The 53,824-nt window shown below is 40.1% G+C and carries 71 protein-coding genes and 1 pseudogene (2 of these 72 cut by a window edge); 2 read left to right on the top strand and 70 right to left on the bottom strand.

Features of this window, described 5'->3' with window-relative positions; genetic code table 11:
* The 56 genes from I7X29_RS02635 to I7X29_RS02360 all read right to left on the bottom strand — a co-directional run.
* Nucleotides 1–640 carry the 5' portion of a hypothetical protein gene (locus I7X29_RS02635; protein WP_198472721.1) on the bottom strand. Its footprint begins 128 nt before the window's first position, so 640 of the gene's 768 nt are visible here — the first part of the coding sequence; its start codon is at nt 638–640; its stop codon lies off the left edge, out of view.
* Nucleotides 640–4,563, bottom strand: coding sequence for a phage tail tape measure protein (locus I7X29_RS02630; RefSeq protein ID WP_198472720.1), 3,924 nt, complete (start codon nt 4,561–4,563; stop codon nt 640–642). The genes I7X29_RS02635 and I7X29_RS02630 overlap by 1 nt, the downstream gene beginning before the upstream one ends.
* A 1-nt stretch (nt 4,564) precedes the next feature.
* On the bottom strand, nt 4,565–5,890 hold the full coding sequence (locus tag I7X29_RS02625; RefSeq protein ID WP_198472719.1) for a hypothetical protein: 1,326 nt from the start codon (nt 5,888–5,890) through the stop codon (nt 4,565–4,567).
* Nucleotides 5,890–6,261: a hypothetical protein gene (locus I7X29_RS02620; protein WP_198472718.1), complete on the bottom strand. Its 372-nt coding sequence runs from the start codon at nt 6,259–6,261 to the stop codon at nt 5,890–5,892. The genes I7X29_RS02625 and I7X29_RS02620 overlap by 1 nt, the downstream gene beginning before the upstream one ends.
* 7 nt (nt 6,262–6,268) lie before the next feature.
* The gene (locus tag I7X29_RS02615; protein ID WP_225883644.1) at nt 6,269–6,568 is read right to left on the bottom strand and encodes a hypothetical protein; all 300 of its coding nucleotides are present in this window, start codon (nt 6,566–6,568) and stop codon (nt 6,269–6,271) included.
* A 324-nt stretch (nt 6,569–6,892) separates the two neighbouring features.
* Nucleotides 6,893–7,132, bottom strand: a complete 240-nt coding sequence (locus tag I7X29_RS02610) for a DUF5053 domain-containing protein (RefSeq protein WP_198472717.1) — start codon at nt 7,130–7,132, stop codon at nt 6,893–6,895.
* Nucleotides 7,133–7,138: 6 nt separating this feature from the next.
* On the bottom strand, nt 7,139–7,279 hold the full coding sequence (locus tag I7X29_RS02605) for a hypothetical protein (protein ID WP_198472716.1): 141 nt from the start codon (nt 7,277–7,279) through the stop codon (nt 7,139–7,141).
* A 398-nt stretch (nt 7,280–7,677) separates the two neighbouring features.
* On the bottom strand, nt 7,678–7,848 hold the full coding sequence (locus I7X29_RS02600; RefSeq protein ID WP_198472715.1) for a hypothetical protein: 171 nt from the start codon (nt 7,846–7,848) through the stop codon (nt 7,678–7,680).
* A gap of 138 nt (nt 7,849–7,986) precedes the next feature.
* Complete coding sequence (locus tag I7X29_RS02595) at nt 7,987–9,507, bottom strand: hypothetical protein (RefSeq protein WP_225883643.1); 1,521 nt, start codon at nt 9,505–9,507, stop codon at nt 7,987–7,989.
* Nucleotides 9,491–10,066, bottom strand: coding sequence for a hypothetical protein (locus I7X29_RS02590; RefSeq protein WP_198472714.1), 576 nt, complete (start codon nt 10,064–10,066; stop codon nt 9,491–9,493). Before I7X29_RS02590 ends, I7X29_RS02595 begins: the two co-directional genes overlap by 17 nt.
* Before the next feature lie 15 nt (nt 10,067–10,081).
* Complete coding sequence (locus I7X29_RS02585; RefSeq protein WP_198472713.1) at nt 10,082–10,924, bottom strand: DUF6712 family protein; 843 nt, start codon at nt 10,922–10,924, stop codon at nt 10,082–10,084.
* A gap of 6 nt (nt 10,925–10,930) precedes the next feature.
* Complete coding sequence (locus I7X29_RS02580; RefSeq protein ID WP_198472712.1) at nt 10,931–13,216, bottom strand: hypothetical protein; 2,286 nt, start codon at nt 13,214–13,216, stop codon at nt 10,931–10,933.
* The gene (locus I7X29_RS02575; RefSeq protein ID WP_198472711.1) at nt 13,206–13,592 is read right to left on the bottom strand and encodes a hypothetical protein; all 387 of its coding nucleotides are present in this window, start codon (nt 13,590–13,592) and stop codon (nt 13,206–13,208) included. Before I7X29_RS02575 ends, I7X29_RS02580 begins: the two co-directional genes overlap by 11 nt.
* Nucleotides 13,589–15,298 (bottom strand): hypothetical protein, encoded by a 1,710-nt coding sequence (locus tag I7X29_RS02570; protein WP_198472710.1) that lies wholly within the window; start codon nt 15,296–15,298, stop codon nt 13,589–13,591. The genes I7X29_RS02575 and I7X29_RS02570 overlap by 4 nt, the downstream gene beginning before the upstream one ends.
* Nucleotides 15,295–15,687 carry a hypothetical protein gene (locus I7X29_RS02565; RefSeq protein WP_198472709.1) on the bottom strand — a complete coding sequence of 131 codons (393 nt, stop codon included), beginning with the start codon at nt 15,685–15,687 and terminating at the stop codon, nt 15,295–15,297. Before I7X29_RS02565 ends, I7X29_RS02570 begins: the two co-directional genes overlap by 4 nt.
* 29 nt (nt 15,688–15,716) lie before the next feature.
* Nucleotides 15,717–16,235, bottom strand: coding sequence for a glycoside hydrolase family 73 protein (locus tag I7X29_RS02560; RefSeq protein WP_198472708.1), 519 nt, complete (start codon nt 16,233–16,235; stop codon nt 15,717–15,719).
* Nucleotides 16,232–16,729: a phage holin family protein gene (locus I7X29_RS02555; protein ID WP_198472707.1), complete on the bottom strand. Its 498-nt coding sequence runs from the start codon at nt 16,727–16,729 to the stop codon at nt 16,232–16,234. The genes I7X29_RS02560 and I7X29_RS02555 overlap by 4 nt, the downstream gene beginning before the upstream one ends.
* Nucleotides 16,730–16,766: 37 nt before the next feature.
* Nucleotides 16,767–17,291, bottom strand: coding sequence for a hypothetical protein (locus tag I7X29_RS02550; protein WP_198472706.1), 525 nt, complete (start codon nt 17,289–17,291; stop codon nt 16,767–16,769).
* 3 nt (nt 17,292–17,294) lie between these two features.
* A complete protein-coding gene (locus tag I7X29_RS02545) occupies nt 17,295–18,329 on the bottom strand; it encodes a hypothetical protein (RefSeq protein WP_198472950.1) in 1,035 nt (344 codons plus the stop codon).
* Nucleotides 18,330–18,440: 111 nt separating this feature from the next.
* Nucleotides 18,441–18,788: a hypothetical protein gene (locus I7X29_RS02540; RefSeq protein WP_198472705.1), complete on the bottom strand. Its 348-nt coding sequence runs from the start codon at nt 18,786–18,788 to the stop codon at nt 18,441–18,443.
* A 135-nt stretch (nt 18,789–18,923) separates the two neighbouring features.
* A complete protein-coding gene (locus I7X29_RS02535; RefSeq protein ID WP_198472704.1) occupies nt 18,924–19,478 on the bottom strand; it encodes a DUF4468 domain-containing protein in 555 nt (184 codons plus the stop codon).
* Nucleotides 19,479–19,484: 6 nt separating this feature from the next.
* Entirely contained in the window at nt 19,485–19,733 is a 249-nt protein-coding gene (locus I7X29_RS02530) for a hypothetical protein (RefSeq protein WP_198472703.1), read from the bottom strand.
* A gap of 118 nt (nt 19,734–19,851) precedes the next feature.
* Nucleotides 19,852–20,103 carry a hypothetical protein gene (locus I7X29_RS02525; protein ID WP_198472702.1) on the bottom strand — a complete coding sequence of 84 codons (252 nt, stop codon included), beginning with the start codon at nt 20,101–20,103 and terminating at the stop codon, nt 19,852–19,854.
* A 22-nt stretch (nt 20,104–20,125) separates the two neighbouring features.
* Complete coding sequence (locus tag I7X29_RS02520) at nt 20,126–21,040, bottom strand: amidoligase family protein (protein WP_198472701.1); 915 nt, start codon at nt 21,038–21,040, stop codon at nt 20,126–20,128.
* Nucleotides 21,041–21,159: 119 nt separating this feature from the next.
* Nucleotides 21,160–22,497 carry a DNA modification methylase gene (locus I7X29_RS02515; RefSeq protein WP_198472700.1) on the bottom strand — a complete coding sequence of 446 codons (1,338 nt, stop codon included), beginning with the start codon at nt 22,495–22,497 and terminating at the stop codon, nt 21,160–21,162.
* Between the two features lie 2 nt (nt 22,498–22,499).
* Entirely contained in the window at nt 22,500–23,291 is a 792-nt protein-coding gene (locus I7X29_RS02510) for a DNA adenine methylase (RefSeq protein ID WP_198472699.1), read from the bottom strand.
* A gap of 171 nt (nt 23,292–23,462) precedes the next feature.
* Nucleotides 23,463–24,164 carry a hypothetical protein gene (locus I7X29_RS02505; RefSeq protein WP_198472698.1) on the bottom strand — a complete coding sequence of 234 codons (702 nt, stop codon included), beginning with the start codon at nt 24,162–24,164 and terminating at the stop codon, nt 23,463–23,465.
* Nucleotides 24,164–24,541: a hypothetical protein gene (locus I7X29_RS02500; protein ID WP_198472697.1), complete on the bottom strand. Its 378-nt coding sequence runs from the start codon at nt 24,539–24,541 to the stop codon at nt 24,164–24,166. Before I7X29_RS02500 ends, I7X29_RS02505 begins: the two co-directional genes overlap by 1 nt.
* Entirely contained in the window at nt 24,516–25,061 is a 546-nt protein-coding gene (locus tag I7X29_RS02495; RefSeq protein ID WP_198472696.1) for a hypothetical protein, read from the bottom strand. Before I7X29_RS02495 ends, I7X29_RS02500 begins: the two co-directional genes overlap by 26 nt.
* 4 nt (nt 25,062–25,065) lie before the next feature.
* Nucleotides 25,066–25,527, bottom strand: a complete 462-nt coding sequence (locus I7X29_RS02490) for a hypothetical protein (protein ID WP_198472695.1) — start codon at nt 25,525–25,527, stop codon at nt 25,066–25,068.
* 64 nt (nt 25,528–25,591) lie between these two features.
* A complete protein-coding gene (locus I7X29_RS02485) occupies nt 25,592–26,599 on the bottom strand; it encodes a hypothetical protein (RefSeq protein WP_198472694.1) in 1,008 nt (335 codons plus the stop codon).
* A gap of 11 nt (nt 26,600–26,610) precedes the next feature.
* Nucleotides 26,611–27,024: a hypothetical protein gene (locus I7X29_RS02480; RefSeq protein ID WP_198472693.1), complete on the bottom strand. Its 414-nt coding sequence runs from the start codon at nt 27,022–27,024 to the stop codon at nt 26,611–26,613.
* Between the two features lie 68 nt (nt 27,025–27,092).
* On the bottom strand, nt 27,093–27,881 hold the full coding sequence (locus tag I7X29_RS02475; protein WP_198472692.1) for a S49 family peptidase: 789 nt from the start codon (nt 27,879–27,881) through the stop codon (nt 27,093–27,095).
* A gap of 48 nt (nt 27,882–27,929) precedes the next feature.
* Nucleotides 27,930–28,427: a hypothetical protein gene (locus tag I7X29_RS02470; RefSeq protein WP_198472691.1), complete on the bottom strand. Its 498-nt coding sequence runs from the start codon at nt 28,425–28,427 to the stop codon at nt 27,930–27,932.
* A gap of 309 nt (nt 28,428–28,736) precedes the next feature.
* Nucleotides 28,737–28,940, bottom strand: coding sequence for a hypothetical protein (locus I7X29_RS02465; protein WP_198472690.1), 204 nt, complete (start codon nt 28,938–28,940; stop codon nt 28,737–28,739).
* A 1-nt stretch (nt 28,941) separates the two neighbouring features.
* Nucleotides 28,942–29,256 carry a hypothetical protein gene (locus I7X29_RS02460; protein ID WP_198472689.1) on the bottom strand — a complete coding sequence of 105 codons (315 nt, stop codon included), beginning with the start codon at nt 29,254–29,256 and terminating at the stop codon, nt 28,942–28,944.
* Nucleotides 29,257–29,394: 138 nt separating this feature from the next.
* On the bottom strand, nt 29,395–29,757 hold the full coding sequence (locus I7X29_RS02455) for a hypothetical protein (RefSeq protein WP_198472688.1): 363 nt from the start codon (nt 29,755–29,757) through the stop codon (nt 29,395–29,397).
* Nucleotides 29,758–29,795: 38 nt separating this feature from the next.
* Nucleotides 29,796–30,290, bottom strand: coding sequence for a hypothetical protein (locus I7X29_RS02450; protein ID WP_198472687.1), 495 nt, complete (start codon nt 30,288–30,290; stop codon nt 29,796–29,798).
* 219 nt (nt 30,291–30,509) lie between these two features.
* Complete coding sequence (locus I7X29_RS02445; protein ID WP_198472686.1) at nt 30,510–30,824, bottom strand: DUF4406 domain-containing protein; 315 nt, start codon at nt 30,822–30,824, stop codon at nt 30,510–30,512.
* 1 nt (nt 30,825) lies between these two features.
* Nucleotides 30,826–31,293, bottom strand: coding sequence for a hypothetical protein (locus tag I7X29_RS02440; RefSeq protein ID WP_198472685.1), 468 nt, complete (start codon nt 31,291–31,293; stop codon nt 30,826–30,828).
* On the bottom strand, nt 31,286–31,798 hold the full coding sequence (locus I7X29_RS02435; protein ID WP_198472684.1) for a MazG-like family protein: 513 nt from the start codon (nt 31,796–31,798) through the stop codon (nt 31,286–31,288). Before I7X29_RS02435 ends, I7X29_RS02440 begins: the two co-directional genes overlap by 8 nt.
* Complete coding sequence (locus I7X29_RS02430) at nt 31,734–31,964, bottom strand: hypothetical protein (protein ID WP_198472683.1); 231 nt, start codon at nt 31,962–31,964, stop codon at nt 31,734–31,736. The genes I7X29_RS02435 and I7X29_RS02430 overlap by 65 nt, the downstream gene beginning before the upstream one ends.
* A gap of 3 nt (nt 31,965–31,967) precedes the next feature.
* A complete protein-coding gene (locus I7X29_RS02425; protein WP_198472682.1) occupies nt 31,968–32,381 on the bottom strand; it encodes a YopX family protein in 414 nt (137 codons plus the stop codon).
* 21 nt (nt 32,382–32,402) lie between these two features.
* Nucleotides 32,403–32,627 (bottom strand): hypothetical protein, encoded by a 225-nt coding sequence (locus I7X29_RS02420; RefSeq protein ID WP_198472681.1) that lies wholly within the window; start codon nt 32,625–32,627, stop codon nt 32,403–32,405.
* Nucleotides 32,628–32,668: 41 nt separating this feature from the next.
* Entirely contained in the window at nt 32,669–32,935 is a 267-nt protein-coding gene (locus I7X29_RS02415) for a hypothetical protein (RefSeq protein WP_198472680.1), read from the bottom strand.
* Nucleotides 32,932–33,225 (bottom strand): ASCH domain-containing protein, encoded by a 294-nt coding sequence (locus I7X29_RS02410; RefSeq protein WP_198472679.1) that lies wholly within the window; start codon nt 33,223–33,225, stop codon nt 32,932–32,934. The genes I7X29_RS02415 and I7X29_RS02410 overlap by 4 nt, the downstream gene beginning before the upstream one ends.
* On the bottom strand, nt 33,222–33,692 hold the full coding sequence (locus tag I7X29_RS02405; protein ID WP_198472678.1) for a hypothetical protein: 471 nt from the start codon (nt 33,690–33,692) through the stop codon (nt 33,222–33,224). Before I7X29_RS02405 ends, I7X29_RS02410 begins: the two co-directional genes overlap by 4 nt.
* Nucleotides 33,676–34,260 carry a hypothetical protein gene (locus I7X29_RS02400; RefSeq protein WP_198472677.1) on the bottom strand — a complete coding sequence of 195 codons (585 nt, stop codon included), beginning with the start codon at nt 34,258–34,260 and terminating at the stop codon, nt 33,676–33,678. The genes I7X29_RS02405 and I7X29_RS02400 overlap by 17 nt, the downstream gene beginning before the upstream one ends.
* A 434-nt stretch (nt 34,261–34,694) precedes the next feature.
* Nucleotides 34,695–37,886: a DNA primase gene (gene dnaG / locus I7X29_RS02395; RefSeq protein WP_198472676.1), complete on the bottom strand. Its 3,192-nt coding sequence runs from the start codon at nt 37,884–37,886 to the stop codon at nt 34,695–34,697.
* Between the two features lie 2 nt (nt 37,887–37,888).
* On the bottom strand, nt 37,889–38,215 hold the full coding sequence (locus tag I7X29_RS02390) for a hypothetical protein (protein ID WP_198472675.1): 327 nt from the start codon (nt 38,213–38,215) through the stop codon (nt 37,889–37,891).
* A complete protein-coding gene (locus tag I7X29_RS02385; RefSeq protein WP_198472674.1) occupies nt 38,212–38,970 on the bottom strand; it encodes an HNH endonuclease signature motif containing protein in 759 nt (252 codons plus the stop codon). The genes I7X29_RS02390 and I7X29_RS02385 overlap by 4 nt, the downstream gene beginning before the upstream one ends.
* Nucleotides 38,971–38,977: 7 nt before the next feature.
* Nucleotides 38,978–39,583: a master DNA invertase Mpi family serine-type recombinase gene (locus tag I7X29_RS02380; protein WP_198472673.1), complete on the bottom strand. Its 606-nt coding sequence runs from the start codon at nt 39,581–39,583 to the stop codon at nt 38,978–38,980.
* A gap of 43 nt (nt 39,584–39,626) precedes the next feature.
* A complete protein-coding gene (locus tag I7X29_RS02375) occupies nt 39,627–40,280 on the bottom strand; it encodes a master DNA invertase Mpi family serine-type recombinase (protein WP_198472672.1) in 654 nt (217 codons plus the stop codon).
* 2 nt (nt 40,281–40,282) lie between these two features.
* The gene (locus tag I7X29_RS02370; RefSeq protein WP_198472671.1) at nt 40,283–40,600 is read right to left on the bottom strand and encodes a hypothetical protein; all 318 of its coding nucleotides are present in this window, start codon (nt 40,598–40,600) and stop codon (nt 40,283–40,285) included.
* Entirely contained in the window at nt 40,498–40,728 is a 231-nt protein-coding gene (locus tag I7X29_RS02365) for a hypothetical protein (protein ID WP_198472670.1), read from the bottom strand. The genes I7X29_RS02370 and I7X29_RS02365 overlap by 103 nt, the downstream gene beginning before the upstream one ends.
* A 145-nt stretch (nt 40,729–40,873) precedes the next feature.
* Nucleotides 40,874–41,092, bottom strand: coding sequence for a hypothetical protein (locus tag I7X29_RS02360; protein ID WP_198472669.1), 219 nt, complete (start codon nt 41,090–41,092; stop codon nt 40,874–40,876).
* Between the two features lie 122 nt (nt 41,093–41,214).
* Here I7X29_RS02360 and I7X29_RS02355 point away from each other — a divergent pair, with 122 nt between their 5' ends.
* Nucleotides 41,215–41,841: a helix-turn-helix domain-containing protein gene (locus I7X29_RS02355; RefSeq protein ID WP_198472668.1), complete on the top strand. Its 627-nt coding sequence runs from the start codon at nt 41,215–41,217 to the stop codon at nt 41,839–41,841.
* A gap of 307 nt (nt 41,842–42,148) precedes the next feature.
* Nucleotides 42,149–43,315 (top strand): tyrosine-type recombinase/integrase, encoded by a 1,167-nt coding sequence (locus I7X29_RS02350; RefSeq protein ID WP_198472667.1) that lies wholly within the window; start codon nt 42,149–42,151, stop codon nt 43,313–43,315.
* Nucleotides 43,316–43,668: 353 nt separating this feature from the next.
* Here the strand turns inward: I7X29_RS02350 and I7X29_RS02345 are convergent, their stop codons facing one another.
* The 14 genes and pseudogenes from I7X29_RS02345 to I7X29_RS02285 all read right to left on the bottom strand — a co-directional run.
* Complete coding sequence (locus tag I7X29_RS02345; RefSeq protein WP_198472666.1) at nt 43,669–43,884, bottom strand: hypothetical protein; 216 nt, start codon at nt 43,882–43,884, stop codon at nt 43,669–43,671.
* A 65-nt stretch (nt 43,885–43,949) separates the two neighbouring features.
* Entirely contained in the window at nt 43,950–44,072 is a 123-nt protein-coding gene (locus I7X29_RS15600; RefSeq protein WP_262482412.1) for a hypothetical protein, read from the bottom strand.
* Between the two features lie 23 nt (nt 44,073–44,095).
* Nucleotides 44,096–44,299 carry a glutamyl-tRNA amidotransferase gene (locus tag I7X29_RS02340; protein WP_198472665.1) on the bottom strand — a complete coding sequence of 68 codons (204 nt, stop codon included), beginning with the start codon at nt 44,297–44,299 and terminating at the stop codon, nt 44,096–44,098.
* 3 nt (nt 44,300–44,302) lie between these two features.
* Entirely contained in the window at nt 44,303–49,723 is a 5,421-nt protein-coding gene (locus tag I7X29_RS02335; RefSeq protein WP_198472664.1) for a zincin-like metallopeptidase domain-containing protein, read from the bottom strand.
* A gap of 6 nt (nt 49,724–49,729) precedes the next feature.
* On the bottom strand, nt 49,730–50,215 hold the full coding sequence (locus I7X29_RS02330) for a hypothetical protein (protein ID WP_198472663.1): 486 nt from the start codon (nt 50,213–50,215) through the stop codon (nt 49,730–49,732).
* Nucleotides 50,216–50,219: 4 nt separating this feature from the next.
* A complete protein-coding gene (locus I7X29_RS02325) occupies nt 50,220–50,435 on the bottom strand; it encodes a hypothetical protein (protein ID WP_198472662.1) in 216 nt (71 codons plus the stop codon).
* Nucleotides 50,425–50,565 (bottom strand): hypothetical protein, encoded by a 141-nt coding sequence (locus tag I7X29_RS02320; RefSeq protein WP_198472661.1) that lies wholly within the window; start codon nt 50,563–50,565, stop codon nt 50,425–50,427. The genes I7X29_RS02325 and I7X29_RS02320 overlap by 11 nt, the downstream gene beginning before the upstream one ends.
* 87 nt (nt 50,566–50,652) lie before the next feature.
* Nucleotides 50,653–51,051: pseudogene (locus I7X29_RS02315) on the bottom strand (YcbK family protein); the annotation flags it as partial.
* A gap of 70 nt (nt 51,052–51,121) precedes the next feature.
* Nucleotides 51,122–51,589 carry a hypothetical protein gene (locus tag I7X29_RS02310; RefSeq protein ID WP_198472659.1) on the bottom strand — a complete coding sequence of 156 codons (468 nt, stop codon included), beginning with the start codon at nt 51,587–51,589 and terminating at the stop codon, nt 51,122–51,124.
* A gap of 16 nt (nt 51,590–51,605) precedes the next feature.
* The gene (locus tag I7X29_RS02305) at nt 51,606–52,187 is read right to left on the bottom strand and encodes a hypothetical protein (protein ID WP_198472658.1); all 582 of its coding nucleotides are present in this window, start codon (nt 52,185–52,187) and stop codon (nt 51,606–51,608) included.
* A gap of 6 nt (nt 52,188–52,193) precedes the next feature.
* Nucleotides 52,194–52,685 (bottom strand): hypothetical protein, encoded by a 492-nt coding sequence (locus tag I7X29_RS02300; RefSeq protein WP_198472657.1) that lies wholly within the window; start codon nt 52,683–52,685, stop codon nt 52,194–52,196.
* Between the two features lie 12 nt (nt 52,686–52,697).
* The gene (locus I7X29_RS02295; RefSeq protein WP_198472656.1) at nt 52,698–53,000 is read right to left on the bottom strand and encodes a phage holin family protein; all 303 of its coding nucleotides are present in this window, start codon (nt 52,998–53,000) and stop codon (nt 52,698–52,700) included.
* Between the two features lie 11 nt (nt 53,001–53,011).
* Nucleotides 53,012–53,374 carry a hypothetical protein gene (locus I7X29_RS02290; RefSeq protein ID WP_198472655.1) on the bottom strand — a complete coding sequence of 121 codons (363 nt, stop codon included), beginning with the start codon at nt 53,372–53,374 and terminating at the stop codon, nt 53,012–53,014.
* Between the two features lie 2 nt (nt 53,375–53,376).
* Nucleotides 53,377–53,824: the 3' portion of a carboxypeptidase-like regulatory domain-containing protein gene (locus tag I7X29_RS02285; RefSeq protein WP_198472654.1), read on the bottom strand. Its footprint extends 113 nt past the window's final position; the window shows 448 of its 561 coding nt (coding positions 114–561); the start codon falls outside the window, past its right edge; the stop codon is at nt 53,377–53,379.

Genomic DNA, 53,824 nt, shown 5'->3' with positions numbered 1-53,824 from the left:
CGCTGATAATCTTTGAAAAGGGCGTATAGCTTTTTAATGACGAATTACGAAAGACGAATGACGAACCCTCGTCTTTTGTCTCTTTTTTTTCGTCTTTAGCCGTGAATACCTTTGGAAACCTTTTGATGATATATTCCCTACAACAGGTGTAAGCAAATGCTACCTCGTAGGCGGTAGTTATAGCTGCCTTATCGGTATGCTCGGCTACTTGGGGGAGGTTCAGCACATCAAAAGGCGTGTCAGAAAGATTGTAGAGCGAGGCTACCAACTGGCGCAACAGCAACTCGTCCTTGTATTGCGAAAGGCGCAGACGGTAATAGATACTATCGGCTACGGAAAACTGCTTGATAGTAAGATTTGCCAAACGAGGGGCAGGAGGTATAACCTCTCCCAAGGAGAGGGGTGGGAAATGGTATAGCTTTTCGGTAGAGAGAAAAGGCTCGGCGTATTGCCATAACGTAGTGAAAGTGACTTCTTGCAATAACTGCTGTTGGGTACGCTTGGGCAAATGCCAAAGTAGTAGCTGCACAATGCACAAAGGCGTTTCTTCAGTGTTATCCAATGTTAATAGAATCCTGCACAACGCCCCTCGTTGCTGCTCATTGAGTTCTTCATAAGTTTGTGGTATTGTTATATCCATTATCGTCTGTTTTTTTCTCTGATGTTCTCGTATTCTTTAATAGCGCGTTGCATTTCTTTACCGTTTTTAGCATCGGCAATTACGTAGGCGTCTAATCCGTTTTTCTCGAGGCGGTCGAGGGTGGCAGTGAGCTGAGTGAGGGTGTGCTTGAGTTCGCTCATAGAAGTTTCAGACTTTAACAAACTTTCGGACTTTGCCAAAGTTGAGGGTTCGTCCGACACTGCCGATACTGCCGATACATTACCACCAGTAGCATAAGTGTTTTGCGCCTTGCCTGTGCGTTTGGCTTCTATCCACTCGGTAACACGGGCGACTTGCGGGTCGGAGAGGAGCATTGCGGGTATTACGTACTCTTTGCCGTGCACTACCCCTGCTACCTCTTGCCCTGTTTCGTCAGTGAAACCCAACCCCTTGGTATAACCTCCCTTGGCATAGCTGGGAGGCTGTTGTGCTGCTACAATTCCTAATTGTACCGCACCTATTGCACCTACTATAGCCGCCAAAGCAGTCCCTGCCAAAGGTCCTGCATCTGAATAGGCACGCATTACCGCCATAGCTGTATTGGCTATGATATTGAGCATATTGGCTGCTTTTTGTGCTTTGAACTGCTTGAGGGCAAGTTCTTTCTTTTTGGCTTCTGCTTCCTCATCAAGGCGTTGTACTTCCTTTTGGTATTGTGCTTGTGAAATATAGCCTTGGTTGAGTTGGTCGAGCAAGGCTTGTTTTTTCTTCTGTTGGTTAGCCGTATATTTGGAAAGCTCGCGTGCATTGAGGTTTTCCTGCAACTGGCTAAAAGCACTAAATGCGTTGTTCATTGCCCCTATGCCCATTTCTACTGCTCGGAAGCGGGCGTGAACGTTATCGAGGTTGGCAAACACATTTTCCCATTCGGCAGCAGTAAAACCTAATACATCAACCCTTTCGAGTTCTGAGCCTGCTGCTTTATCTACCTCTTTGGTATTTAAGTTATCCAACTGCTCTTTTACTTTAGTCATCTGATCTTCTACCTTCTGAATGTCTTCTATAAGTTTATCTTTGGCTTCACCAGTAACGGTTTGCAGGTAATCCATTAGGAGTTTTTTTTGTGCCTCGAAGCTGGCAAGACTTTCTTTTAAAATCTCCTCATCGGCTTTTCGACGGAGGGCTTTTTTAGCTTCCTCTAAGGTTTTGATTTGCGATAGTTCTTTGTCAGATATCTGTCCGCGCAGAGCTTCTTTGGCGGTGTCTAAATCCTGAATAAGGAGTAGTTCCTCTGCCTTTTCGCGTTTCTTAACGGCAAGGCAGTCGTTCATCTCTTTTAGGGTGCGCTCTACCTCTTTGGCGGCGTGTTTTTCGCGTACTTGAGTGAGTTCGGCTTGTTCTTGTTTTTCGTATTCAACAGCTATTTGCTTGTTGAGTTCTTGCAATTTGCGTTTTTCTTGGATTGTTTTGAGCAGGTTTGGGTCATTATTGCCTTTCGCTTCTGTTTTTAGTTTTAGAATATCCTGCTCTAAGTCGGCGTTTTCTTGTTGTAGCTTGAACCGCTTGTCGTTATACTTTTGCTCGGTAAGAGCCAACTGTTTGTCGAGGCTTTCTTCTAAGCCCTGTGTAATTTCTTTTTGCAATTCCTGCTCGGCTGCCAAGCGCGCCTTATTGGCATTGCGATAGTCATCGGCGTAGTCTTTGGGCTGTTTTTTTGTTCCTTCACCAGCAGGAGATATAGGAGTAACATTATCATCAGTAACAACAACACCATTCTTTGCGTTTTCTTCTTGTTGTTTAAGGAGAAGGTCGGTAGCTGCTTTCAGTTCGTCGTTTGCTTTTTTGACATTTTGAGCTTTGTTTTTAGTAGCCGTTACTATATCATCACTCATTGCCGCGATAGGGTTACCAAAGTTTTTCATTTCGTTCAAAGCGCGTTCATACCAAGCAATATTTTCTTCTAATGATGAATATTCTTGTTTGGCGAGGGCTTCAGCTTTTTGGTCTACCAGTGCTTTTAAATATTTTTCACGTGCAGCCGCTTTGATACTTTCTATATATCGGTCGAGAGCTTGTTTGGCTTTGTCCGTGTTAGCCGTTTCAACTGTAAGCTGTTTGTTGTATTGTGGAACAAGTCGGTTCAGTTCGTCTACTGCTTTCTTACGTTCGTTATAGCTTTTATTAGTATCATTGGCAGTTTTGAGTAATTGTCGCAAATGATGTTCTTGTGCCGCTGTTTGCACATTAGCTTCTTTGATGGCATCGTTCTGTATTTTGAGTTGTAAATTTACTTCTTTCTGTTTGTTAGAAAATAATACAAGAGCCGTTACTACTGCTGTTATAGCCCCTAATAATAATCCCCAAGGGTTCATTTTGGTAACGAGATTGAAAGTGCGCATTGCGGCTGTTGCTCTAATAGTATTACCTGTAAGTGTTGCTTTGGCAGCCGAAAGCAGCAGCACTGTACCTTTCCACAAGGCGGTAGTAGCATTTGTTACTTTCATAGCGGCATTGTACAAGATGGTTTGCTGCCAAGCGGCTTTGGTAGTAATAGTAGAGAGATAGACGGCGGCGCGGTAGCTCGCTACGGCGGTAGTACAAACCACTATGGCTTTTGCTAAAAAGGCGATACGCTCGCGGAAGACTTTCACGCCATCGCCTGCTTTGGAAGTTACCCCTGTGAGCCAACCCAGTAGCTTGATAAGTCCGCCGAACCATTGTGCCATAGTGTCGGAGGTGAAAAACTCGGCAAATACTTTTTTGATTTTCTCCCATATAGCAGCGGTGTTTTCGTTTACTTTGTTGAACTCGTTCTGTATAGAAGTGCCGTCCTGCATTGCTTGTCCTGAGAGGTTCATCAACTCGCGAAAGCGGTCGGCTTTGTCGCCTGCTGTACCGAGGGCTTTCTGTATCTCGAGGGTGTTGAGCTTTAAACCTTTGAGTACGCCAGCTGTTTGTTCGGCTCCTAAGCCTTTGAGGCTTTCGCCAAAGCGCAAAAAGAACTCTTCGGGGTGGGTATTGAACAGTTCGGAGGCTTCTTTGGTAGTGAGTTTCATCTGTTTGGCAAAGGCAGCGATATTGTTACCCGCTACGCTCATAAAGCGCGAGTAACCGCTGGAAGCCACTTCGGCATCGATACCGCTTTCTTCAAAGGCAGCTCCGAGTCCTAATGTTTTTTCGATAGAGGGCTTTAGCACGGCAGGCAATGCCCCTATGCGGGTGGCAAAATCGGTGATGTTCTGTTCGCTACTACTACCGTTAGCCCCGAGCTCGTTGAGGGCAGAGCCAATGGCATTGAGGGCTTCGCCATAGTTTTGGTCGCGGGTTTCCTTGAAAAGGTTTTTGAGTTTGCCGACCTTGGTAGTTACCTCTTCCAATCCGCCTTGAAACGAGTCGCCCAAGGCAACGTATATCTTATCGATTTCTTCGGTAAACTCCTTGATTTGCTCTTTATCGGTAATGCCCAAGCGACCGCCTATTTGGGCGATATTGAGCAGTTCCTGCTTGGAGGTGCGGGTATTGAGCTCATCAAACTCGTTCCACAACTCGCGTACCTGCTCGGAGGCGAGCCCTGTGGTTTTCTCTACGCCCGTCATCAGGTCGGATACTTTGAGGAGTTCGTCCACTGATTCGCGGGCTTTGCCCACAAAAGAGGAAAAGAAGCTCGTGATAAGGTTGCCAGTGAATACCCCGCGCACGATGTCGCCAAATCGTGAAGTACTGGTAGCCGTTTGGGTAATCGCGCCATTCACTTGGTTGATTTCATCGCGTACACGGTTGAAGTGCGCTTGTGCCTCACGCAATTGTGCTGCGCGCTGTTGGAACTCTTCAGTACCAGGAGTGAGGTTGCGGAGTTCACGAGAGAGTGTGCGCACCTCGCGATTTAAGGCAGTAAAAGTATTCTCTACCTCCTTACCGTTGATACGTATCGTAAGTTGTGATGTAGTGTTGTTGCTTGCCATTTTAATTCACTATTGTTTGTTGTCCGTTGGGGTTTTTATCAAGGGTGGTGAGGTTGATGTTTGGGAAGTTGCCGTATAGGGTGCTGTCCCAGTTGTTCCAATCGCGGATACGCTCAAATACTTCGAGGGTGCGCAATCGCTTTACAGGCATACGGGTGGAGAGAATGGTGTACGCCTCGCGCTTGTCGCTACCACTACCACTGAGGTTTTTGCCCCCTGGTATACCTGCCCCCAGCAAACAAGGGTCTACCCCCATAGGGAAGAGTATCTCGGAGTTGCCCGCACTGGCATCGGGCAAGAAGTTGCCGTCCTTAATCTTGTCGTCAATAGGGATTACTTCTATACCCTTGATAAGATTGTTATTGCTATCGCGGAAGAATGGCGAGACGAACGAACGCCCTGCTGCTTTGTTGCCACTCATATGATCGTCGATTGCCTTAATGGTTTCTTGTCGGGCGGCTTCACGTTTTTCTTGTGGCATTTCCTGCCATTCCTCGCGCCCAAATTTGTGAAGGAAGAAATCATCGGCGATGTATATCACATATTTGAGGTTTAGCTGGTTTTCAAACATATATTTTTTGAACGAGGGCACGGAAAGCACTACATCTACCCAACCATTATAGAAGGAACTATGCCATTTTACCTTTGGATAATTCTTCTCGGTAGTGAGTGGGCGCATTACAGGCACGATAAACTTTTCGATTTTCTTTTCCTTGCAATAGGTTTTGAGGGTTTCGACATTGTGAATATCGGAGAAAAAGGGTACTTCTACGGTTAGCTCCTCGTTGAGGGTGTCGCCCCAAGTGGTATTGATATAGACTTTATCGACAAAGCCTTTTTTGTTAGGCACTCCTAAGCGACAATGGGGGGCTTGTTGGCGTTTTACGGATACAATTTTGTCGGAATTGGGTGCGAGCAGGTACTCGACAAAGGCAATGCCGTATGTTTCAAAATCTTCGATGATTTCTGCCATTGTTACATCCCAACGGCAGGTTTTGAAGAAGCTATCAATCTCAGGGAAAGCCGAGCGGAGGCGTTCGCGCGTGGTTACGCCCTCTTCGGTTTCTATATCTTGGTAAAGGCGGAAGCCCAAGCCATAGTGGGCGGAGATGAGCACCTCGAGTCCTCCAATAGCTGCGCCCGTTTTGTTGAGTTTCTTGGTGAACTCTTGTGGGTATAGGTTATTGTCGCCCCAAGCAGCGAACTTATCGGTGTCGCTTGAATCTTTTTGGGTTTTGGGAGTCGAGAGGCTTTGCTTATCAGAGCCGAAAATAACAGCCGTTTTGGCGGCTGAAAGCATATAAAAATCTTTGTCTAATTGTTTCATTATTTCCATTTTTCACTTTGGTAAGTGTAGCCAAAGTCATTAATAATAATTGATACCATTTGTAACACGTTCATTTGATTGCCTGCGCGTTTGGTTACTTCAATATACTCGCTATCGTTCCAATCGATATTGTAGCAGAAGCCGTCGCGTAGCAGATAGATAGAAGGATATATACACGTTTTCCACACATCTAATGAAAGAATGCGGTTAGCAGTTTCTTTACTGAAAAAGATACTCCCTTGATATTCTTCATTGGCTGTTCTTTTCATTATATTTTCAGGAGGTTTGTATCCTTCAGGGAAAAACTTTGTAAAATAGAATACAGGTTTTCCGTAGTTATCGGATAAATCTTTTTTGCTTACTATATTCATTTGCTAATTAATAGATTACTTCTTTTCCGTTGAAAGCGACGATAAAGAGGATACAAATTTTCTTTATAGTACCGTCGCTGAGTTTGATATTGCGGGTTTTGTTTTGCCAGTGGTTGGGGTTCTTTTCAAAATCTTGCTTGTTGCGGGGTTGCTGCATAAGGGTTGCGCCGGTGTAAGTACAGAGTTTGCCGCCAAAGCTGTTTTGCTTGTTGTAGGTGCGTACGGTTATGCTGAAGGGTATTGGCTTCTTGCGCTCATCGAGTTTTCTCATTTCAGCCAGTACGTCCTTTAAAAAAACTTTGTTCATAAGGGTTGGGGATTTATTGGGCAAAGGTAATAGGTAGGGATATATTGGGAAAGGACAGGCTTTTTTATCATTATAAAAGTGTTAAGTACTTGATATTGAATAGGTGAAGCGGGTGATGGCGCGGGTATGTGTTCATTGAAAGCCGATGAAGCCCATCGCCGCCTTAGTGATTTTTACAATTTGAATTTAGGAAAATGGGGGGATATATGGTGGAGGCAGGGTACAGGTGTCAGGTAGCAGGTTTCAGGGGAGAGGTAATAGAAAAAGGGCGCACTCGGTGATGAGTGCGCCTCTAAGGTTGTTAAACAATAACAGTAACAATGGTTACTGTGTAATGGTACTGGCTGCCTTACAGATGCGTTCGGCGATGTCGTATAAGGCTTGTTGTAACTTTTGCTTCTCGGCTTCGGTAAAGCCTCCTACGCCTCCGTTGCCATCGCGCCCGTGTAGTTTGTGGTATATCCAAGAAGATGATTTACCAAAATATTCTTTTGATACTCTTCCCCACGATACATCTGCTACTATATCGTCTAACAGGTGTAGCATTGTTTGTTCTTGTTCCATAGTGATTTACTTTAAGATGAGCCAAAGGGCAAGGGTAATAAATAGCAAGAATGCTAAGATGTCTTCGGCTGAGATGCGAAAGGTAATGTTGTACTCATCTCCCTCTTTCATTTGGAAAATGTTCTTGATGTGCTTTAATAATTTCATAGTTACAAAAATATTTTATACCTTTGCACTGTTTTTGAAAAGCAGGAGAGCTTTCGCTCCCCCACCTTTTCAAAGACTACTGCAAGAAGGTTGTTAAAACTTCTTTGAGGCTGGCTTTGATTCTTAGCAGGATTGACCAGCCTTTTTTTAGTCTTCTGAAACTTAGTTTAAATTCAAAAACCATCATTTCAAAATTTGATTAAACACTCAAGGCTAATGCCTTATCATTGACTTTCAATGACACTGCAAAGATACTACGAAAAATCGTAATAAGCAAATATTTCAACAACTTTTTTTGATTTTTTTTGTATGTTTATATAAAAAAAGCGCGCCCACTATTGTAGGCGCGCTTTCTAACTAAAAACATCCCAGATGAAGAAGTTTTAACTATAAACCAACTAACTATGATTATTATGTATAAAACGAATGGTACGGCAAAAGTAGGGTGTTTGTGGTTGCTGTGAAAGGACGGTTGGGAGGTAAGAGATAAGAGGTAAGAGGGGGCGTGAAGCGTTATGTGGTAAGGGTTTGCGTGGTGTAGGTTCGATGTTGCCAGTATGTTGGTTCAAATAGTGCTGTAGGTAGGCGGTAGGTGATAAGGGATAAGGTGTAAGGGTATAAAAAAAGATAAAAGACTGTTTGTTAGTCTTTTATCTTTTGTTTTTAGCGGGGGACAGGTTTAGAAGTTTTTTTTGTGCGGGTTGCACTTATACGGTGGTGATGATAAAGCTATCGTGGTAGGCGTTATCGAGTAGGTAGGCGTATTTCCACCATAGGAGGTAGTCGAAGCAGTCGGAGAGGTGGGTGGCGTGCTCTTGGGGTATGGTAGTGGAGCGTTCGCTACTCTTGTCCTTCTCAAAGGCATCTTCTTTCTGCTTGACGGCAGCGTTTTCCATAGAGACGATGAGGTTAGGGCAATTGTCTTCATTGACGCGGACAAAGGGTAGGGAGCGGTTGTTTTCCTCTAATATTTCGTTGATAAGGCGGAATTTGAGGATATGGCTTGGGTTATTGGTGTTGGGGGTGCGATTGAACACCTGCCAGCCTGCTGTGCGCAGCATATCCTCTACATCTTGTGCCAGGGTGGTTTTGCTGTTTGCCTCGCTCTTGAAGCCCGAACGGTCGTGGTATAGGTATATTTTATTGCAGGTAGCGCGGTGAGGCTCGTAGTAGTCGATGATTTTCTTTATCAAATCTGACAATTTAAGGGGGTTTTTGACAAAGAAGTCTTTCAGTATTGTTATAGTGTTGGCGACATTACTTTCTTGGGCGACAATACCGCAATTGATGCGCCCTCCAAAGTCGAGAGAGAGTTCGAGAGCTACACCGCTTACTAAATCGTTGTCGTAGGTGCAAGAGGGTGTGAAACTCTGCGAGAAGTCTTGCAGGGCGGTGGTGTTGTACTGGTACTTATAGTAATGTTTATCGGCTGATAGTTTGGCATAGAAGCCGTCGGCAACCTTCCCAGGGCGAATGTTCATTATTTCGGCGTTGAACAGTAGGTCGGACACGCGTTGTTCGTACATCTCTTGTATCCACCCTGGTTTGAGGTTTTCTTGGTTTATGTGGGCGTTAGCTTTGATAAAGAGGTGCTCGGTAGGCTTTTGTTTGGCGAGTTTCTCGCGGGCGGTGAACCATTCCCCCGTTTTAGTAAGAGCAACCGACGAGGTGAAGATAGTAGCATTTAGCAGGCTTGCTTTGTTAAACTCTATCTTCTTGGCGCGGTTGGTTGTCAGTACGTTGTTGAAAAGTCTATCGTGTTCTAACAGTGCCGCTTCGTCGCCAATAACGATGTAAGAGTTTAATCCGCGCCCGCTATTAGGGTCATCGAGAGATACAAGCACCAATATAAAGCCATTAGAGAAGTGCACCACGTTGCTCCACGAGTTGGGGGCTTGAAAAGGCATCTCGAAGCCGAGAGCCTTGCCGTTACGCCCTACTACATAATCTACATCTTCGTAAAAGCCGAACATCTCCAAACCCTCTTTGGTAGAGGGGAAAGTACGGCTTTTTATCTGCACAAAAGTAGCCCCTACCAGTACGCCCGTAGCACGTGGCATTTGCTTTACTGCTTCCTTCACAAACCAGCCGAGTATGGTACTCTTACCCGTACCACGCCCCGCCTCTATACAGATGTGTTTTACACCTGCATAGCGGTTGGCAGATACAGCTGTCATCTGCATAGCGTTGAGGAGGATTTGTTTAACTGGTTTAATCAGAGGTTTCATCGTCGGGGTCATCGGTTATATCTTCGTAGTCGGTATAGGTAGCGGGCAAGTCGTTGAAGTCTACTACCCCTGAAGCGAGGGCAGCGCGCAACATCTTGGCACTCTTACGGCTCATCTTGATATGGTACTCATTAGCGGTAATCTTTTCAAAGTTGATTTCTTTTTCTTCCTTATCGAAGTTGAAGAGGCGAGCATAAGAATCTAACGCCTTGCGCGCTTGTTCTAAATCTCTATCTTTCAAAGCCATTTGGTAGAGTTGCCAATAGCTATCCGCCAATATAGCCCGCTCGGCGTTGATGTCAGATTTATCGAGTTCACCAAATATTTGCATTGCCCAAGAGTAATCACGGTAGGCGGTAGCTTGGCTTACGCCCATTTCACGAATGTGTATCTGTATAGCTTGGTGCTTAGAGTACTTGTTGGACAGTCGCAAGCCGTGTATATGGCGCAAACGCGTTTTAACAGCCTCTTCGGCAGGAAGCAGCTGAAAATTCTCGTCTATATACGAGGCAGATATGCGCTGATAAAGGCTGTCTTTGCTAAATTTAGTAAGTTCCATTTTAGGTGTTAGGGATTAGAAGTAGAGTCCGCTTTTCATTTTTTCTACTTGTTGGGCAGCAGCTGAAGGTATATAACAAGCTACGGCTTCTTTTTCGAGTAGCTGCTTGAGTTGGGCAAGTTCGTGTCGGGCGAGTTGTTGCAAGCGTTTGGCAAGGGTATAGAGCTCGGAGCCGTTGAGTATTTTGCTCTTTTGCCAAGGTAGTTCCTCCCACTGCTGCACAATAGCGGTAGCGGTGAATGAGAAGCTATGCATTTGAGCAGCTTCGGCAACAGTAAAGAAAACGACGGTACGCTGTAGCTTTTCCCAAATAGCAGGATAAGCGCGTAAATCATCGGGGGTGCAGGTGCTGACTTGTGGGGCAATGATGCTTTCCCACATCCATTGTACTAAGGGTTGTAGTTTAGTGAAAACCTCCCACGAATTATTGAGGCTGTAATACTTTTCAAACTCATTCACGCTACTAATAACACCGCTTGCGCGCTGTAGCTTACCTGCTGTTATAAGCAACTCGATACAATCGTTGAGAGCGCGGTCGCCCATCGCAATAGACGAGAGTCCTAAATCGCGCAAATCCCACCAAGGCGATTTCTCCATCTTGTCATCGGTGTAGTAGTTGCCACCGGTATTGGATAAATTCACCTTGAGGAAAGGGATAGCATAAGCTACCGCATAGTTGGCCACTGCTTTTTTGAGCAGTTCGAGTTCGTCACCGCTTAAGGTTTCAGCAGTAGACTTGGGTATATACGGATATACTTTCACACGTAGAGCCTCCTCGATATAAGTTTTGAGCAGGTCGAAATCTAAACGGTTAGAAACATTAGTATATTGCTTGAGTTCTTGTATATTATTGAACATAGTTCGTTAGGTATTAGACGATAATTGAAATTCGACGACAAAACTATGCAGGTTGCGGGTGCTATCAAAGGACAGCGGTTTTTGGGTAATGGGTATTACCTTCAGCCACTCGCCTGCAATACGCAAGAAGCATACGGGGGATTTGATGAGTTCCCACAATACTTCTATTTCTTCAGGAAAAAGCCAACCCGTATTGAGCTTGTAAGTGCGTTTGGTTTTTACTTGCGCCTTGTAGTCCTCACTCAGTAGCACGTTGTCGGCGAGGGTGTGCTCGTAACTTACCAGTGCTTCGTACTCGCCTGCAAACGAAAACCAATCGGGACAGAAGTTTTGATTTTGAAACAGCGCACTAATAGGCGTGCTATTGGGTTCTGGTTTGGGTTCGAGGCTAAGGGTTTCCTTACAAATAATAGTTGTAGCCCCATAGGTAACATCGGCGGTAGCGCGTAAAAAACTGAAATTAGCTACTGCCAGCGGGTCCTTAATAGCCGAAAGGTCGATAAGGTTAGAACCTATTTGTCCCAATGAACGAGCGCGTACCTCTTGGGTAAGTGCTGATACTGATATAAGGCTCTGCTTGTAAGTAGAGCGCAAACGGCTTTGGGTAAGGTATGGATAGGCTTTAGGTTTCTTCCCAGGGAGGTAGTGCAAATCGGTAAGGGTATGCGTTTTGAATACCGCGCCTTTGAAATTGGTTTCTTTTATTACTGCCGATACCTTGGTAGCTTTGAAAATCTCTTTAGGAGCGAGCAGCTTTTTAGTATTCACTTCCAATGAGGGAGTGATGTCTCTGAAAAAGTCTTGTACCTCTTGCCCTATATCTATCGTTGCCACGCCCTCAAAAAAAACGTAATCGTAGTTTTGGGTAGAGGTGAAAGTACGCCCATAGCCGTTGAACTCCATTGTGAGAGCAACCGATACAAACTCGCTTTCTGGGTCAGTTTGGCGTACGCGGGTGAGCTCTTTGTCGAGACAGAAGTACACCTTTTTGGTAGTGAATGTTATATCCGTTTGTACGGTAATGAGTACCTGCACAATCTGTTCGCTCCCCGCTGAAGAAGTTACCTTGAGCCAGCCTTTATGCTCGCCTACTGTCATCAGTTCGGAAGATTGAGAGCGGAATTTTACCACAACTTCCTCTTCGCCATTGCCTTTAATTTCAGTAACCTCTAAGAAATCAGCATTGTTAATGGTAAAGGTGAGGCGGTTAGGGTTCTTAATGGTAAACACGCCCTCGGCACGTTCTTTCTTGTCCGTTTTTAGCAGGTATTTAAATTCTTTCTTATCAATATGAAAAGCGGTAGTATCGTTGATAACAGTGAGGTTGATAGTAAAGTTGTGAGAAGCTCCAAATGAATCTTTTGTTCTGAAATAACTTTCAAAAGTAAGTGTTTGGGTTTTACTCAAATCAAAATTAAGAGTTTTTATAGTAGGGTTTTCTTTGTAAAACTGGGAGAGAGAGAATACTGCTGTTGCATTGTTTTTTGTTCCTGTTAGGGTTATATCAAATAGACTGCGTCCAATACTATTCCATTCAACTCCTTTAATTGTGAAAGGGGTATTGATAGAATGATCCTTGTACCATTCTGTTCTTGTACCAAAATTGATGTAGTCTCCTAATCCTTTATAGTGCCAAAAATCGTGATGTAATACGATTTCGTGATAATAATCAAGAGGTGTCGTAGGGAATGTAAATGAAGTGTCGCCCGTGAGTTCTTTGGTAGCCGTGTTGAGCACCATATTGAGCACGGGTTTGTCGTTGGTTTTAGGTTTTGGCGTTGCTTTATCGGTACGGCGTAAGGTAATCACTACCTCTTTACGCTCGGTGGGTAGGTCTATTTCGTTTACTTTACCGCTTTTTTCTTCGGTAGCAATCACCCCTAAGGTTACTTTTACTTTTATATCGCCTTTTTCTGGCAACTTACTGAAATTGTTGTAACGCAACTGCAGGTTATGTTGTAGTCCGATAAGGTTTTCTAAATCCTCTCCTGTAGGCGCAATGAGTTCTACATATTCATTGGCAGCAATACGCGCATAATAACGAAATCCCTTGTACTTCTTGTATACGGTGAGCAATCCCAATTCAGGATAATGCACCGTAAGGTTTTCGGTAGAAGGTATAGGCTGAGAGGAGTGCCACTCTTTAAGGATAGTAGCAGGTGATATATTCCAATCGGGGATAGGTTTTTCTACTTCATAGCACACTTCTATCCATTCATATCCTCCTTGAGAGGTAGGTTTTCCTGCTTGGGAACTTCGGCATATTTTTTCAATATAGGTTCTAATAGGCATAGCATTTGTATTTTATGAGGTTTTTGTATAGAGCGGTTTGTATCGATTCGTTGGGTCGCCAAAACTCAATAGCAATGAAAGGAGTAAAGAGTATTACCCGCTCGGGGCGCACCTCTATTCTATCATTAGGAAATAGCAAAGGTAGCTGATGTTCTAAATAGCGGTGCACTTGCCAACTCTCTACTATGAAATCTATATCCTTAGCGAGGTAATTTTCGGAGTACACTCCTTGCATTACCTTGGCTACCGAACCACACACTACGGGTAGGTGCTCAGTAGTGAAGACTTCTAACACGGCACTGTAAATAGTATCGAGATAGGTGTTGAGACGGTCGTCATTAAAGACATTCAGAGAGGTGAAAGCGGTGTACATCATATAGCAATTGTAGTGATCTCTACTTGGTAATGCTCTTTATCGAGCACGGATTTGTTAAGGCTCTTGATAAGCATACGCTGGTTATAGGCGAGAATGGTATCACGCAAGGCAATGTGACGGAATTGGTTTTTGTTACATACAAAGCTCCACGTGTATTCAGTGGCGGCAATTCGCATCTTATACCAATCTTTCCAATACTCAGCTACTAAGGGAGGCGTAAGGGCTTTGCAGAAACCTGCATTGTTTTCTCCGTTGTGCAAGCCATCGTACCATATCAGCCCTATGGTTTGTTCTCCACTCTTGCGCGCTATAGCTGTATAATCCCCTTTATACATCACTCGGGGCAAGCAGTAGCCTCCTATTTGTATTTCGGTAAAATTGGTCACCTTGCTCGCTTCTTGCGCGTTGAGTATCTGGTAACTGTTGTCGGTTACTTGTATCACGGGCAAATGATAGGCTTTATCGTCCATTTCAGGAAACTTGATAAGATACGACTGCTTCGTAAGAAATGTTTTTTTAGGTTCGCGTACTTCCCAAGTGCGGAAATCTTTAGCGTGTGTGCGTTCTTCTATCTTGATACGGTTCATATATAATTTGTGTCCCTCGATAACCATATCGTAATTTTTCCAATTCTTAATCGTTTTTACCAAATCGCCAAAAGTAACATCGGGCACGGCGCGTTTGAGGTCTACTATATTAGGGTTTATTACCTGTTCTATCACATTGCCGTCTTCGCTGTGTTGTGCCACGATATTGAGGTTCATAGAGAGTTGGGGTTGCGGAGTACCTTCTATCTCTAAAGCCAATGTTTGTCCTGTTGTGTCGATAGTGAGCAGCTGTGTAAAACTGAGTGTGTCTGGTTTTTCAAAATTAAATTCACGGATGATCACGTTGTCGAGTTTTAACCTAATGGCAACCTGCCCGCTTATCGGTTGGTTATCACAAACTAACCGCCACATTCCTGCCGTAGCAAATTCATAGGTATACTCTACGGCTGTGAGGGTGTGTTCTTGTTGAGCTGTAGTGAGGTAGTAAGGCGTATTGCTGTACAACACCTGCTGATTGAAGTCTTCATCGGTGAGGATGTCGCCTGCCAGTTCATATCCTGCATCGGCAAAACCCGTTTTGAGTACGTAGAGCAGGTAAGGCATAGGGTGTATAATGTTGTAATTCCTATTAGCTTCATTACGGATAAACCCCTCAGAACCATAATTATTGATAAACTGAAAGAATAACTCCCACCCTTTCTGACTTTTATCTTTGGGGTATACCACTTTAGGGAAGTTATAATCCACTTCGGGGTACTTTTTAGCAACTATCTCGTTGGCGTGAGTGTATATATCGGGTACACGCTTTCGTAAAAGAGGTAGGTCGCATAGCTTCTTCTCAAAGTTAGGCAGCTGCTCAAACCCCGAATCTATTTGCGCAGAAACTAAGTTACCTTCTACCGATAGTATTTCGAGCGTACCTTTACGCACGCGACCATCCAATACGTGATAACCATCGTACTTCTTCTTGAGTTTGGCAGCGTTGAGGGCGGTATAATTACCCATACGCAAGCGCAAGTCCGCATTCATTTGGAAGTCGAAAGGCAATGAATACTGAGTGAAGAAAGTGTCCTTAAATCGCGGGTTCTCCTCTTGATAAGAGATAGCAATGCGCGAAAGGTCTAACACGAATTGAGAGGTAACGAAATAATCGGTCATCTTTTTTTATATAAGAGGTAAAAGGCAAGAGGTAAGAGCAATAACAATAACCACCAATAATTGAAAGAAGTGCGCTGTACTTGTTTATGTTTAGTACTCGTAAAAGAAAAAGTTTTTGAGGTAACACTCGTTGTATTACTACTCACTTTAAACTCATCACTTTTCACAACACTGAGCGTACCCCCTTTGAGGGTAATCCGCTCTACCACTTTACCACCTACCTCGTGAGTATATTCCAAAGGTGTGTCGGGTCCTACCGTGCTCAACTGATAGGAGAGTAGTGAATGCTGTAATGTAGCAAACTCTGAACCCACCGTAGCGAGTTCAGAGGTTTGCGTAGCAACTTTTTCGGCAACCACTTTTTTAGTGTTGCACGATAAAAATAACATAAAAAGCAATATACAAGTAACACATTTCATTAGCTATTATTTTCTATGGTTTTGATCACGTCTTTCAAGATTTTCGCATAGTTAGTAGCGGTAGCATAACCCGCTTTTGCTACTTCATCAGCAAACTTGTACGGGTCTGCTTTTACAAGCAACGCTTTAGCGTATCGCTTGTTCCTGAAAAAGAATTGCGCGTGGTCGGTAAAGCATTCTTCGGGTGTGTCGTACTTCCTGAACCAATCCTGCACACAATACAGCCATTTACCATCAGTGCGTTTGCTAATACTGATAATCTTAGGAAACTGCTGAGGATTAGGAGTTGGCGAGTTTAGCACTTCAGTAGTAAATAGCAATTGTTTTTTTTCTTTCGGTGTGTTGCTAACAAGGTTTTTAGGTACTTTTATACCAAAAAAGTTATTACCAACGCCACGCTCTCCCCAACCACTCTCCAACGCTGCTTGCGCCAAAATAAAGAGGTGAGAGATACCTGTTTTCTTTTCGCTTTCCAAAGCAAAAGGTTTGTACTGTTTTATAAATTCTTTTTTTGTCATTGTTGTTCGTTATTAGAGGTTTGAGGGGTTTCGGACTGTTCAGCTTGTTCAGCTTTTTCATTCATATAATTAGAGATGGTTTTAGCGACTTCCTCTAAGTTCTCACGATTGATAAACACTTGCTGAACAACTTGTCCCGCTCGGTCTAAACGCACTTTGTCTTCGGCTTTTTCGCGTATCGATTTGATTTCGATTAGACATAGCACTATTGCCATAAAGAAAGTGATAAAAGGAAATAACCACAATGAGGTTTGATAATAGGTTTCTAAGAACCAAGAAAGCATTCCATAAATACTATCCACAATAGTACAAGCTATAAGTAAGTTGTAATACTGCGCCATCTTGCTAATAGTACGCCTATAGCCGTAGGAGTTACGCGCAATACCCAAACGTTTAGCCTTGCGCACACCACTCCAAAGGTCGGCGAATATCATAAGGAGTACAAGAATGTAGATACCGAGTAGTATCCAAAGAATTACAAAGATTTTTTCCATTTTAATTTATATTAATATTATAAAATATGCGTATTTTTTAATTAATTTCTAAATATATTATACACTTTTTAGAGACTTCGATAGATTTTACGAAGCCAGTAAACGTTATATCAACTTGTGTTATACCATTACCTTGATTGAACGTGTTAAAATAATAATCTATACCTTGTAGATATGTTTTATCTCCCAAAATAACTGTAGTATGTGATATGTTAGGATAGTTTCCATTTTCTTTCTGAACAAGAATTGAAAATGTTAAGACTGAAAATTCATAGTCTTTGTCAATAGCTTCCTCTTCAAATAAATTAGATAAATTTGTGAAGTAAAAATCTTTTCTATTCAAATCGGTTAAAGAACCTACTACCTTTAGCTTTATATCATTAGGTTGTAGATCTCCGTGATATTTTCTCAGTAAAAAATTAAATGTATTAGGTGTAAATTCAAAACGAGAAATTCCTTTTTCTTTAATAGGAGTTATCAAATCTATACAAAATAAATTATCTGTCGGACTATTGTTTTTATTACTATTATTTCCCCAGTCAAAATATAGTATTGCGTTCATAGATTAAACATTGCTAATTCTTACAAAACAATTGTTATCATACACACTCACTACAGCAGTAGAGCCTCCTTGTCCATTAAAAGCAGTATCTCCTTTATAGATGATATTCTTTCCATTACAAGTAAAATTCACTTGCCCCCCGTCGTACACTTTTATAGCGGAAACCGAACCTAAGTGTGGTATTTGGCTGCAATCTATAGTTGCATCAGACTTTGCAAAAATAATGTTGTTAAGTTGCTCTTTAGATACTGTGTATATCTGATGATCACCTATAGGTATTCCTACTCTTCCGATAATTTCTTTTACCTTCTCAGCAGTAACAATGTTTGTAGGCTTCCCATCAATATCATCCCAGTTGTGTCTATGCGTACGTAGGGCGTACTCACTGTGGGTGTGATGTAAGGGGGCATAACGCTCGTCGTGATTGTGATTTTTGTCGGCTTTGGAAGCTAAAGCATCTTCTAAGCCTGCAATATTGGTAATACCGAGAGTGCTAAGGATATGCTTGTTTTGCTTGATGTAGGTAACAATTTCTTGCAGTTGGTCGAGTTCGGTGTCGTCACTTTGCAAAATAGCATTGAGATCATCTATCATCTTTTTTAAATCTTGCGCCGTACCCATATAATCGCCTTTGGGTAACAAGCTTGATGTATCGACCTGCTGCAAGCCTTCCAACTTGATGCGGAGCTCTGTGGTAAAGTCCTCTGTAGAGAGTTTCTTGCCTGGTACTTTTTGCACGGCACCAAGGATAAGATCCTTTAACGTTTTGTCGAGGAGCACTGGGCGGTTTTGATTGAAGGTAAGGCGGGTAAGGGCTTCTTGGGCAGCGGTGGGATTGTCGTATACCACTCCGTTGATTTCTACCTCGCTTACTAAGGCTTCGAGGATAGAGAAGTTCACATCATCGGCTGCGTGGAGGATAAGGCGTTCATCTTCCACCTTTGCCGTGAAATTGCGCAAGGCTAATATGCCGTTGTATTCAAAAACGTATTCTTGTAACTCGCCCGTTAGGGGATTGACTTTGTATTTGGGTTCCATTTTAGGTAAGAGATAAGAGGTAAGAAGTAATAGGTGTTTTACTGCTTCCTTTGGTTTACTTTGCAAAGGTAGTGCGGGTGGTAAAAAAGTGAAAGGACAAAAAAAGCCTTGCTACTGCAAGGCTTTTCGGTATAAACACCAACAATAGACAAGCGTATTATCGGGGGTTTCTACCAGTTCGATAGTGAACCCTAATTCTTGAAGTACATCGTAAACATCGTGCTGGTCTATGGGTTCGGAGGGTATGATGCCCTGTGCCATAGCAAGCACCTGCGAGGTAGTTTTGTATTGCTTTTCAACCGCCCCTATAGGATGAGGCATATAATACTGCAAAAGTAATGTTTTGAGGATTTCTTTGTAATCGTTCATTGTGTTGAAGAAATAAAAAAATCCGTGAGTGGGTGTTGCGTAATCAAGAGCACGGATGCTTTTGTTGTATAGCATTACTACTATACACACCTTCACGGAATATTTTACAATAATTATTTTCTTGCAACATTGTACAAGTGTTGCTCTTGATTACGCGTTGCAAAAATAAGAACAAAAAAATAACCTACAAAATTTTTGCAGGTTATTTCTTTCATTTTTTTAAGTTTACCAATTCTCTTGTGTGGGGAGAGGTTTATCCATTGCTATTTTTAAATTATCAATTAGAGATGTAATATTTAAATATATCATAGCTCTTAGTTCTGTTGTTACTTTTACTTTATACTTTTCTGAACCTCCAAAAGCACCTGTAAAAGTAGGTAAATAAAGTTCATTAGTAACAAGTCCTAATGAATGAGAAGCTCCTTTATGATAAAAATTTGTAAATTCATATTTGTATTTACCATCTTTACACATTATTTTAACATCATAGGTTATCCATCCTTCTCTTGCTTTAAAACCAACAAAAATTTGGCTATCATATTTTATAGTGCCTCTACCCATAAGAATAAAATTCTCGTTGTCATCTAACAAGACTACTTCACGAGGGTCTTTATAGACTGTTGTAAACCAAATTTTAGCATTAGTGTACAGCATTTTAGCTGTAAGATTAGGTGTTACATTAACTACTTCAGTAAATGTGTAAGGTTTAGTAAGGTCTTCATTCTGAGCTGAAACAAAGAAAACATTAAGGAAGGAGATAATAATTAAAATCTTTTTCATACTAACCTATTTATTGTTTTGTAAAAATAGAATAATTGCACATACAACCCCGATGATTGTAAACCAAAAGAAGAAAGAAATATACTTAGAAATTTTTCCTAAATGTTTCTCGCTGGAACGAATCATAGCGGTTTGCAAGATTTCTCTTTCTTCGTGGGTTAGTTGTTCTACTTTGTCGATAAGTTGTACAAAGTCTTTTGGCAATTGTGATTTAAGGGTATTACCAAAATAAGAGTTTAGTTCTTTTGTTTCCATTCGTGTTAGTTTTATTTAGAGATACAAAAGTATAAACAATATTTTACTCTTGCAAGATTATAATAAAAAAAGTCTTTCCCTTATTCAAAGAAAGACTTTTTTAAATAGTTAAAAATAATCAATTTAGTTTTTCCAAAGGAAAAACCTCAATAATATTGTTCTTCATTAGATCTTCTACAAATGCATCTTCATCTGTAGCTCTAATATCTAAGTTATCCCATAATACAGATCGTTTGGCATATTGAAGCATGTAAGTATTATTATCCAAATTATAGGTAAAAGCATTCATCTTTTTCAAAGAAGAAACTATTTCACGGCAATCATCTGCCGTGAAAGTTTCTCCTGTATCTATTATCATTACCTTTTTCATACGGGGGCAAAGATAGTAATTACTAAGCAAAATCCAATACCCGCTCCTCAAAATATTCTGTAAGTTCTTCATTTAAAATTGTTTCTAAATTTGATAATACAATATTTTGTTTTGAGAACTCTACCAAACGCGCACAAATCAATATCCAATTTTTGATTTTACTGAATTTTGTAGAGCCTGAATGTTGCCTAAATTCAACCGTACCATATTTGAGATAACTTTGTAAATTCAACTTTAAATAACGAGTATTGAATAAACTTACTATCTCACGAACACTTCTGCAATTATTAAGGTTTGAAAAGAAAGTGTCTTTACTTCCTAAGATGGATAAACCTTTACAATATTGGTTATTTCTACGGCTCTCAGGCATCATCTTATCAAATTGCTTTTCCAATATATAAAAGTTTTTAACTAATGTTTTCATATTCTCTAAGGAATAATCATTAACTTCTAAATGAATGTGAACTCCACAACTTGTATTTACATTTGTTTTACTTAAACGGAGAGCTGTAGTAGCTTTTTTTAAACTTTGAAGCCCTTCATATCCTTGTAGTATAGGACTCACCATTTCAAATGGATGATCTCCACGAATGCTTGAATCAGTAGTGAACTTCCAATGATTACGAGTTTCGTGATTGTAACGTTCAAACTCGTATCTTATTCCTTCTGCTCTCAAGTTTCTTTCTAAAGTACTTTGTGTTGCACCAAAGAATTCTATTTCTACTCCAAAACGTCTGTTGAATAAAAATTCAAAAACATTGTCCAATGGCATAGTAGATTGAATTTCATTCCATTTTTTCCACATATTATGGGCATAACCATAATTTCCATTGCATAGTAAATCTGCTACTTGTTGGCGAGTGTAACCTAATGAATAAAATGCAAATGCTCTTTCTTTTTTGGTTGAATTCTGATTTAAAATTTGTTCTACTGTCATAACTTTAATGTATTGATTATCATTTAACTACGATGCAAAGTAACAACATATTTATGAACCTTGCAAATTATAATCAATTTATTTTCAGCACATTAGAAAACTTTAACTTTTGAAAAAACTTATTCACTTTCTTTTACTAAAAAGAGGTTTATTTTTTCCTGTGGAAGTTCTTCTCCGTTACAAATAACTTTAAAACCTAAATGATTTGTTTTCATATAGGCTATCCAACGGCGTATAATTACATCCATATATTGAGGATCAAACTCTACCCCTCTACACGTTCTCCAATTCATTTCACAAGCAATAAGAGTAGAGCCTGAACCAAGGAATGGATCTCCTACAATGTCTTTTTGTTGTGAACTATTTTTTATAAGATAACCTATAAGTTCTATAGGTTTCATAGTAGGATGATCTGCATTTTTTTTAGGTTTATCAAACTCAAGAACAGAGGACTGTTTTCTATCTGTATACCAAGGGTGTTTACCTTCTGATTGCCAACCATAGAGAATGGGTTGATGTTTTTTTACATTCTCGACATCTTCAATTTCTCCTACCAATATAGGTTCGTGCTTCATGTGGTAGTCTAATCTTCCTAAAACAAATTGATTTTTTACCCAAATCAATACACTTGAAATCTTATATCCAGCTTTTTGCATTGCGGTTCTAAAGTTTACAGCCTCAGAATCTGAGTAAAAGATGTAAGTAGGGCAACCAATCATTGAGTGGTTAAAAGTATTTTGATAAAAATCATAAAGAAACTCAAAAAAAGCACTATCACTCATTTTGTCATTTTTTATTTTCAGTTTATCCTTAGTCCCACCTTCGTAATTTACATTATAAGGAGGGTCCGTAACTATTAATTGAAAAATTTCATTTCCAAGTAGTTTTTTGTAAGTTTTTTCTTTGGTCGAATCACCGCAGATAACTTTATGTGTAATTCCTTTCTGTGTTGAAATTAATTCAAAAATATCACCTTCCTTAGATTGAATGTTCTTAGGAGGAGTAATATCTACTTCTTCTTCTATTTCTATTTTTACAGCGTTTTCTGATTGAATAAAATCATCAAACGAATTAATATCAAAACCTATTTCTGTAAGGTTGATATCAGAGAAAAACTCAGATATTTTCTCATAGTCAAATTCACCATTTAGAATGTTTGACCTAAGATTGTATTCCTTAAATTCATCCTCTGTAAGTTTTCTATTAGGAATACGAACATCTATGATTTCTTCTCCCCTTCCTAACTCAAAGAGAATTATTACTCTTTGGTGTCCTCCAATGAGAGTGTTGTCAATATCAATCACAGGAATTTCTACCAAATTGAACTTTTCTAATGATTTTTTGAGACGTTCTTTGTCTAAATCGGATATTTTTCGGGGGTTGTATTCGTAAGGGACAAGTTCCGAAACTTTTCTTTGAACGGTATACCATTCTAAAGGTGCTAATATTTCTTGCATATTTAAAAATTTAAAGTTAATATTTCTTGCCTTTTTTTGTTTTTTGTGTGACTACTTCCTAAGTGTAGTAGTATTTTTTGTTGTTTCCAACCAAATTGATTAACATACTTTGTCAGCTCCTCATTCTGATAAGAACTCAAAATAAATTTTCCTCTAATCTGAGACAAAGTTTTTAGCAATTCATTAAAATGTTCTTGTGTATAACCACCATAATGACCTTGGTTAGCCCCAACATAAGGAGGATCACAATAGTGAAATGTATCTAATGAATCTCGTTTTTGAATTACTTCACAAGCATCATTGTTCTCTAATTGTACATTTTTTAATCGTTGGGAATATACATCAGTAAAACTTTCTATTTTATTATTCAAAAGTTTAACATTTTTTGAATTAGAAGTAATTCTGCAATTCATTACTTGATTAGAAAAACCAAAATTTGTGGCAAACCAAAATGCCCACGCTCTTTGTTTTTCTGAAAATAAATGGGGTGTGTTATAAATTACTAATGCTGATTTATAAGCATCACGGCTGATAATAGTTTTTTCTATTAACATTTTTAATTCTTCAAAATCAGTTTTCAATACTTTATAGAAGTTGAAAACATTAGCATTGAAATCATTTATAATTTCTGTTTTTGTTGGTTCTTTAGCCCAAAATACAGCTCCTCCGCCAAAGAAAGGCTCTGTATAGATTTTGTGTTGGGGTATTAGTGGTAGAATATGAGAAAGCATAGTTTGTTTTCCTCCATAATAACTTATGGGTGTTCTTTGCCAAATTTTTGATATAGATTTCATTATTTTACTTGTTATTTGAAATTATTTTGTATCTTTGCACCTCCTACATCTAAATAATAAAATAGCCAGCAGGCGGAAAAACATAAGTCCTCCGTGCCTGATGGCTATTATTTTAAAAGATGTAGGAATTTTTTATTTAATAACGGAGGACTTTTTTATCCTCCTAAAATGTTATTTTACATTTATCTTTTTTTCAATTGTTTTTACCAACAGCTTTAGTTGCTTTAATTCTTCGATTTTTCTGAATATTTTTTCTATCAAAGTAAAATTTTCTCCCTCTTGGCTCTCGGCTTGTAGTCTCCATTTTATAAGGCTTTTTTCACGTGATACAATATTGCTGCGCAGGGTGTGCAGGCGTTGTACGAGTTGTGTAGGGCTCAACTTATCTAACGCTTCTTCTTGGGAGGGGGCGGCGGGTAGCAATATGCGTTTGTACTTGAGCCAATGGTCGAGCACGGTATCGCAGGCGTCCATTTCCTCGAATAGTTGCCATAGCTGTTGCTGTAGGACGCGGGCTTGGCTTTCTTGGTCGGCTGGGAGGGCATTGAGTTTTAGTTTGAGCGAGCAGGCTTGTAACCAGTGTTTTTTTTTGGCGAGATATACAGGGTGTAGGGCTTGAGGGTAGTCGGAGATGAGCCGATTTACCGATTTGTCAATTTGGTGCGAGCCGCACGGGCTGTTTGCTGATTTGTCAGTTTGCGGATTGTTCCCCTCGCTTTCGGAGAGGGGGGAACGGGGGGTGAGGCTTTTGAGTTTTGCTTTTAGCTTTGCCTCGTTCTCTAAGGAATAAAAGCGAGGAACGCCCTGAAGATTGCCTCCAAGGCGTTCATACTCTATGAGCAAACGTTTATATTGTTCTCGGTAATTATACATTAGGTGTCAGGGCTAACAGCTTTTTTCAATGCCAAGGCGCGCTCTAAGATAGGTACATCGGGCGGGTATTGTTGTTTTTTCTTCTCTATGAGCTGTTGCAGGGTTTCGCTGCTGAGTGATTTTAATAACTCGGCAGCTTCTTCTTTCAAAGCATAGTAAGGGAAGCCCGCGATGTATAGGCTTTTGACATTGTAAGGAATACGGCTTAAATCGACTGCTTCCAAACCGCCCCCTAATTCTTTGGGTTTGGTGAAGTAGGCAGTTCCTTCAGGTAGCAATGATTTGAATGCCGAATCATTCGTAATTTGTAATTCGGCATTCGTTATTTGCTTCTCGTCATTCGTGATAGTCTTAGGCTTCGGCGATAGTACCTGCATACTTGTACGGTTTAGAGTTTGTGATGAGCTTGAGGGTAATACCGCTATCATCTTCGGCTTTTTTGCCAGTAGTGGCTTCGGCACTATCTACATAAGCAGGGTTGATCTTGGTGCCTATTACCCATAGCGTGCCTTGAGCATCGGGGACTACGAAAATCATCGGTACGTTTTTGTAACGGTTGATGAAATCGAGGGTTACATCGCTAAAGCGAGCTATCTTAAACTCTAACTCGGTTTTCGCTTTTTTGTTGCCAGCATTGCCTACGAGTGTGATTTTGAGTTCGCCCTCGTCTATCTGAGCATCGATACCTTTGAAGGCTTTGGAAGCGATAAGGGTAAGGTTGCCGTCTTCGATGGTGTTGGCTTTGCCGAGTTCGCCAGTATTGGCGGGCAATACGCATTTATCGACAAACGCCTTAGGGGCGTACAAAATGCGCGTGCTGATGCCTCCGCTGACTTCGTCGTTAGGACAAGCATCGAGGTTTTCGTGGGGTACGTTATCAAAACAATTTTTTGCCATAGTACTAATTTGTTAATTTGTTAATTAAGGGTGATTGTCCGCCGATGAGTTGGAGGAGTAGATCCTCGTCATTAGCAATTTCTTCTTGTGAGAGGGCTTCACCGCCGATGAGCAATATTTGAGGCGCGTCGTCGGCAAACTTGTAATTCACATTGCGGAATGTAAACTCGTGACCTTTGTGAGGCGCTTCTGCTGTTGGTTCTTCGGGTTTACCATTGAGTTGTTCCTCTAATTGGTTGAGTTGTTGCTCGCGCGCGTTGAGATGTTTTTCAACCTCATTGAGGGCTTGTTCACGCTGGTTGAGGGCTTCTTCTCTCTCGTTGAGAGCAGCCTCTCGCTCGTTGAGGGCTTGTACTTGAGTGTCGTTGCTTTCGGTAGAGGCATTATCAATTTCGGGCGAATTGCCATTTGTGGGCGAATTGCCATTCGCCCCTACGACGGGTGTATTTTTTTCTTCTTTTGCCATTTTTATTAGGGGTTAGGGGTTAGGAAATAGAGGTCAGGGGGTGAACCCTGACCCTGAAACCTTATTAAGCTAATACGAGGTTAGGGTAGAACAACTTGTTTTGCTCATCGTTGTTCAATCCTCGTTTTTTCTGAGCATCGTTTGTTTCCACGAATAGGTATTGGTTTACGGCAAAGTCGTAGCCCAAGTGCCATTCGGAGAATATTTTGACGAGGTAATCTTGCACCTGTACATCGTTGATACGCGCAGGGTTATCTACGCGGTCGTATAGGCGGAAGAGGTTACCGTCTACCCAAGCGATGATACGCCCAGCCTTCAATCCTGGTACACCTACCAAGTCACGTCCGTATTTGGTTTTTCCACGTTGCGGATCGTTGAAGTCGATGTATTGGTTAGCAGGTGTTTCGCGTAGCTCTACATAGTCGTTGAACTCTTCGAGAGAGATAAAGAGTGTTTTCACTTTCACGCCCCCTGGCAAGCCTTTTTCGAACTTAGTAACGCGGTCTACAATACTTGTTACCCCTGCATCTACAGGAATGTGGAAAACAGGGTTGCTTGTATCGGCAACGGCGCGGTTCACTACTTCGTTAAGTCCGTCCATTGTTTTTGTATAGTCGGGGGTAGTGCTGCCTACTTGGGAGGCATCGTACTTGCCCGTAATACTAATGAGGTCGAGGTCGGAAATCACTTTTTTGATGATAAGCCCCATAATGAACTGGCTAATGGGCATTTCATTGGGTTTTTTGTCCTCTTCGTACATAGCTTCTTCCCAACTACCAACGATGTCGTTAGGGTTGATAGGGAAGTTGATTTTCTGACGGAAGTTTTTCAAAAGTTTCTTTTTGAAAGACACTTCGCCAGCACCCGTCCACTTGTCGGAAAAGGCTTGCACTACATTGCTGATGAATACAGCAGGTATATGCCATTCGCCTTTTACTTTGCTCAGTGGTTTGGCGTAGCGGTTTAGCAGGATTTCTTTAGAGAGTATCGCTGCTTGGAGTTCGGTAGGACGGGCGTTGCCGTAACGTACGAGCTCTTTTGCAATTTCAGTAGCTTTAATTGTATTTCCCATATTTTAATTTACTAATTTGCTAATTGATTGTGCGCATCGTTCATATCTACGATGCCATCGAACTCTCCTTTTACCTCTTCTTCTTTGCCGTCATTAGCTGGCAATGAGTGAGCGGGGCGATTGTTAAGTTCGGTTTTGAGGCTCTCGGTTTCGGCAGTAAGAGCGGTTACTTGCGCTGCGAGAGCTTCTTTTTCAGCGGTAAGGGCTGTTTTTTCAGCCAATAGCTTTTCATTGTTGGCTTTCAGTTCTGCCATAAGTTGCTCAAGAGCGGTGTTGTTGGCAGCAGCTTCGGCAGCTACCAAGGCGGCTTCAATCTTGTCGAGTTGCGATTCTCTGAGTTCGACAAATTTTTCAATCCCAAATAAGGAGCTTTTTAGGTCGATATTGGCGAGTGCCAATACAGCGGCGATTTTTGCGTATTTCATTCTTTTTATAGATAAGAGGTAAGAGGTAAAAGGCAAGAGCCTATTACGCCTTACGGATTAAACTTTTTCTAATTGGTTAATTGGCTAATCACCTCATTGAGAGTCATTACCTCGTCGATAAGTCCTAATGATTTGGCTTTTTTAGCACTGTAGGTGTTGCCTTTGAATACTTCTTCTTTGGCATCGGGGCGGTAGGCTTTTACGCTACCTATAAAGCGGGCGTTGGCTTCTGAAAGCATCTGCATTATAGCCTTTTCGTTACCTTCTTTAAGGTCGCGCCAAGCCTTGTTTTTTTCGGTGCTTTCGGGGGCGTAGAGTTCGTGTACTTTCACGCCGTACTTTTCTAAAAGGGGCGCAAAATCTTGGAAACTCAACATCGTGCCTATACTGCCAATAGCATCGGCAAAGGGGGCGGCGACTACCTTGTCGCAAGCACTGGCAATCCAATAGGCGGCACTGCACATATAACCACCGGTATAGGCGACGGTAGGTTTTTGCAAACTGCGAATAACGCTGGCAAGCTCCTCAGTGCCTGAAACCATTCCGCCTCCGCTATCGATGTCGAGCACGATAGCGGTAACGGCTTGGTGCGATTCCAGCGCCTTTAATAACGTAATAATATATTGAGTACCGATATATCCGTAAGAGGTGTATTTAACGATGGGCTGTTTGAGTTCAACCACTACGGGGAAGCTGTCACGTCCTTGTTGCAAAGAGGCGTTGCGCTGCTCAAAATCATAGCGATAATACTCTTCATACCAATGCGAACTCTCTAACCCTACCTTGCCCTTGCGATAGGCTAAGAGGAGTTCGGGGAATATTCCAGTGAGGTAATTATAATTAATAGAGAATAGCATATTTTAGGTGTTAGGGGTTAGAGTCTGAACCCTGATGATGATGCAAAATTATTGCAAAGGCGGGGTAAAGAAAAGGACACGGAATTTTTCGGTTATCTTACTGATATTCGGGAAGATGATAGTTTGCCCTGTAAGGGTAACTATATAGGTGTCGGAGCCTTTGCCGTTATCAACTATATTGTCGTCGATAGTGAGGGTGAAAGGCTCGCGGGCGTTGCCTACTACCAGCATTTCCTGCTCGGATACCAGGGCGACCACATAACGGCGTTGCTTGTGAAAGCTGATGAGCTTTTGGCGGGTGTCCTTAGATAAATCGTAGATAGGCAAGGAGACTTGTATATCGAAGTAATCGTTGTGGTTTTGCTGCTTGATACTCACCTTGCGGTTATAAGGTGCGGGGTTATGCAGGTCGATGCGCAACAGATAGCTGTTTTCATTGGGGGTAAGGGCGCGCATATTCTGATTGAAGCTGAAAGAATTAGCCTCAAACAAGAGCACGTGAGATATTTCGCGCGTAAAGGATTCGGAGAGGTTGCAGAGTTCCATACTAATTTGGTGCGAGCCACACGGGCTATTTATCAATTTGATGCAAAAGTAGGGCGGTTGGGAGTACTAAGAAAGGACGGTTGGGAGGTAAGAGATAAGAGGTAAGAGGGGGCGTTAGGCGTTGTGTAGTAAGGGTTTGCGGGGTGTTTTAGGGGTATTGGCTGTATGTTGCCTGTATGGTGGCTGTATGGTGGCTGTAGAGAAGCTAAGGGAGGGCTGTGGGGTGGCTGTGGGGTAATAAAAAAGATAAAAGGCTGTGTGTTAGCCTTTTATCTTTTGTTTTGGGCGAGGGACAGGTTTAGAAGTTTTTTATTCTAAATTTTCTATATTTCTCAGTTTTTCGAGGTAAAAATCGCGTATTCTTTTAAAATCTTCCTCCGTAAACTTGTTATCTCTGAGCCTCATTCGCTTGTGTGTTGCTGCTGATGTACTCTTTTGAATTGCTCTTGCTACCTTGCTATCGGATAGTTCTAATTGCTGAATGATGTATATTACTTTGTCGTGAGGTGTCATATTATTCTTGTATTATCATATTAGTATTGTACCATTGCCACGCTTCATCTAAGAATTGTGTTTCTGATATTTCGGGGGCTAATTCCCCACCTGTTAATTTTACGTTATTCTGAATTATTATGAGCTTGAATTGCTCATCTTCATTGAATACGTATAACTTCTGAGGCTTGCTCTTTAATTCTCTGTTAAGAACTATCTGCTGTGTGCGCTCTCTAATTACCAATATCAGAGATAAGTAGAGAGGAGAGTAGATAAAGTGAAAGCCATTGGGCATTTGCTCAGGCTCTGGCTGTAATGCCAATAAAAACTTTGGCATTTTTAGTTCAAAAAGTTTGTTGTTATCCATATTATTTTGTATATTTGCCCCTCATTTCTAAGGGTGTTAAATCGTTAGACTTGTTTTAATTTTACAAAGTAAAGCCTCTAATGTAATGTTAGGGGCTTTGTTCTTTTATTAGCGATGAGAAATATCAATCATATAAAACTGCTCTTCACCGCCTTGACGGTCTGCTATACCTACAATCTCTACTGTATAGGTTTCATCATATCGAGCATACCCCTCAAACTCTTCACCTTTAACGATGAACGTTTCGATTCGTTCGGAGGTGTCTAACGCTCTTAACTCTAACCACTCATCACGGTCATCAATAGAGTCGTTGTACAGCTGTTCTGCTTCTTCGATACTATCAATATAGTTGTAATATCTGTAGTTTTCTTTTACAAATTCAACGATTGCTTCATCGCTAATTGTTTCAGTGGTGAAGTTGTTGTCGTTCACCCATTCTTGTAAGCCTAATGTTTTGTCTGTTGTTGTCATTTTTCTAAATGTTTAAATGTTAATATTGTTTTTAAATTTTACAAGTTTACAAATTCGGTTGCACTCTCTAAGGTGAACTTCTTAGAGTAGTACTCTTTAGAATACTTTTTGTTTGATTTTACAAAAGCATAATAGTCTTTTAAAAGTTTTTTGCTTGATTTCACAAAATCTAATACTTCTTGGCTTGCTTCTTTGTTAGCGTTCAATTTTGCTTTACTTGCTGCCGCTTTGGCTTCTGCTCTTTTTTCTTCAACTTCTAATTTTGCTTGTAACTTAGCGACGTATTCAGCATTCTTCTGTAATTCGTAAGCAATTACCCACATTTGCTTTTCACTGAAAAAATCTTTAAGATTGCTTGTTAAGATTTTGAATGCCAAAGAATCATTAGATACATAATCAATTAACTTTCTTCTGCTGTAAGCTGCTGCTTGACGGCTACTTTCTTCTACAAAATCACCTATTGAGCTGATAGTTGATACACTTGGGTTGATGTAAGATACTTGGTTGTAGATGTCTTTAATTGTAACTTTCATTTTCTTTGAATTTTTAAATTGTTATTACTTGTTTTAATTTTACACTGCAAAGATACGGCAAGATTTTTAATTACGCAAGTGTTTTACTTGTTTTTTTTAATTTTATTTTGTTTGAAATATAACAACCACTTGTAAGTATATGTTAATTAGTTAGTTATAAGAATATTTTTTTGCAATAAAAAAGGCAAAAGATAGTGTTATACCCTTTGCCTTGGTGAGTTACTCGTTTTCGTTTATAGGCTGCTCTATCTCATACGTTATAGATAATCCTATTTCGGTAGCGATATAGTGCTCGATACGTGCGCCCTTGCTGTCTTGCCAGCCTTGTAGCATATAGATAGCCTTGCATTGTAGCAGGGTGGCAATATCTTTGACTATATGCGCTTCCCAAGTGTCGTGCTCGGTAAGTCCGTTTTCAAAAGGGTTTACGGGTTCATAGCCTAATCTTTTCGTTACTTTGGCTACGGCTGCAAATCGTTTGCGGGTTTCGGTGAGGTTTGTACCGCTAATCTTTCCTGAGATGTAGATTTTCATTTTAAATAGTGTTTAAATTGTTATACTTCCCATTATTCTTTTTTTTATTCTTTTTCCGTTCTTTGAATATTTTGATGAGTGCTTTCATACAGTAAAGACGAGCACTTTTGTAATCGAATGACATTCCTTTTCCTTTTTCAATGCCAAAGCGGTTATAAATTCGATAAGAATACCAATTCACTTCCCCCATATTTGGGCGTATGTAGGAAAATAGTCCGCGTACTCTAAACCATTCAAAGACTTGTTCATAAGTTGGAATATCTGTAAAAGGGCTTCCAGGTGAATTGCCACTTAACACAAAATCTTTTATTGAAAACTCTGTTTTCCCCTTTAAACTGCCCCATACCATTGCAGTAATACCAACACCTTCTGAGTATGAGAATAAACAAGGCTCTTTAAAACCTATATCTTTGAGTTCTTTGGCGATGTCAAGTGGGACAAACCAAGTGAGGTAATTCAATTTATTCATCTTTGATAAATTTTCCGTTAATAATTTTGCCTTTTCTGTCTTTGATTTCGTTGTATGCGATGTTTAGGCACTCCTCAATGGTAGTGCCTTCCAAATGAGCAATACCGTTGAGATAGTGTATGATACTAAAAATTCTAAGTCCGCTTGGTTCAGATATTTCTTTGCCTTCATTCCATACATAAAGGCTTATCAATCTACCTAAAGCGTTATGAGCGTTTATTACGTATGAGATGGTATAATAACCTGTTACGGATAGATCAACCGCTTGCTTAATATACTTTATAGCATCCAATTCTATAAAGTAACAATAGTTAATCAGTGTTACCATTACATCGCCAATAGCATCCTGAATAGCGGGTTTGTCATTGTTATAACACGCTTTGATGAGTTCGCCAACCTCCTCGTGTGTTTTCAGGAGTTCGTCAAAAGGCGTTAGTTGCTCATAGATTTTTCTTTCTTTTGCCCACTCTTGGATAAGGGGCACGAGTTCTTGGATTGTTTTCATTGTTTCTATTTAAATTTACAAAATTGTTGTAGTAGTAGGTATTTGTTATTGTAAAACCTCTACTTTCTTCTAATATTTCTGAGATAGATTTTCCTTCTTTTTGTTTTTCTGTTATATCTTTTAATACAGATTCTTTGATTTTTTCTACCATTAAAGTATTTTCCATTGTCTAATCTTCTTCTTTATAATTTAACAATTCGGGGTTTTCATATTGGTTTCCAATAACTTTGGCACGTTGCAAACACGAACGCCAAGCCTCTTCGTGAAGATTGTAATACCCATTGATGTTGCCTACATCTTTGGCATCAATACGGCAGAATGCCATACATTCCTCTCGGTACACAATAAGGCTGTAACCTCCATAATCGTGGGCAAGAATGTCGCCCTCATAGATTTCAGTGCCATTTTTGTCGTGTTGCCCAGTAAATTGACTTATTGTTTCGGGGTGACATTCAAAACAGCTAAAGCCGTCTAAATTATCCTCATCAGTAGAAAATAAGTGAGTAAAATCCCAAGAAGGTATTCCATATAGCCACCCTTTACCTTTAAAGATTGATAATGCTCTAAATTTGATTGTTCTCATTTGTTGATATTTTTAGTGTTATTAGTCAATTTCTACTTCGTATTCCCAGTAGAGGGCATCATCCTCACTTATATTTTCACTGCACCATTCAAAAGCTTCAGGAAATTTGTTTATTTCACTATCACAAATGGAAAATCCATAATCAGCCATTTGTTCTAATTGTTTGGCTACCTCTTCAGGTACTTTTACATCTGATAAACCTACACTGTAGGTTACTTTTACGGTTAAATCTTTGATTGTTCTCATTTGTTGTTTAATTATTTGTTTAAAGATAGGTTTTTCATATTCTATATCTTTTCTGAATTGATTGCTATAGACATGAATTCTAATTTAAACTTCAAGTTCTTAAACTCAGTTTTTTTATTCCAAATAAGTGATGTAGTTACATCATAAACTTCTCTAATGTCACAACTTACTCCTTCAAATACGAAGCAATCTCTTATTAATTTTAGAAATAAGTTTAAACCATCTTCAGTAATAACTCCCATAAGTTTATATGGCATATTATCCTTAGAGCAATAAATAAACGCTCCCTCTTTAATTTCTGTTATCATTTGTTGATATTTTTAATGTTAATAATTTTTCCTAAGTATAGTACGAAGTAGGTTTTACCTTCTTCTGCACCCCATTCGGGTTTACCAGTGCCAAAGCGTATGGTTTTTAATTCTATGGTGAGACTTGGAGCATCACGAGCATAGCCATTGCGAAAGACAACACTGTCGTACTCTCTTCCTATAAGACGAAGGTTGTAATACGGTTTGATGTCGCGATACTCTTCTGTCTTTACGCCCGATAGTATCATATCAAACCATTTCTTTTTGATGGTGAGGTGTAGGGTGTTCATTTTAATAATAATCGTTTTTGAATTTCTTCTTTTTTGCGGTTAAAATCCTTGCGAATGGTATCGTAAGGTAAATCGTTTTCTTCAATATTGTAGGACCTTAATATGTTGATGATGGTAAACTTATAAGGAATACTATAATAATAGTGGTTCATTACAGCGGTACGAAAGAGTTCTCTGCGAAAATGACTGTCAACGAACTTCACTATTAGTGCGTTCTGTTGTGGCAGAATGATAGCCCCACGCTTCTCGTAATTACTTGTATTAATAGTAAGTTGATAGGTTTGCGACAATTCTTTTTTCGGGCGGTACTGGTACTCCGATAGGTTGCTTTTGCGTTGCAGCACGTTGAGGATATAGATACCTATTTCGTCATTGGCTTTGGGTGCGTACGGCTCACCATAGAGCGTACGCATATACTTAATAAGGTAATTGGGTAGGTTTAAAGTGATGTTAAGCATTTCTTTCATTGTTTATGGTTATCATTTCATCGTTATAATAGTACTCAATAGCGGTGTTCTTCTCTACAAATGTTTCTAACTCATTGATGTCTTTAGGATATACCGTATATAGGTAGGGGACAAAATCTTTCAATTTTGTAACCCCACTAATAGCACATAATCCTACTAAATGCTGATGCCAGTAGAGGGCAGCTATATAGGCGTTACTCTTCTTAAAATGCGTAATGATAGGCTCAATACATAGCAATGGCTTGCTGATAAAGTACTCTTTTTTCTTTTTTGTGCCCTCATCATTCGTTACTCGTAATTCTTCATTCATTAAGAATTTTCCCCAACTATCATTGGCATAAGTAATAGTAGGGTTGATACAGTGATATAACGGAAAGTCGCTTTTCTGCTCAGGGAATATATCGTATAAAAATTTAAGATATTCCAACAAGTCAAGCTGAGTTCCCGCAGGTAATAGTCCGCCAACTAATGAGCCTTCACGATAGAGCCCGCTCACCACACAATTAGTCTTGTGCAGATAGGCAGAATCTACCTTTATATTCGTCAGCATTTTAAAGAAGTATTTCATTTGTTTATGGTTTAAGGGTTATGTATTAGGTGTAGTATAGATTTTATCTATAACGAAAAAAGGTGTTTTCTCCATTTTTTTTGAAAAAAAGTAACTTTTTTCCAAAAAGGGGCTTTTTTTTTTCCTACATTTCCTACAGAGCCATTTTTACAAATCCTACATTTGATTTTCAATATATTAGCATTTTTTACCGTGTAGGAAACGGCTTTTTTTACGTAGGAAAACCAAAAATATTTTCCTACACTTTCCTACGAGTTCCTACGAAATCCTACAAATCCTACGTACTTTCCTACGTATTTTTTTAGTTAATATACTCATTATTATAATATTAAGTGTTTGTAGGAAATGTAGGAAAAAAAAAGTGCCATTTTCTAAAAAAATCGTGTTTTTATAAAAAAAATAGTTCATTTTCGGATTTTTAGGTTATTTGTCTATTAGAAAAAACTATTGTTATCGTCTTGTATGTCTTTTACTTCTCCTCTTAATCGTTGATTTTCAATCTCTGCGATGAGTTCTGCACGTATAGGCAGCTTGTTGATGTTTACCTTAATGGCACTGGTAGGGCTGTTGATGGTTAGGTTTATTCGTACGGCTTTTTCTTCTCCTACGAAGCTCTCGGCTTCTTTTATCTGTCGGCGTAATTCGGTTTTGCTTGGTGCGTTCTCTCTATATTGTATAAACCATTGGCGTTGCACTATACTATATACTGTGCTAAAATTAAAACTTAGATAGCCACCTTCCTCGCGCAGGTTGATACCCATTCGTAAGGCTTCTCCCTGGGTGAGCCGCATACATACCAAAATGCAATCCCAAAAACGATTGGCAGCTGAGTCAGTTTCTATCTTCTTGCGTTGGCTATCTACCATTATCTCGAAGTGCGTTAACATCTCTTCTTCGGTAAAAGGAAATATCCAATCGTTTTTAAAGATATTGAATACCGCCCGAAGTACTGAGAGGTTATCGGTAATACGCGAAGGCACATTCTTAAATAGTTCTCCTTTGGTAAAATTTCTCTTAGCCTCTCGGTAAGTTTCCAAGAACTTGTCGGCAAAGAAGTTTCGTTTATGGATAAAGAAGTCTGCCATACCCGATATACCTTTCTTGCACATATCTTTCAGCACATTATACTGTTTTTTTGCCTCGTCGTCAAACTCTTGTTGCTTCATCTCCTCCCATAGTAGGCGAGTGATAAGGGCTTCAGCATCGGGGCAATCGTTACCAGTAAGGATAGTAGCCGATAAGATAGGTACTTCTTCGGTAGCTACGGGGCTTTCTATGGTGCCTCGCTTATAGCCTCGTCTGTCCCACAAGCCTTTTAGCACACCATCAATCTGTGGGTTGCCGCGCTTGTACTCCGATAGTTGCGATATACCATTGCTAAATTGAGAGAACTCGCGTATTTGTGCCTTAATGGTGCTCGCTCCTCCCTCAAGCTGTATAGCGGTTTGAGGAATACCCATCAGTGATTGTACCGCCTCGCATAGATTATCTTTACCCGTTGAAGCAGGTCCATAGAGAAAGAGCAGAGGATAGAAGCCCGTACCCGATACAATAATGTCTTGGTAAAAAGCCCCAATGCCAAAAAGTATAGCCGTAATGGCGTGCGAGCGGTGTACCTTATACATTTGGCGAAAATATTCAGGAGGGGCTAACGAAGTGTCTGTACTCTTAAACCTCTTTTGCGCGCCGTACATAAAGGCGTTATTTTCGTAATTGGCATTGGCTGAAGGAATGTAGTAGCAAGTCTTTTGGTAATTGAAAAGCCCCGTTTTGTCGAGTACTATATCTTCGCCCTGGGGTATTACTATTTTGTTATTCCAAGCCCAAAAACCTTCCGTTTGCCAGCCGAGTATGCTAATCTTACGCCCTGTACCCATACGGTCGAAAAGATAACGCAAAAGGCGTTCGTGCTGAGATGGAGTTCCCGAAAAGTAGTAGTTACCAAATGAGGTTACCACGTTCTTAAACGAGGGTAGGGAGTTGATTTTATCGGAAAGTATATCAAAAATCTTTTCGCTACCATAGATGTTGCAGATACGTATGAGTTTCATAGGGAACTTCTCATCTTGCATGTGCTGTACTATTTCAATAGAGAAATTGGAAATCGACATAAAGTATTCCTTACCCTCCTTGCCCGCTGATGTATAAATGCGGTTTTGGTGCTGAAAAAGTCCATATTCTATTATCTCATTCTTATATAGGTAAGGATCTTCTACTTCATCGGGGAAAAGATAGTTATCGAGCGAGCCGTCTATACCACTTCCTTCCCCTCTTTGAACGCGTGGGGAGTTGTTACTATGTTTAGGTTTTTCCTCCTTTTTTGGGGTTATCTTGACATTAAACATCTCTTTCAGCTGCTCGGTATACGCCTCGCGGGTAGTATCGTCAGGAATGCAGCCTACGAGTTTCCCAGCCAATTCGGTGAGGTTTTTTTTGTCTTCGGGTAATAGCAGTGCTTTTTTGCTTTCTCCGTGTTTTTCAGTATAGCGGTCGAGGGCTGCACGGTAGGCTTCGCCAATAAGGTGCAATATAGCATCGTTGCGCGAGTATTTGATAAGTTCTACCGCATTGGGGCGTTGCCCTATACTGTCAGGATCTTCTTTGTCTTCCGACGGGAATACCACTAATTCGGCAAATAACCCCGCTTGCAATATCAGCTGTAAATCGCGCTCGGCAGCCGTTTGGCCTGCGCTATCGCTATCGCGGAAGATAATCACCTTGCGGCAAAGTTTCTTCAGCTGTGCCAAGTGTTGTGGGGTGAGAGCCGTGCCCAAGGTAGCAACGGTATTGGCAAACCCTATCTGATGCATACGCATTACATCGGTATAGCCTTCTACCAAATACACCTCGCCCGTATTGGCAATGGTATTACGCGCCAAATGGAAGCCGTACAGCAAGTTGGATTTATCGAATAAATCAGACTCAGCACTATTGATATACTTAGGTTGCTTCTTATCGTTAGTAAGTATTCTGCCGCCAAAGCCTACGCAATGCCCATATTTGTCGCAAATAGGGAAAATAATACGCCCTTTGAAGAAGTCGTAATAGTTGCCTTGGTTATTCTTGCGCAACAGCCCTAATGCTTCGCCATCGCTCACGATAGCCTGCTCTTTGAAAGCCTCGTACAAGCCTGCCAAGGCATACCCTATACCGAAGTTATCCACAATCTCATCGGTGAAATTACGGCTAAGCATATACTTCTTGGCTTCGCTCTCAGGGGGCAAACTCACAAAGTTCTGACGGTATATTTCGGCAGTTTTCTTGAGTATTTGTGTAAGGCTTTGCTTTTGGGTGCGCTTTTCTTTTTGCTCGTCGGTTTCTTTCTCGTATTCTATAGGAATGTTGAGGGTTTCGCAGGCGAGTTTAACCGCCTCGAGGAAATCAACTCCCTTATAGGCTTGGACAAAGTCGATAATGCTTGTACCTCCTTTACCCGAACCGAAGTCTTTCCATATATTCTTTACATTGGAAACCTTGAAGCTGGGGGTGCGTTCGTTTTTGAAAGGCGAGCACCCCTCCGCCGTTCCGTTATTGCGTATCTTATACGAAGCATCGGTATACACCCTGCCAATAGCTTGACAAAGGTCGGCTTCGTATAATTTATCTATGACTGATGATTTAATCATAATCAGTTTCTTTCTTCAAATAGTTTATTAAATTGCTCTTTTCCCATTTTTCCAATAGCTTCTGCTACATTAGAGTAGCCGAGTTTTTTAGCAAAAGAACTCTTTTGATCATATAAGTCACCTAACAATTTCGGACTACAGTCTTTCATTGTTAAAGGTACTATGCCAGAGTCTTGCATTTGTTTAATTCCTTGAAGCTGTATCTTAGCTGAATTGATAATGGTATTAGCAACATTAGTCATCGCTTGTGCTTTTGAAGTATCGACGCGCTCCTCTTTGATGTCGTCTAAAAGTTTGAATAAGGTTTCGTTTAAGTCGTCTAAGTTCATTTTGTTAGTTGTTTTTTTATTTTAGAAATCTGTTTAATAGCTGTTTTTAACTCATTAGGATAACGGTGAATAGTATTTTTTTGCATAAGTTCTTCATTGCTCACACACGCTAAATTTTCTAAACAGCAATCGAGCGTATTCCCATTTTTAAAAATAACATTATACCCTTTAGGTATTGTTCCGTGTGCTTGCTCCCATAGATAACGGTGCTTAGGAATTGCTTTTCTCGCTCCAGGTATCTTTATATAGATGTAAGAAATACCTTTTTCATTGCGAATCACCTCAGTATAATCAGTGAGGGTATTATGAGGTAAATGCCCTTTCTTAAAAAAAGTGTGTTTTACCTTCTCATAAGTTTCTTCTGACATTTTGATACCTTTGTTTTCAGGAATTTTCCCTTTTTGATATCTACTAATTAGCGATTTTTCTTTCAGTAGTTCAGTATACCCTAAGCGGTGTGCTTCTTTTCTAATTGTAACACAACTTCTATTTAATGCTTTGGCTATCCACTTTAAAGAATGATTGCGAATATGTTCGTGAATAAAAGTAACTTCTTCTTCGTTGAGAGGTCTTTTTATTCCCTCGCTTTTGAAAAAAGCACATAATTCAGCTGATATTCTAAGGTTATTTTTGCGCATAAATCTCTGAACTGCATAAGGTGATACACCTAATGTTTTTGCAATTCTTTTACCTGATAGTTTAAGGTAATGCTCACGAATAAACGCTGCTTTTTCTGGGGTGATTACAGATTTCATAGGTATTTTATTTTTTTAGGTTATGTCTTTTTACAAAAGAAGCTACGGTAAGTCTATGAACTTTAGTTAATCTCCCGATAGCACTATAACTAATGTTATTTTCTAAAAGTTCTATTATTTGTTCTTCTTTTCCTGTGAGTTTAGTTTTAGCAGATTTGTGTCCTTTTGGACGCCCTAATACTACCCCCTCAGCCTTTTTGCGTGCCAATGCTTCTTTGGTTCGTTGAGATATAAGTTGTCTTTCTATTTGTGCCGAAAGCCCATAAGCAAAAGCTATCACTGCGCTACTAATATCATTATCTAAACGATAATTATCTTTAATAGTCCAGATATTCACTTTTTTCTTACTACACTCGTTTAAAATGGCCATAATCATCATTAAGCTGCGCCCCAAACGAGAAAGTTCTGAACAAAGAATATAATCACCTGATTTTGCCTTTGTTAATAGTTTTCCTAATTCACGTTTTTCAGGATCTTTAGTTCCTGAAATACCTTCATCTAAAATCCAACCATCTATTTTCATATTATTTTTCTTGCAAAAATTCTTTATTTCATAGCGTTGGTTTTCTACAGTTTGTTTGTCAGTGCTTACGCGTATATATCCGTATACCATAGTTATTGTATTTCTAATTGTACTACATTTATTAAATTATTGTTTAATGATATATTCGATATTCTTTCCATCCTTCCTGTTGGCAATTTACAGGCGTATGAAGGTCTGTATATACAAGGTAACGATAGAAGGATGTTTTTGATATTTTTAATTTTTTAGCAATGATTTTTTTCTGCGTACCCTTTTCTAATTCTTTGACGATCCATTCGTGTTTCTCGGTACATTTTGGGTTGAGCCTACAGCGGAAACCTCTTTGCCTACCAAGTACCATTCCCTCTGCTTTTTTGCGTGCCAACGCCTCTTTAGTACGTTGGCTGATAAGGTTACGCTCAATCTCGGCTGATAGACCAAAAGCAAAAGCAAGCACTTTGCTCTGTATATCATCTCCTAAGCGGTAATTGTCTTTAATAGTCCATACACGGCACTCTTTGGTCATACATATATTGAGAATTTCCATTATCATAAACAAGTTACGCCCTAATCGTGACAGTTCACTGCAGATAATAATATCATCTTTCTTTACTTTTTTTAGCAACTTGCCCAATTGGCGTTTGCTATAACTTTTGGTGCCGCTAATAGTTTCTTCAATCCAATCATCTATTAACAGCCCTTTCTTCACGCAAAAGTTTGTAATTTCAAATCGCTGGTTCTCTATTGTTTGTTTATCGGAACTCACCCGAATATATCCGTATACCATAGTTATTGTATTTCTAATTGTACTACAAAGCCGAGTTTCATTAAGTTCTTGGCTTGTGTAGTGTTCATTACTTCTTCGTTATAGGCATAGATAGTATGTTTGTGCGGTTCTACTCTATACCCTTTGCATTTTAGTCGGTAAGTGTTATTGTATATCTTCCGCTTTTCAGCCGACACCTTATAGGTAGTCTTTACTTTAGCAGTAGCACTTATCGGAGCTACCTCGAAGAGGAGGTGAGGAGGGTGTATTTGTTTTTGAACTCTCTTGCTCTTCTTTGGAAATCGGCGATGATTCGCTCTCTTAACTCGTTTTCGTCCCATAGTTGTTTCTTCTTTTTCTTTTTAGTTGTTGGAATGCTTTCTACATTGGTATTCAATAGTTGGCGCAAGCGTTCTCGTTGGGTATTATCCAACGCCTGGGCAACCTTGTACACTGTTTCAGCATTCATTGAAAAACATTTAATAGTTATATCACATCGCAAAACTGGCGACTGATAACAAAACCAAAAAGGATTGTGTGCAACTCTACACGGCACAAACGACAATCTTGGTCGAGATGATAATAAGTGATTCGTTTAAACATAACGTATAGATTTAAAGGTTAGACATTTCAAACAGTTTCTCATTTGGTACTCCTGTAATTTCAACAAGTGCACTTCTACATTTTGTAGTGTCAAGTTTCTTATTATTGTTATCTATGTACCTATTTACAGTATCATAACTAACACCAATAGCTAATGCAAGTTGCATTCTTCTTGTTTGCTTTTCTCCTTTCTCAGAGAAAAAATTAATAATTTCTTTGGTCAAATTCATTTTATTCTATAATTTTACCCCTGCAAAGTTGCATAGGCAGTTTTGCGAGGGCAAAAGTAAAGAACATTCTATATATTACAAAATTTTTATAGAATTATTTTTGAAGAAAAAAATATATTTATATGGAAACATCTGAAAATCAAAGGTTAATTGAAGTTCAAAAAAAGTTAGGTTTTAGTTCTCAAAAGGATTTTGCCGAAGCTTTAGGAATAAAACAAGGCAGTTTGAGTGATATTTATAGAGAGAAAAAGGGAATAAAAGTTTCATTATCTATAAAAAAAACTCTAAAAAAAGAATTTTCTATTAATATAAAATGGTTAGAAACAGGAGAAGGAAATATGTTTGAAGAACCTGTTTTAGAACCTGAAAATTGGATAGTAGATGATTTAAGCAGGTATAATAGTCCAAATCACGATAAAACATCCTTAGAAAGATTAGGATTGCGTTTGGATGAACTTTGTAGAGTAAAAAATATGAATTATCAAGATTTATCAGAATTGATAAATGTTGATTATGTTGAGTTAGTTTCACTTATTTCAGGCAACAAACCTACTCCTGCAAGTCTTTTAGAAAAAATAATGGACAATATTCCTGAAATTAGACCTCTTTGGTTGATATTAGGGTATGGTGCTATTTTTAAAGAAGTAGCTGAAAATAAAGATGAAGAAATAAAACGATTGAAGCAGGAGGTTGAAGAATTAAAAAAACGCACTTATTCAACCGAAAATGTGGATAGAAAAACCGCATAAAAACATACCTAAAGTAATTGATTTTTACCCTAAAAGGTAGATAAAACGAATACTAATAACGCATACAAACCACTATATTTTTAACAAGTTTATCAGTTTTTATAGTATTGTAAAACAAAAAGTTATGAATTTTTAAACTATATAGTTTTAAACTCATAACCCGAAGGTCACTGGTTCGAGTCCAGTTCCCGCTACAAAATAGGCGTAATTAGTTTGATAATCAACTAATTACGCCAAGTTTTTTAAAATAGCTGTGTCAGTTTTGTGGCTATTTCCCTGCACGAGGAAGATAGCCATAAATAAAAAAATGTCTACAACTGAAAAAAATGTGCCTCATCGCACGATATTTATTGACTACAAGCCTGCTGTCTTACAGAAAGGTGTTAAAGAAAATTGGTTTATAGTCTTCTACGCCAAAATTCCGACTCAAAATGAGTTTAAACGTTTTCGCAAACGTGTGCCTCCCCTCTCCCCAACTCGCGAGCGTGAAAAGTACGCCAAAAAGATGATCGCTTCTATCAATCAAAAATTAGATAATGGCTGGTCTCCTTTCTATGAGGATACAAATGTAAAATACAAATCATTAGAATATTGTGCTGATTTATTTCTTAAAATGCAAGAACGTGAAGTAGAAGAGGGGGTAAAACGTACTGATACGTTACGCTCTTATAAGTCTTTTCTTGATTTATTGCTAAAATACCTAAAAGATAAAAAGCTATTGGTTAAGTTTGTAATCGAAATAGACACATTTGTAATTCAGAATTATTTAGATTATTTGTTCTACGATAGAAAAAACAGTGCACGTACCTATAATAATCACTTGAAATTCTTAAATACTTTCTTTCTTTGGTGCAAAACCAAAAACTTTATCAATGCAAATCCTGCTGAAAGTATCAAACCTAAAGCTAAGGTGCAAAAGAAACGTGAAGTGTTGGCGGTGGATATTAAAGCAAAAGTGAAGACACTACGCGAGACAAATTTTCATTACTACGTGCTTTGTATGCTTACTTATTACTGCTTTATACGGCGCACTGAACTGACAAAGCTGAAAGTAAGTGATGTATATTTGCACGGTGGCTATATAGTAATTGACGGCACAAATTCTAAAAACCGAAAAACCGAAAGCGTTACCATACCAGATGTGTTTTTGCCAGACCTTGCCCAGCACCTCACCACGGCAAATAATAGCGACTACCTTTTTAGCACCGATAAGTTTAAAGCTGGTCCTACCCAAATAAACCCTAAAAAGATTTCGGACGAGTGGGCTAAGTTTCGCAAGCTGCACAAGTTTGATAGCAAATTCCAGTTTTACTCGCTGAAAGATACTGGGATTACAGACCTGCTCAATAGTGGTATTCCTGCTATTAAGGTACGCGACCAAGCACGACACTACGATTTGAAGATTACGGAAAGCTACACCGCCCGTAATAAATTTGCTGATGAAACTGTTAAGAGGGCTTCGTTTGCGTTCTGATGTGCGTGTGTGCGTGTGTGTGCGTGAGGCTGTGAAAATGCCTTTTTTATCGTATGTTTTGTATGCAGAGGACAAAAAACATATATAAAACTCTGAAATACAACACACTAACAAGCATACAAAACCGCCTACAAACTTAATTTTTCACTGTATGTAATATCTTTTGGGTGCGGGGAGTTTTGTATGCAAAGGGTAAAAGTCCCCTCTTTATATGATGTTGCAGGGAGTGGAAATGGGTGTTGTATGTAGGTGAGGTTCGTGGAATGCAGAGAGGAGTTCATTCGTGTGTGTGCGTGTGTGTGCGTAAGGGTAAAAAATAGGTGTTTTTTGCAAGCAAAAAGCAAAAAAAACTTTCACTTGGGAGTGAAAGTTTTTTGTAATTTACTCATTATCAATTGCAATTCTTTTTTAAAAATTTCAAATTCACGCTCTAAATCTTTAACTTGTAGCTCTAAATCGCGTTGTTTATCACTTATTTTGTCAAAATTATGGAGTATCCATAAGAAAAGGAAAAGACAAGTAAAAGTGATTTCAAAGATAATGATTGTTAAAAAGGTGCTAATGCTCATAATGTTGTTGTTTTTTAATGTTTGTTAGAAAAAAACCAGCCTTACGGGGCTGGAGAAAAGGGGTATTAGCGTTTTTTGCGTTTGGCGGTGGTAGCCTTGGCTTTAACGATTCGTCCGTTTTCGTTGTAACGGAATCCTTTTTTTAATTTTCCATTGGCTTTTAAGCCTACTTTACGGGTTGTTGCCATATTAAATAATTATTTATTGGTTACTAAAATTGTTTTACGATGTAGGCGAATATGCGGGGTACGACGGTGTGTGTGCGGTGGTGCTTGGTCATATTCTTGCCGTGTTTTTTGGTGTGATCTTCGGTGATGTGTTCTTCGGTAAATAGGTGTTCGTGATATATGGGGAAGCCTAATATATCTACGCCTACTTGGTAGGATACTACTTTGGTTACTACTGTGGTGCTCATATTCTAATAAATTACTTCATAGGTGTTACTTGTTACTGGGGAGGAGTCGGGCGGGGTGGACTCGCTGGGTAATAGTTGCTGGTGATATACGCTGTAGCGCAATTGTTCGCTGGGGGTGCTGTTGTAGCGGTTTTTGGACGGGTATATGTAATTCTCTCGATAGTCGGGGAATACTTGTGTGTACAGAATTATATCGCCGTCGAACTCGGAGGTTGTGCCTCCTCGCATATTGCCTGCTACGGTTTGCTGGAATATGATTAGGAATAGCTTGCCGTTGTACTTTTTGCGCAAATCTCTATCGAGTAAGAAGTTTCTGTTCCATTCGCGTATTTTGGTAAAGCTGTCGATTACAATTACATCGTTGCGTTCTATGAGGGCTTGTAGGTCCTGCATATTTTCTATTTCGGGGGCTTCGACATTGGCTTGTGCGGTTTGGTCGAGGTACTGTTGTACTTTGTCGAAATATAGTTTGCTATCGGGTTGCTCTTCGAGGCTGGCGTGTCCTACTTTGTAGTTTTGTGCCAGGGCGTTGATGAATTGAAAGGCAAAGCGTGTTTTTCCGCTTCCTGCTCCTCCTGTGATTGTGATTGCGGTGCTACCTGTATTTTTGCGTTCTACATCACCGAGAAAGGCTTGCATTTGTGGCTCTGCGATGATGAATGTTTCAAAGGTGCGATTTTGGAGCGTTGCCATTTTATTGGCAATGCTGTTGTTACGGGGTGTTATATACGGTGCGGACTGGGTGGCGGGGTCTGGTGAGTGTTCGACGAATACTTCGGGGGCTGACAGTGCGGAATTGGGCACGGTTTTTGCTACACTTTCAGTAGAAAGTGTTTCAACTCCACCGCTGAAAGGTTTCACCCCTTTGTGAGTTGAAACACTTTTCTTTTTGCCTACATCATAACTTTTGAATTTCAAGTTCCTATCTTTATCTACGCTGATAGCAATACGAACGTGGCGTTTTTTGCCGTCAATAGTAATTTTGCTTTTGAAATTTAGATAACCTAATATTTCTTCATTGTCTGATGTTTTTCTATCTCCCCAGTTGTTATAGGTAGAGTTTTTAATTAAAGTATCCAAATGTTCTATTACGGCTGCTTTGGCACTGTACATAGCTTCACCATAGGCTATTTTACGACCTCCTTCAGAGGTGAACACAACCTCTTTTAAGTGTTTTTCGATTTCTTTTTTCTTGCCTTTTAGGAAGAGTCTATAAAACTCTAAGGTGAATTCTCTAAGTTCTGTTACTTTCATTTTTTTGAAAGCTAAAGTATTTATTTCGGGGTATTTGCCGAAAAGTGCTGTTTGTCCCGTTGGTTTTATATAGGTCTGTTTGTTTTGATAGACTTTCATTAGTTGGGACTGATAGTATTGTATTTTGGTGTTGTATTCGGCGATTTTGTCGTCGGCGATTTTTTTCACTGCCATATAGTCTGGAGCAGTGGGGTTTACAAAGTCCTTATTGGAGGGGTTTATAAACCTATCTTTTAGGTTATCAATATATCCTTGATAGGTGCTGATTTGTGTCTTTAGGTTTTCGACTTCTTCGTCGTACTGTTTTTCTCCCTCTGATTGGTATTTCATACGGGCGAGATTTAGAGGTTCGCTTGGGGCAAAAGGATTCCAACAGGCGCGTACATACTCTAAGAATTTAGCTTTGGTATTGGTGCGCTTGCTGGCTTCTTTATTCATTAGAAAATCAAACATTTCTTGCTCGTGTGCATTGGTGAGTTCTGGGGCGTTACGGCGTGCTTGCCCTATCCAGTCGGCAATACGTTCAATTTCGTTTTTGTCGGCTTTGCTTTGTGTTTGGCTGAATTGTACGAGGGTGCTCATTATGCTACCTTTGGGGTTTAGGCACGATAGGTTGAGTATATATGAGCGGTTTTTTCCCTCGATATTGGCTTTTTCGTTGATTTCTTTTTCACTATATCCCTCATCGCGGTATTTGCGATAGATTGCAGCGCGTTCGTAAGGCTCTTCTAAGGTGCGGTTGGCATTGCTTATTTCTTTGGCGTAACGAATAGCATCGGCTTCAGTGGGATAATCATCATTGGCGTATTTTACGGGTACGGTTTTATGTCCTAAACGTTTTAGGGCTTCGTAACGGTGATGTCCTGCCAATACAAAGGTTTTTCCTTGCTTTTCATCGTACCATACGACTAAGGGGTCGAGGTCGGTAGGTTTGAAGTTATTGACGATATTTTCGACTATTTCTTCATTGAGTTTTTTGCGGTTTTGAAAGCGTTTTTCATCGGTGTATAGGTCGGTTAGGGGTATGGTTTTTACGCCCTTGTACTGGGTGGTACGAGGGGCTTTTTTTTTTGTGTTTTTGTTTGAGGACGAGTCGGACGGGGCGGACTTGTCGGTGGGGGTTTTGGGGGTGTTTTTTTTAGGGGAGCTCTTAGGTTTATCTAAATCTTTTCCGACAAGAGCGACTTTGTACCCTGCCTTTACTAATTTTTCTAAATATTCTCTAAGATTTTTATATTTAAAACCTACTGAAATAGAAAACTCATCATTTCTTTTTAACTTTAAAAGTTGTAAATTTAATATGTCGGCTGCAATAACGGCATCTTTACCATACATAGTATAGTTTTGTTGATCTTCCATACTAACAATTATCAAGTGTTCTGGGTATTTAGATTTGAGTTGTCTATATTCTTCTAAAAAAATGTTTTTGTTTGAGGACGAGTCGGACGGGGCGGACTTGTCGGTGGGTGTTTTGGGGGTGTTTTTGGGGGCTTTTTTGCCTTGTAGCTTTTTGAGAAAAGCGGGGTTGCCGTCCTTATCCAGTGCAAGGATATAGTCGGTGGCTTGCTGGGCAAGTGAGGCGGCGCGCATTAGGAATTTGTTGTCGTTTTGGGCTTCTTTGATTGCGCTGTTCCAGCCTTTGAGGTAGGCGGCGTGGTTTTTGTTGTTGTACCACATTATACCTGCCCAAGCGGATAGGAATACGGCACCAAACTCGGCTACTAACTCTTCTTTGGCATAATCGTCTTTTTCTAACATTAGGTGTATTCCTCGATTTAGTCGCTTGTTGTGCCCAGTGGAGTGGGTGAGCTCGTGGAATAGGGTACGGTAGTAGTCGTTTATGGTATCGAATTGCTCTTGTTTGGGTAGCTTTATATAGTCGCTGGCGGGGTTATAATAGGCTTGGTTGCCCTCGTGCTTGATTGCGGGAGGGTTGGGGTAGTTTTCGACTATGAGTTGTGCGGCGCGGTTTTCGGTGGCGCTATCGGGGACGGCGCGACCGATTTGGAGTTCGTCTAACTTGAAATCTATGTTTTCTATATCTGCTCCGTTGTATACGTTGTAATAGCGTATCATTGGGATACGGGTTACTTCGCTTTCGGGGAGGTTATATTTGTGTAAGAAATCAAGTACTTTTTGTGCGTTGGTAGAAGAATAGGCTTTACGCCCGCTATTTTTGTCGGCTGGGACAACATAGCGGATTGAGTAATATATTACTTCATAGCCTTTTGCGCCTTTTTTTAGGGTTCCTTTGTGTTTTTTGATTTGCTTGAATGTTAGGAAGTAGGGGTTGCGAAATGCTCCTGCAAAGCCTATGCGTTCTTGCAACAATAGTCGGTTTACGCCTCGATATGGTTTTTTGCTGGCGTAATTGATAGGTATAAAGAAAACGTCGTCTTTCCACGCGCGGTGATAGTCGGTGGGGCTGGCTGATTTTAGCATACCGATTATTTTATCGGTTACCATTTTGTATATATCGGCTGCGGGCACTGGCTTTCCGAGTCCTTGTGTTTCGTCATCGGGGGCTTCGGGGAAGTATTCGATACCAGCGGCGGAGAGGAAGGCGATTTCGTCTTCTTGATGTGGTGCAGATAAGGCTGTACGCAATTTGAGTATACCAGTTTTTATTAGGTATTGGTTTACTGCATATTTGGCGTTTTCGGTAAGGGTACGTTGCCACGCTTTGGCGGTGGGAGCCCATTTGAAAGCGTGAGATTTGAGGGCTTCGCGCACTTCTTTGCTGGGGATACCGTCAAAGAATATTTGTAGGCGTTGTGCTTCGCCATTATATACTATTTTTCCACCCTCAATAAGTGTTTCCTTTTCTCCTTGTGATTGGTTTTTTCCGAGGATTGCAATACGTTTTTCCACTTCCTTAATATCTCTATTGAGGTATGGCATTGTAAACCAATTGTACATATCTTTTTCAGTTGGTTTGCCTCCCTTATCTATATGATTAACAATAGTTTTTGTTGTTTCTTTGTCAATGTTATATTTTTTGAATACTGATAAATCTTTGTTTTTTTGATATTCTTTAGCTGCTACAACGCCGTTTTTTAACATTGTTTTTCTGTCTTGTAACATTTTTAGCTTCTGCTGTAGCTTTGTTGTCGCGTTGTTATCTGTACTCTTGATAACATCACCCTCTTGGTATAGGTCTGCGGGTTTGTTTTTAGCTATTTTCTCTAATATATTATATAGTTTGTCGTACTTTTGGCTCCATAATTCGCTTTTTTCAATTTGCAGGCGCATTCTCTTTTCATTAGTAGAAATTTGTTTTTCGGTAATACCTGCTCCTCCAGTAATAGCCGTGCTAAATGTTTTGCTACGAGTTGCTATTATTTCTCTTTCGAGTTTCAATAGCGAGTTATACCCGTTGTTAAACGCGCTATTATACTTTTCTAAAACACCTTGCTTTTTAGCTTCTCCAGATAGTGAATTATATAGACTATAGAACATTTCGCCCCATTGTTTAATATCTCTTTCAGCGTGAGCGTCAGGGTCAAATGAAATCCAACTATATGAGCGTTTAATGGTGTTAAAATCTAAGTCTTTAGCGAATGTTTCAGCGGTATAGGTTTTTGAGGACGAGTCGGACGGGGCGGACTTGTCGGAGGGGGTTTTAGGCGATTTTTCTGGTTTATTTACCTCTAATGTTGCTTTTTCTTGTTCGATGAAAGCGAACATTTGGGCTTGTTGTTCTTTTTCGGCTTCGTTTTCGGGAACGGGGGTATAATAACGTTTGTTTTTTCTGTCGTATTTCCAGTTTAATTCTTTGAACTTTGCTTTGAGTGTTTTGGTAAATGGGTGTCCAAACTCTTTTTCGGTGTATTGTGATAATAAACCGCTACGTTTTTGCACTTTTACGACTTTGCCGTCTACAAAGTGCCAGCCTTTTTTTAGGCGACCGCATTCGTCGAGGGCTTCGCGGTAGTCGCCTGAATGGCGTGTGCCCGCAAGTGCTGTATTTAAGGGCGAATTGCTATTCGCCCCTACGGTGGGGTAGTTGATGATGTTGATATTGAAGCGGTTGCTATCGGGGTGATCGTTGAGGATTTTGGATAGGCGATAGATGACTTCGGTGTTGTTTTGTTCTTTGGCAAGGGCTATAACGGTTTGTATTTCGTCGCGTGATACAGTGCGGTTGTGTAGGGCAATAAATTCTTTCATTGTATATTATTTTTTGAATAATAGATAGGCAACTAAGAGTCCTCCACCGATGAATAATAGTGTGGTGTAGTTGTTTTTTTTAGGTAATGTTAGTTCGGGATTCACGGGTTGTTGTGGTGTGGTTTGTGGTGCGGTTTGTTTTTCTTTATTTTCCTTGCTAATTGCTAACATTCGCTTTACTCTTTCGTCTTTTGGAAGTTCAGAAAGCATTTCGTTTATTTTGCGATTTTCTGTTTTTTTTGAGTAATCTATACCAAAAGGATTTGAAGGTTTTTCTGGAATTGGTAGCCCTTTGCGTTTGGCGATTTCAGCTTTTACTTGCCATTGGTAATACGCACCTCGATAGTCACCAAAAGCGGGGTGGTGGGTATTGACATAGGTTTGCAACTCCTCAATAGTGTAAGGAGTAAGGTTATAGGTGTCTAAACTTTTTTGTATAACTGTCGTTTGATTTAGGCTTTCTACTGCTTTTAAGGTGTTTAAGAAACTCATATCTTTATTGTTTTTTCCATTTTTTACAGACTTTTGTGTTTTGGCGGGTGAGTCCTGCAAGTGGGCACCCGCAAACGCCACAGCATTTTACTCCCATTATTGTTTTTTGCAAGGGGCAGTTTTTACAGATTTCGAGACGGCGCAAGGCTTCGGCTTCGATGTGGAGGTCGTCGCGGAAGAGGGCGTTACGGTAGCCTTGTATGATAGATTTAATTTGCATTTGTTTTTTTGTGCAATGTTAATTGGTATAGCATTATGAGTACGTTGAGGGCTGATAGGGCTATAGAGGCTTGCCAGTAGCCTTTATCGTTGTTTTTAGTATTACTTTTTTGTGTTTGATTTTTTGCCATATTTTTTAGTTATGAGATAAGAGGTAAGAGCTAAGAGGGTTATTGTGCCTATTATGCTGATATTCTTTACTTGTGTTGCTACTTGTTTTACTTTTTTTTTGTGAGGTTCCAACGGGAGGCGTTGCCTCGTATGTCGTAGTGTACAAAAGTGTCGTAGAGTCCTAAACCGCCTTGTTTCATTTTGCCTTGGGCGATGAGTTTTTCGATGATGTTGTATACTTGTAAGGCGGTGAGTCCTTGTATAGTGATGTCGGCGGCTTTGGCTTGGAGGTGCTGACTATCTTTTGCAGCTCCTTTTAGGGTTGCGTTGTAGGTGGGGGTGCGGTATCCACTGTTGATATTTATGGGTTTGTTGCCGACGGCGGTGCGCAATACTTCGAGTTGTTTGGCGAGTTCTATTACGTTGCTCATATACTGTGCAGGTACGGGGGTGCCGTCGTTGCAGTCGAATTCTTGTCGGGTAAAGTGTTTTGTTAGATTCATTTTCTTATTTTTATATTTTTCTTATACCAGTAATATGTTCCATAGGCTAAAGCTATAAACAGTAGAGTTGCGCCTATTCCTTTTTTTTTTCGTCTTTTAAGGGGCTCATCATACTATGGGCTTTTTCGTAAGAGGCTTGAGGAATACGCACGTGGTCGGGGGCGCACTCCATTTGGGCGATGGCTTTGGCTATGGTGATGAAAAACTTTTGAGTAAGGTCGGTTTTGGTGAGGGTTTGTGTGGGGCTGATGTTGAGTTGTGTGGCGATGAAATTGATGTACTTTTTCGTGTCGTTCTCGTGTGGTGGTGCCCATTTGCTCATTAGCTTCTCTATGGTGTTGGCGCCGTATTTTAGAATATAGGTGCGTGCGTTGGTCATTAGGGCGCGCAATCCGTGTTCTAATGTTTTGAACTGTTGGAATTTGCCGTCGGTGTTTTGAGGGAGTGGCACGAGTCCTTCCCAAGGGGTGTTGTTGATGATGATGTTCCCTGGGTTGTTGTTGCGTATACCGCGCTTGTATGTGGTGTTTCTGAAATCCATTTTTAACTACTAATTGCTATATGATGTTTTTGTTAAAGGTGTATAGCTGTCCAAAGCCTTCGACGTCTACTTCGTAGCGCAATTCTTTTAGGAATTGCTGGCTGTTGGCTTTGAGGGTGTTTACAAAGGTTTGGGTGTTGTTGTTGGTTTTGTCTTTTGAGAATGTGCCTTTTAAGAGGTTGCCCCAACTTGAGAATCCTCCTGATATGTTGAGGATATGTTTGGCGAGGTCGGTGGTGGGGATTTCGACGTATATATCTTTGAATGTGTAGCTTCCGCCAGCGGGGAGTGTTACGCCATCGATATTGCCGAGGTCGCCAAAGGCTACTACTTCATTGCCTCGATATACGCGGTAGGCTTTGGCTGTGATGAGGTTGCCAGTGCGTGCGGTGAAATCTTGTGCGGTGGGGTTTTGTAGGGTGAAATCGATATAGAAGCGCAGGCGTGTGGTGCTTATATCGAAGTTTTTGGGGAAGCCTACTTTGAAGAGTATTTTCTCGAATACATCTTTGGCTTGTGCGGTTTTGGCTTTGATAAAGCTCATTAGGGCGAATGCGCCGATGAGTGTTCCACCGATGATGAGGTATTTTACTTTCATAGGGTGTTAGGGTTTTAGGGTAAAAAATCGGGAGATTCTATAGCATATATAGATTACTACTAATATACCTATGGCGGCAAGTATTTTTATCCACGTGGGTACATAGGGTACGGGTTGCATTTTGTAGAGTGAGGTTTGTATTTGTTGATTGTGTGATTTATAGGTATTGAGTTGTTGTTGTAGGTTTTGGTATAGTATGAGTTGTTGGCGGTATTTGTCGTAATAGATACCGTAGTTGTTTTGCCTGCTGTGTTTGGTGGTGTTGAGGCGTTCGAGGAGTTGTTGTAGTTGTTGCTGGCATAGGGTGTCGCACTGGTTGTTGCCGGTGTGTGGTGGTGTTATGGGTATGTATAGGGTGTCGTGGATGGGGAGGGTACGATCTATCCATATAGTGTCGGTTGTTTTTTGTACGGTAGACTGTTTCTCTGCTTTATAGGTACGACAGCCCAAAATGAACATACTACATAATAGAATTATAAAGAAAAATATGTTTTTCATAGGTAAAAGGTATTAATTTTCAAACTTTTTCTTCAGAATTTCTGATACATTATTGATAAATTCCTCAGCTTCGTCGAGTATAGATTCGGAGAATACTCCTACAATACCGCATAGGGCGTTTACGACTGGGATAGGTAATTGCATAAGGTGTAGGAATAACACGCCTGCACATAAAGAGGTAAATACAGCGATGATACACGAACGAAAAAAACGCTTCCAACTCATTCGTTTACGTAGTTTGTTGATAGAAGCGCCTATTACTCCAGCTAGTAAAAAGCCACTGTACTTGTAAAATAAATCTAAAAGTGTTTGCATATTTTAGTAAATTAAGAGATTGGGGCTGTATAAATCTTACCTTTGTGAACTGTAATAAACAATGGCATTTGTCTCATACTAAAGTTATCCACTCCTACTATTTCTTTGTTATTACTTTCAAAAGAAACATTAGGCTCTCTAAGGTCTGACGGTATAAAGTAGAGAATAAAAGTACTTGTTTGATTGACTTTTGAAAAATTTAATAGACACTCTCTACTTGTTACAAGTAACATACTGCCCGATTCTTGTTCTTTTACCTCATAGGTAGGTGTATCTATTTCAATAATGCGAAAACCTTCAGCAGAGGCACCTTTTCCATTATTATTACCATTGTTATTGCCTGTTATAGAGGCAAAAGAAAATTTTCCTGTCATTTTTATTTCTTTTTAGTTGCAAAATAATATATACCTCCAGCGGATATTATAGCTAATGCTATCCATATCCAACTGGCACTTTCTTTCACTTTCTTATTGAGCGAAGGTTGAACATTGATATTAGGTTGTGGTACGGGTGCAGGTGCGGGTGCAGGTGTTGGAGCCGGTACGGTTTGAGGCTCTTTTTTAGGAGGCGACAAGGTTACTTCTGGTAGGTTTTCTACTTGTATTGTTAGATAAATTGCTTTAATAGATAACAATGAAGTAGCATCAATAGTAACAGCTTTATAACCTACATACGATATTCTTATCTTGTCCAACCTTGTTTTCAAGCCAAGGTTGCGATATAAGAAATAGCCGTTTTTATCGGTAATTGTACCCTTGCCTTTGTTATCAACATTAACGACGTGAGCTCCTACTAATGGTTTATTAGTAAGCTTGTCTATCACC

Source organism: Capnocytophaga periodontitidis (assembly GCF_016126015.1).
In the GTDB taxonomy this organism is placed as follows: Bacteria; Bacteroidota; Bacteroidia; order Flavobacteriales; family Flavobacteriaceae; genus Capnocytophaga; species Capnocytophaga periodontitidis.
Note: the sequence above shows the minus strand (reverse complement) of the source record. Positions and strands in the feature narration are given on the sequence as shown.

What these genes read in the sequence shown, in the direction of transcription:
- I7X29_RS02465 (WP_198472690.1), bottom strand. Translation starts at nt 28,940, where the DNA reads ATGACACCTCACGACAAAGTAATATACATCATTCAGCAATTAGAACTA.
- I7X29_RS02325 (WP_198472662.1), bottom strand. Translation starts at nt 50,435, where the DNA reads ATGCAAATTAAATCTATCATACAAGGCTACCGTAACGCCCTCTTCCGC.
- I7X29_RS02320 (WP_198472661.1), bottom strand. Translation starts at nt 50,565, where the DNA reads ATGGCAAAAAATCAAACACAAAAAAGTAATACTAAAAACAACGATAAA.
- I7X29_RS02495 (WP_198472696.1), bottom strand. Translation starts at nt 25,061, where the DNA reads ATGGCAAAAAATTGTTTTGATAACGTACCCCACGAAAACCTCGATGCT.
- I7X29_RS02505 (WP_198472698.1), bottom strand. Translation starts at nt 24,164, where the DNA reads ATGTATAATTACCGAGAACAATATAAACGTTTGCTCATAGAGTATGAA.
- I7X29_RS02585 (WP_198472713.1), bottom strand. Translation starts at nt 10,924, where the DNA reads ATGTTCAATAATATACAAGAACTCAAGCAATATACTAATGTTTCTAAC.
- I7X29_RS02575 (WP_198472711.1), bottom strand. Translation starts at nt 13,592, where the DNA reads ATGATGTACACCGCTTTCACCTCTCTGAATGTCTTTAATGACGACCGT.
- I7X29_RS02625 (WP_198472719.1), bottom strand. Translation starts at nt 5,890, where the DNA reads ATGAAACAATTAGACAAAGATTTTTATATGCTTTCAGCCGCCAAAACG.
- I7X29_RS02545 (WP_198472950.1), bottom strand. Translation starts at nt 18,329, where the DNA reads ATGGAACCCAAATACAAAGTCAATCCCCTAACGGGCGAGTTACAAGAA.
- I7X29_RS02375 (WP_198472672.1), bottom strand. Translation starts at nt 40,280, where the DNA reads ATGGTATACGGATATATTCGGGTGAGTTCCGATAAACAAACAATAGAG.
- I7X29_RS02595 (WP_225883643.1), bottom strand. Translation starts at nt 9,507, where the DNA reads ATGAAACCTCTGATTAAACCAGTTAAACAAATCCTCCTCAACGCTATG.
- I7X29_RS02310 (WP_198472659.1), bottom strand. Translation starts at nt 51,589, where the DNA reads ATGGATTTCAGAAACACCACATACAAGCGCGGTATACGCAACAACAAC.
- I7X29_RS02410 (WP_198472679.1), bottom strand. Translation starts at nt 33,225, where the DNA reads ATGAACACCCTACACCTCACCATCAAAAAGAAATGGTTTGATATGATA.
- I7X29_RS02360 (WP_198472669.1), bottom strand. Translation starts at nt 41,092, where the DNA reads ATGAATTTGACCAAAGAAATTATTAATTTTTTCTCTGAGAAAGGAGAA.
- I7X29_RS02335 (WP_198472664.1), bottom strand. Translation starts at nt 49,723, where the DNA reads ATGAAAGAATTTATTGCCCTACACAACCGCACTGTATCACGCGACGAA.
- I7X29_RS02470 (WP_198472691.1), bottom strand. Translation starts at nt 28,427, where the DNA reads ATGGAACTCTGCAACCTCTCCGAATCCTTTACGCGCGAAATATCTCAC.
- I7X29_RS02400 (WP_198472677.1), bottom strand. Translation starts at nt 34,260, where the DNA reads ATGAAATACTTCTTTAAAATGCTGACGAATATAAAGGTAGATTCTGCC.
- I7X29_RS02365 (WP_198472670.1), bottom strand. Translation starts at nt 40,728, where the DNA reads ATGAATGCTGAAACAGTGTACAAGGTTGCCCAGGCGTTGGATAATACC.
- I7X29_RS02370 (WP_198472671.1), bottom strand. Translation starts at nt 40,600, where the DNA reads ATGGGACGAAAACGAGTTAAGAGAGCGAATCATCGCCGATTTCCAAAG.
- I7X29_RS02295 (WP_198472656.1), bottom strand. Translation starts at nt 53,000, where the DNA reads ATGCAAACACTTTTAGATTTATTTTACAAGTACAGTGGCTTTTTACTA.
- I7X29_RS02405 (WP_198472678.1), bottom strand. Translation starts at nt 33,692, where the DNA reads ATGAAAGAAATGCTTAACATCACTTTAAACCTACCCAATTACCTTATT.
- I7X29_RS02550 (WP_198472706.1), bottom strand. Translation starts at nt 17,291, where the DNA reads ATGAACGCAATACTATATTTTGACTGGGGAAATAATAGTAATAAAAAC.
- I7X29_RS02355 (WP_198472668.1), top strand. Translation starts at nt 41,215, where the DNA reads ATGGAAACATCTGAAAATCAAAGGTTAATTGAAGTTCAAAAAAAGTTA.
- I7X29_RS02425 (WP_198472682.1), bottom strand. Translation starts at nt 32,381, where the DNA reads ATGAGAACAATCAAATTTAGAGCATTATCAATCTTTAAAGGTAAAGGG.
- I7X29_RS02520 (WP_198472701.1), bottom strand. Translation starts at nt 21,040, where the DNA reads ATGACAGTAGAACAAATTTTAAATCAGAATTCAACCAAAAAAGAAAGA.
- I7X29_RS02535 (WP_198472704.1), bottom strand. Translation starts at nt 19,478, where the DNA reads ATGAAAAAGATTTTAATTATTATCTCCTTCCTTAATGTTTTCTTTGTT.
- I7X29_RS02445 (WP_198472686.1), bottom strand. Translation starts at nt 30,824, where the DNA reads ATGAAAATCTACATCTCAGGAAAGATTAGCGGTACAAACCTCACCGAA.
- I7X29_RS02605 (WP_198472716.1), bottom strand. Translation starts at nt 7,279, where the DNA reads ATGAAATTATTAAAGCACATCAAGAACATTTTCCAAATGAAAGAGGGA.
- I7X29_RS02480 (WP_198472693.1), bottom strand. Translation starts at nt 27,024, where the DNA reads ATGAAATACGCAAAAATCGCCGCTGTATTGGCACTCGCCAATATCGAC.
- I7X29_RS02485 (WP_198472694.1), bottom strand. Translation starts at nt 26,599, where the DNA reads ATGGGAAATACAATTAAAGCTACTGAAATTGCAAAAGAGCTCGTACGT.
- I7X29_RS02475 (WP_198472692.1), bottom strand. Translation starts at nt 27,881, where the DNA reads ATGCTATTCTCTATTAATTATAATTACCTCACTGGAATATTCCCCGAA.
- I7X29_RS02555 (WP_198472707.1), bottom strand. Translation starts at nt 16,729, where the DNA reads ATGGAAAAAATCTTTGTAATTCTTTGGATACTACTCGGTATCTACATT.
- I7X29_RS02490 (WP_198472695.1), bottom strand. Translation starts at nt 25,527, where the DNA reads ATGGCAAAAGAAGAAAAAAATACACCCGTCGTAGGGGCGAATGGCAAT.
- I7X29_RS02380 (WP_198472673.1), bottom strand. Translation starts at nt 39,583, where the DNA reads ATGGTATACGGATATATACGCGTAAGCACTGACAAACAAACTGTAGAA.
- I7X29_RS02415 (WP_198472680.1), bottom strand. Translation starts at nt 32,935, where the DNA reads ATGATAACAGAAATTAAAGAGGGAGCGTTTATTTATTGCTCTAAGGAT.
- I7X29_RS02510 (WP_198472699.1), bottom strand. Translation starts at nt 23,291, where the DNA reads ATGAAATCTATATCAAAAATTTGGCAAAGAACACCCATAAGTTATTAT.
- I7X29_RS02350 (WP_198472667.1), top strand. Translation starts at nt 42,149, where the DNA reads ATGTCTACAACTGAAAAAAATGTGCCTCATCGCACGATATTTATTGAC.
- I7X29_RS02610 (WP_198472717.1), bottom strand. Translation starts at nt 7,132, where the DNA reads ATGGAACAAGAACAAACAATGCTACACCTGTTAGACGATATAGTAGCA.
- I7X29_RS02530 (WP_198472703.1), bottom strand. Translation starts at nt 19,733, where the DNA reads ATGGAAACAAAAGAACTAAACTCTTATTTTGGTAATACCCTTAAATCA.
- I7X29_RS02435 (WP_198472684.1), bottom strand. Translation starts at nt 31,798, where the DNA reads ATGAAAACAATCCAAGAACTCGTGCCCCTTATCCAAGAGTGGGCAAAA.
- I7X29_RS02420 (WP_198472681.1), bottom strand. Translation starts at nt 32,627, where the DNA reads ATGAGAACAATCAAAGATTTAACCGTAAAAGTAACCTACAGTGTAGGT.
- I7X29_RS15600 (WP_262482412.1), bottom strand. Translation starts at nt 44,072, where the DNA reads ATGGCAACAACCCGTAAAGTAGGCTTAAAAGCCAATGGAAAATTAAAA.
- dnaG (WP_198472676.1), bottom strand. Translation starts at nt 37,886, where the DNA reads ATGATTAAATCATCAGTCATAGATAAATTATACGAAGCCGACCTTTGT.
- I7X29_RS02390 (WP_198472675.1), bottom strand. Translation starts at nt 38,215, where the DNA reads ATGAACTTAGACGACTTAAACGAAACCTTATTCAAACTTTTAGACGAC.
- I7X29_RS02620 (WP_198472718.1), bottom strand. Translation starts at nt 6,261, where the DNA reads ATGAATATAGTAAGCAAAAAAGATTTATCCGATAACTACGGAAAACCT.
- I7X29_RS02345 (WP_198472666.1), bottom strand. Translation starts at nt 43,884, where the DNA reads ATGAGCATTAGCACCTTTTTAACAATCATTATCTTTGAAATCACTTTT.
- I7X29_RS02590 (WP_198472714.1), bottom strand. Translation starts at nt 10,066, where the DNA reads ATGGAACTTACTAAATTTAGCAAAGACAGCCTTTATCAGCGCATATCT.
- I7X29_RS02305 (WP_198472658.1), bottom strand. Translation starts at nt 52,187, where the DNA reads ATGAAAGTAAAATACCTCATCATCGGTGGAACACTCATCGGCGCATTC.
- I7X29_RS02500 (WP_198472697.1), bottom strand. Translation starts at nt 24,541, where the DNA reads ATGCAGGTACTATCGCCGAAGCCTAAGACTATCACGAATGACGAGAAG.
- I7X29_RS02330 (WP_198472663.1), bottom strand. Translation starts at nt 50,215, where the DNA reads ATGAGTTTCTTAAACACCTTAAAAGCAGTAGAAAGCCTAAATCAAACG.
- I7X29_RS02570 (WP_198472710.1), bottom strand. Translation starts at nt 15,298, where the DNA reads ATGACCGATTATTTCGTTACCTCTCAATTCGTGTTAGACCTTTCGCGC.
- I7X29_RS02525 (WP_198472702.1), bottom strand. Translation starts at nt 20,103, where the DNA reads ATGAAAAAGGTAATGATAATAGATACAGGAGAAACTTTCACGGCAGAT.
- I7X29_RS02290 (WP_198472655.1), bottom strand. Translation starts at nt 53,374, where the DNA reads ATGACAGGAAAATTTTCTTTTGCCTCTATAACAGGCAATAACAATGGT.
- I7X29_RS02450 (WP_198472687.1), bottom strand. Translation starts at nt 30,290, where the DNA reads ATGAAAGTTACAATTAAAGACATCTACAACCAAGTATCTTACATCAAC.
- I7X29_RS02430 (WP_198472683.1), bottom strand. Translation starts at nt 31,964, where the DNA reads ATGGAAAATACTTTAATGGTAGAAAAAATCAAAGAATCTGTATTAAAA.
- I7X29_RS02565 (WP_198472709.1), bottom strand. Translation starts at nt 15,687, where the DNA reads ATGTTATTTTTATCGTGCAACACTAAAAAAGTGGTTGCCGAAAAAGTT.
- I7X29_RS02515 (WP_198472700.1), bottom strand. Translation starts at nt 22,497, where the DNA reads ATGCAAGAAATATTAGCACCTTTAGAATGGTATACCGTTCAAAGAAAA.
- I7X29_RS02580 (WP_198472712.1), bottom strand. Translation starts at nt 13,216, where the DNA reads ATGCCTATTAGAACCTATATTGAAAAAATATGCCGAAGTTCCCAAGCA.
- I7X29_RS02615 (WP_225883644.1), bottom strand. Translation starts at nt 6,568, where the DNA reads ATGAACAAAGTTTTTTTAAAGGACGTACTGGCTGAAATGAGAAAACTC.
- I7X29_RS02440 (WP_198472685.1), bottom strand. Translation starts at nt 31,293, where the DNA reads ATGAATAAATTGAATTACCTCACTTGGTTTGTCCCACTTGACATCGCC.
- I7X29_RS02385 (WP_198472674.1), bottom strand. Translation starts at nt 38,970, where the DNA reads ATGAAATCTGTAATCACCCCAGAAAAAGCAGCGTTTATTCGTGAGCAT.
- I7X29_RS02300 (WP_198472657.1), bottom strand. Translation starts at nt 52,685, where the DNA reads ATGAAAAACATATTTTTCTTTATAATTCTATTATGTAGTATGTTCATT.
- I7X29_RS02460 (WP_198472689.1), bottom strand. Translation starts at nt 29,256, where the DNA reads ATGCCAAAGTTTTTATTGGCATTACAGCCAGAGCCTGAGCAAATGCCC.
- I7X29_RS02455 (WP_198472688.1), bottom strand. Translation starts at nt 29,757, where the DNA reads ATGACAACAACAGACAAAACATTAGGCTTACAAGAATGGGTGAACGAC.
- I7X29_RS02340 (WP_198472665.1), bottom strand. Translation starts at nt 44,299, where the DNA reads ATGAGCACCACAGTAGTAACCAAAGTAGTATCCTACCAAGTAGGCGTA.
- I7X29_RS02630 (WP_198472720.1), bottom strand. Translation starts at nt 4,563, where the DNA reads ATGGCAAGCAACAACACTACATCACAACTTACGATACGTATCAACGGT.
- I7X29_RS02560 (WP_198472708.1), bottom strand. Translation starts at nt 16,235, where the DNA reads ATGACAAAAAAAGAATTTATAAAACAGTACAAACCTTTTGCTTTGGAA.